The organism is Bradyrhizobium sp. CCGUVB4N (assembly GCF_024199945.1).
In the GTDB taxonomy this organism is placed as follows: domain Bacteria; phylum Pseudomonadota; class Alphaproteobacteria; order Rhizobiales; family Xanthobacteraceae; genus Bradyrhizobium.
Map to the genome: position 1 here is coordinate 3,080,574 of NZ_JANADP010000001.1, position 57,671 is coordinate 3,138,244.

General features: G+C 63.4%; 49 protein-coding genes and 1 pseudogene (2 of these 50 cut by a window edge). 32 read left to right on the top strand and 18 right to left on the bottom strand.

The annotated features are described in order from the left end of the window. The 6 genes from NLM31_RS13915 to NLM31_RS13940 form a co-directional block, all read left to right on the top strand. Nucleotides 1-273, top strand: partial view of an FAD-dependent oxidoreductase gene (locus NLM31_RS13915; RefSeq protein ID WP_254129912.1) — the end only. 945 nt of this gene lie to the left of the window's left edge; only the last 273 of its 1,218 coding nucleotides appear in the window; the start codon falls outside the window, past its left edge; it ends in the stop codon at nucleotides 271-273. Between the two features lie 15 nt (nucleotides 274-288). Then, nucleotides 289-2,994 (top strand): nitrate reductase, encoded by a 2,706-nt coding sequence (locus tag NLM31_RS13920; protein WP_254192591.1) that lies wholly within the window; start codon nucleotides 289-291, stop codon nucleotides 2,992-2,994. Nucleotides 2,995-3,256: 262 nt separating this feature from the next. Next, the gene (locus tag NLM31_RS13925; RefSeq protein ID WP_254196182.1) at nucleotides 3,257-4,153 is read left to right on the top strand and encodes an SMP-30/gluconolactonase/LRE family protein; all 897 of its coding nucleotides are present in this window, start codon (nucleotides 3,257-3,259) and stop codon (nucleotides 4,151-4,153) included. 18 nt (nucleotides 4,154-4,171) lie between these two features. Further along, nucleotides 4,172-5,011 (top strand): aldo/keto reductase, encoded by an 840-nt coding sequence (locus NLM31_RS13930; protein ID WP_254192592.1) that lies wholly within the window; start codon nucleotides 4,172-4,174, stop codon nucleotides 5,009-5,011. Between the two features lie 188 nt (nucleotides 5,012-5,199). Further along, a complete protein-coding gene (locus NLM31_RS13935; protein ID WP_254196183.1) occupies nucleotides 5,200-6,138 on the top strand; it encodes a DMT family transporter in 939 nt (312 codons plus the stop codon). Nucleotides 6,139-6,199: 61 nt separating this feature from the next. Then, nucleotides 6,200-7,279 carry a zinc-binding dehydrogenase gene (locus NLM31_RS13940; protein WP_254192593.1) on the top strand — a complete coding sequence of 360 codons (1,080 nt, stop codon included), beginning with the start codon at nucleotides 6,200-6,202 and terminating at the stop codon, nucleotides 7,277-7,279. Here the strand turns inward: NLM31_RS13940 and NLM31_RS13945 are convergent. The 3 genes from NLM31_RS13945 to NLM31_RS13955 form a co-directional block, all read right to left on the bottom strand. After that, on the bottom strand, nucleotides 7,257-8,684 hold the full coding sequence (locus tag NLM31_RS13945) for a TAXI family TRAP transporter solute-binding subunit (protein ID WP_254192594.1): 1,428 nt from the start codon (nucleotides 8,682-8,684) through the stop codon (nucleotides 7,257-7,259). The two genes, NLM31_RS13940 and NLM31_RS13945, sit on opposite strands and share 23 nt — an antisense overlap. A 47-nt stretch (nucleotides 8,685-8,731) precedes the next feature. Further along, nucleotides 8,732-9,652, bottom strand: a complete 921-nt coding sequence (gene ppk2, locus NLM31_RS13950) for a polyphosphate kinase 2 (RefSeq protein WP_254129918.1) — start codon at nucleotides 9,650-9,652, stop codon at nucleotides 8,732-8,734. A gap of 120 nt (nucleotides 9,653-9,772) precedes the next feature. After that, nucleotides 9,773-10,234 (bottom strand): Lrp/AsnC family transcriptional regulator, encoded by a 462-nt coding sequence (locus NLM31_RS13955; protein ID WP_254129919.1) that lies wholly within the window; start codon nucleotides 10,232-10,234, stop codon nucleotides 9,773-9,775. Nucleotides 10,235-10,365: 131 nt separating this feature from the next. On the opposite strand from NLM31_RS13955, the gene NLM31_RS13960 reads away from it, so the two are divergent. Both NLM31_RS13960 and NLM31_RS13965 read left to right on the top strand, forming a co-directional pair. Beyond that, on the top strand, nucleotides 10,366-12,729 hold the full coding sequence (locus tag NLM31_RS13960) for a transketolase (protein WP_254192595.1): 2,364 nt from the start codon (nucleotides 10,366-10,368) through the stop codon (nucleotides 12,727-12,729). A 297-nt stretch (nucleotides 12,730-13,026) separates the two neighbouring features. Continuing rightward, nucleotides 13,027-14,457 (top strand): aldehyde dehydrogenase family protein, encoded by a 1,431-nt coding sequence (locus NLM31_RS13965; protein WP_254129921.1) that lies wholly within the window; start codon nucleotides 13,027-13,029, stop codon nucleotides 14,455-14,457. Between the two features lie 200 nt (nucleotides 14,458-14,657). Here the strand turns inward: NLM31_RS13965 and NLM31_RS13970 are convergent, their stop codons facing one another. Next, the gene (locus tag NLM31_RS13970) at nucleotides 14,658-15,635 is read right to left on the bottom strand and encodes an SMP-30/gluconolactonase/LRE family protein (protein WP_254192596.1); all 978 of its coding nucleotides are present in this window, start codon (nucleotides 15,633-15,635) and stop codon (nucleotides 14,658-14,660) included. 89 nt (nucleotides 15,636-15,724) lie between these two features. Here NLM31_RS13970 and NLM31_RS13975 point away from each other — a divergent pair, with 89 nt between their 5' ends. After that, nucleotides 15,725-16,549: an NAD(P)-dependent oxidoreductase gene (locus NLM31_RS13975; protein WP_254129923.1), complete on the top strand. Its 825-nt coding sequence runs from the start codon at nucleotides 15,725-15,727 to the stop codon at nucleotides 16,547-16,549. A gap of 63 nt (nucleotides 16,550-16,612) precedes the next feature. Here the strand turns inward: NLM31_RS13975 and NLM31_RS13980 are convergent, their stop codons facing one another. Both NLM31_RS13980 and NLM31_RS13985 read right to left on the bottom strand, forming a co-directional pair. Then, complete coding sequence (locus NLM31_RS13980) at nucleotides 16,613-17,443, bottom strand: potassium channel family protein (RefSeq protein ID WP_254192597.1); 831 nt, start codon at nucleotides 17,441-17,443, stop codon at nucleotides 16,613-16,615. A gap of 33 nt (nucleotides 17,444-17,476) precedes the next feature. Next, nucleotides 17,477-18,382, bottom strand: coding sequence for a transglutaminase family protein (locus NLM31_RS13985; protein WP_254192598.1), 906 nt, complete (start codon nucleotides 18,380-18,382; stop codon nucleotides 17,477-17,479). A gap of 190 nt (nucleotides 18,383-18,572) precedes the next feature. On the opposite strand from NLM31_RS13985, the gene NLM31_RS13990 reads away from it, so the two are divergent. After that, nucleotides 18,573-18,833, top strand: a complete 261-nt coding sequence (locus tag NLM31_RS13990) for a GlsB/YeaQ/YmgE family stress response membrane protein (RefSeq protein WP_254196184.1) — start codon at nucleotides 18,573-18,575, stop codon at nucleotides 18,831-18,833. Continuing rightward, nucleotides 18,830-19,234: a hypothetical protein gene (locus tag NLM31_RS13995; protein WP_254192599.1), complete on the top strand. Its 405-nt coding sequence runs from the start codon at nucleotides 18,830-18,832 to the stop codon at nucleotides 19,232-19,234. The genes NLM31_RS13990 and NLM31_RS13995 overlap by 4 nt, the downstream gene beginning before the upstream one ends. Nucleotides 19,235-19,276: 42 nt before the next feature. Here NLM31_RS13995 and NLM31_RS14000 read toward each other — a convergent pair whose 3' ends face one another. Then, nucleotides 19,277-19,960, bottom strand: a complete 684-nt coding sequence (locus NLM31_RS14000; RefSeq protein WP_254192600.1) for a nitroreductase — start codon at nucleotides 19,958-19,960, stop codon at nucleotides 19,277-19,279. Between the two features lie 214 nt (nucleotides 19,961-20,174). On the opposite strand from NLM31_RS14000, the gene NLM31_RS14005 reads away from it, so the two are divergent. Continuing rightward, nucleotides 20,175-20,636 carry a hypothetical protein gene (locus tag NLM31_RS14005; protein ID WP_254192601.1) on the top strand — a complete coding sequence of 154 codons (462 nt, stop codon included), beginning with the start codon at nucleotides 20,175-20,177 and terminating at the stop codon, nucleotides 20,634-20,636. Here NLM31_RS14005 and NLM31_RS14010 read toward each other — a convergent pair. Continuing rightward, nucleotides 20,625-21,314: a GntR family transcriptional regulator gene (locus NLM31_RS14010; RefSeq protein WP_254192602.1), complete on the bottom strand. Its 690-nt coding sequence runs from the start codon at nucleotides 21,312-21,314 to the stop codon at nucleotides 20,625-20,627. The genes NLM31_RS14005 and NLM31_RS14010 overlap by 12 nt on opposite strands. A gap of 177 nt (nucleotides 21,315-21,491) precedes the next feature. Here NLM31_RS14010 and NLM31_RS14015 point away from each other — a divergent pair, with 177 nt between their 5' ends. The 4 genes from NLM31_RS14015 (at nucleotide 21,492) to NLM31_RS14030 (ending at nucleotide 26,340) form a co-directional block, all read left to right on the top strand. Continuing rightward, nucleotides 21,492-23,210, top strand: coding sequence for an IlvD/Edd family dehydratase (locus tag NLM31_RS14015; RefSeq protein ID WP_254129929.1), 1,719 nt, complete (start codon nucleotides 21,492-21,494; stop codon nucleotides 23,208-23,210). Between the two features lie 57 nt (nucleotides 23,211-23,267). Next, nucleotides 23,268-24,275 (top strand): TRAP transporter substrate-binding protein, encoded by a 1,008-nt coding sequence (locus tag NLM31_RS14020; protein WP_254192603.1) that lies wholly within the window; start codon nucleotides 23,268-23,270, stop codon nucleotides 24,273-24,275. A 149-nt stretch (nucleotides 24,276-24,424) separates the two neighbouring features. Further along, a complete protein-coding gene (locus tag NLM31_RS14025; protein ID WP_254129931.1) occupies nucleotides 24,425-25,003 on the top strand; it encodes a TRAP transporter small permease in 579 nt (192 codons plus the stop codon). Next, nucleotides 25,000-26,340: a TRAP transporter large permease gene (locus NLM31_RS14030; RefSeq protein WP_254129932.1), complete on the top strand. Its 1,341-nt coding sequence runs from the start codon at nucleotides 25,000-25,002 to the stop codon at nucleotides 26,338-26,340. Before NLM31_RS14025 ends, NLM31_RS14030 begins: the two co-directional genes overlap by 4 nt. 18 nt (nucleotides 26,341-26,358) lie before the next feature. On the opposite strand, the gene NLM31_RS14035 is transcribed toward NLM31_RS14030, so the two are convergent. Further along, complete coding sequence (locus tag NLM31_RS14035) at nucleotides 26,359-26,940, bottom strand: histidine phosphatase family protein (protein WP_254192604.1); 582 nt, start codon at nucleotides 26,938-26,940, stop codon at nucleotides 26,359-26,361. Beyond that, nucleotides 26,937-27,731, bottom strand: a complete 795-nt coding sequence (locus NLM31_RS14040; protein ID WP_254192605.1) for an enoyl-CoA hydratase/isomerase family protein — start codon at nucleotides 27,729-27,731, stop codon at nucleotides 26,937-26,939. Before NLM31_RS14040 ends, NLM31_RS14035 begins: the two co-directional genes overlap by 4 nt. 242 nt (nucleotides 27,732-27,973) lie before the next feature. Here NLM31_RS14040 and NLM31_RS14045 point away from each other — a divergent pair, with 242 nt between their 5' ends. Next, nucleotides 27,974-29,194, top strand: coding sequence for an NAD(P)/FAD-dependent oxidoreductase (locus NLM31_RS14045; protein ID WP_254192606.1), 1,221 nt, complete (start codon nucleotides 27,974-27,976; stop codon nucleotides 29,192-29,194). 166 nt (nucleotides 29,195-29,360) lie between these two features. On the opposite strand, the gene rbsK is transcribed toward NLM31_RS14045, so the two are convergent. Together rbsK and NLM31_RS14055 are read right to left on the bottom strand one after the other, a co-directional pair. Next, nucleotides 29,361-30,266 (bottom strand): ribokinase, encoded by a 906-nt coding sequence (gene rbsK / locus NLM31_RS14050; protein ID WP_254192607.1) that lies wholly within the window; start codon nucleotides 30,264-30,266, stop codon nucleotides 29,361-29,363. A gap of 20 nt (nucleotides 30,267-30,286) precedes the next feature. Continuing rightward, nucleotides 30,287-31,180, bottom strand: coding sequence for a sugar kinase (locus NLM31_RS14055; protein ID WP_254129937.1), 894 nt, complete (start codon nucleotides 31,178-31,180; stop codon nucleotides 30,287-30,289). Nucleotides 31,181-31,388: 208 nt separating this feature from the next. Between NLM31_RS14055 and NLM31_RS14060 the strand changes: the two genes are divergently transcribed. The 12 genes from NLM31_RS14060 (at nucleotide 31,389) to NLM31_RS14115 (ending at nucleotide 44,939) form a co-directional block, all read left to right on the top strand. After that, on the top strand, nucleotides 31,389-32,237 hold the full coding sequence (locus NLM31_RS14060; RefSeq protein ID WP_254192608.1) for a VOC family protein: 849 nt from the start codon (nucleotides 31,389-31,391) through the stop codon (nucleotides 32,235-32,237). A 255-nt stretch (nucleotides 32,238-32,492) separates the two neighbouring features. After that, complete coding sequence (locus tag NLM31_RS14065) at nucleotides 32,493-33,152, top strand: TetR/AcrR family transcriptional regulator (RefSeq protein ID WP_375167484.1); 660 nt, start codon at nucleotides 32,493-32,495, stop codon at nucleotides 33,150-33,152. A gap of 303 nt (nucleotides 33,153-33,455) precedes the next feature. Continuing rightward, nucleotides 33,456-34,265, top strand: a complete 810-nt coding sequence (locus NLM31_RS14070; protein WP_254192610.1) for an ABC transporter permease — start codon at nucleotides 33,456-33,458, stop codon at nucleotides 34,263-34,265. Nucleotides 34,266-34,319: 54 nt separating this feature from the next. Further along, nucleotides 34,320-35,312: an ABC transporter substrate-binding protein gene (locus NLM31_RS14075; RefSeq protein WP_254129940.1), complete on the top strand. Its 993-nt coding sequence runs from the start codon at nucleotides 34,320-34,322 to the stop codon at nucleotides 35,310-35,312. After that, nucleotides 35,309-36,157 (top strand): ABC transporter ATP-binding protein, encoded by an 849-nt coding sequence (locus tag NLM31_RS14080; RefSeq protein WP_254129941.1) that lies wholly within the window; start codon nucleotides 35,309-35,311, stop codon nucleotides 36,155-36,157. The genes NLM31_RS14075 and NLM31_RS14080 overlap by 4 nt, the downstream gene beginning before the upstream one ends. 4 nt (nucleotides 36,158-36,161) lie before the next feature. After that, on the top strand, nucleotides 36,162-37,559 hold the full coding sequence (locus NLM31_RS14085) for a hypothetical protein (RefSeq protein ID WP_254192611.1): 1,398 nt from the start codon (nucleotides 36,162-36,164) through the stop codon (nucleotides 37,557-37,559). Further along, nucleotides 37,556-38,707: a Gfo/Idh/MocA family protein gene (locus NLM31_RS14090; protein WP_254192612.1), complete on the top strand. Its 1,152-nt coding sequence runs from the start codon at nucleotides 37,556-37,558 to the stop codon at nucleotides 38,705-38,707. The genes NLM31_RS14085 and NLM31_RS14090 overlap by 4 nt, the downstream gene beginning before the upstream one ends. 11 nt (nucleotides 38,708-38,718) lie before the next feature. Next, on the top strand, nucleotides 38,719-39,909 hold the full coding sequence (locus NLM31_RS14095) for a dihydrodipicolinate synthase family protein (RefSeq protein ID WP_254192613.1): 1,191 nt from the start codon (nucleotides 38,719-38,721) through the stop codon (nucleotides 39,907-39,909). Then, on the top strand, nucleotides 39,909-40,772 hold the full coding sequence (locus NLM31_RS14100; protein WP_254192614.1) for a sugar phosphate isomerase/epimerase: 864 nt from the start codon (nucleotides 39,909-39,911) through the stop codon (nucleotides 40,770-40,772). The genes NLM31_RS14095 and NLM31_RS14100 overlap by 1 nt, the downstream gene beginning before the upstream one ends. Nucleotides 40,773-41,226: 454 nt before the next feature. Further along, entirely contained in the window at nucleotides 41,227-43,026 is a 1,800-nt protein-coding gene (locus NLM31_RS14105; RefSeq protein WP_254192615.1) for an adenylate/guanylate cyclase domain-containing protein, read from the top strand. Nucleotides 43,027-43,077: 51 nt separating this feature from the next. Next, on the top strand, nucleotides 43,078-43,383 hold the full coding sequence (locus tag NLM31_RS14110; RefSeq protein ID WP_254192616.1) for a hypothetical protein: 306 nt from the start codon (nucleotides 43,078-43,080) through the stop codon (nucleotides 43,381-43,383). 71 nt (nucleotides 43,384-43,454) lie between these two features. Beyond that, nucleotides 43,455-44,939, top strand: a complete 1,485-nt coding sequence (locus NLM31_RS14115; RefSeq protein WP_254192617.1) for a hypothetical protein — start codon at nucleotides 43,455-43,457, stop codon at nucleotides 44,937-44,939. A gap of 168 nt (nucleotides 44,940-45,107) precedes the next feature. Here the strand turns inward: NLM31_RS14115 and NLM31_RS14120 are convergent, their stop codons facing one another. Continuing rightward, nucleotides 45,108-47,960 (bottom strand): hypothetical protein, encoded by a 2,853-nt coding sequence (locus NLM31_RS14120; protein WP_254192618.1) that lies wholly within the window; start codon nucleotides 47,958-47,960, stop codon nucleotides 45,108-45,110. A gap of 1,107 nt (nucleotides 47,961-49,067) precedes the next feature. On the opposite strand from NLM31_RS14120, the gene NLM31_RS14125 reads away from it, so the two are divergent. Next, nucleotides 49,068-50,252 carry a cytochrome P450 gene (locus tag NLM31_RS14125; RefSeq protein WP_254135321.1) on the top strand — a complete coding sequence of 395 codons (1,185 nt, stop codon included), beginning with the start codon at nucleotides 49,068-49,070 and terminating at the stop codon, nucleotides 50,250-50,252. Between the two features lie 270 nt (nucleotides 50,253-50,522). On the opposite strand, the gene NLM31_RS14130 is transcribed toward NLM31_RS14125, so the two are convergent. Beyond that, entirely contained in the window at nucleotides 50,523-51,686 is a 1,164-nt protein-coding gene (locus NLM31_RS14130) for a L,D-transpeptidase (RefSeq protein ID WP_254192619.1), read from the bottom strand. 357 nt (nucleotides 51,687-52,043) lie between these two features. Here NLM31_RS14130 and NLM31_RS14135 point away from each other — a divergent pair, with 357 nt between their 5' ends. Continuing rightward, entirely contained in the window at nucleotides 52,044-53,177 is a 1,134-nt protein-coding gene (locus NLM31_RS14135) for a transglycosylase SLT domain-containing protein (protein ID WP_254192620.1), read from the top strand. A gap of 288 nt (nucleotides 53,178-53,465) precedes the next feature. Here NLM31_RS14135 and rocD (NLM31_RS14140) read toward each other — a convergent pair. Next, a pseudogene (gene rocD / locus NLM31_RS14140) lies at nucleotides 53,466-53,606 on the bottom strand (ornithine--oxo-acid transaminase); the annotation flags it as partial. A gap of 174 nt (nucleotides 53,607-53,780) precedes the next feature. On the opposite strand from rocD (NLM31_RS14140), the gene NLM31_RS14145 reads away from it, so the two are divergent. After that, nucleotides 53,781-54,938, top strand: coding sequence for a diphosphate--fructose-6-phosphate 1-phosphotransferase (locus tag NLM31_RS14145; protein WP_254192621.1), 1,158 nt, complete (start codon nucleotides 53,781-53,783; stop codon nucleotides 54,936-54,938). A 327-nt stretch (nucleotides 54,939-55,265) separates the two neighbouring features. Here NLM31_RS14145 and NLM31_RS14150 read toward each other — a convergent pair whose 3' ends face one another. From NLM31_RS14150 to NLM31_RS14160, 3 genes are all read right to left on the bottom strand, one after another. Continuing rightward, on the bottom strand, nucleotides 55,266-55,751 hold the full coding sequence (locus NLM31_RS14150; RefSeq protein WP_254192622.1) for a lipocalin-like domain-containing protein: 486 nt from the start codon (nucleotides 55,749-55,751) through the stop codon (nucleotides 55,266-55,268). A gap of 318 nt (nucleotides 55,752-56,069) precedes the next feature. Further along, the gene (rocD, locus tag NLM31_RS14155; protein WP_254192623.1) at nucleotides 56,070-57,284 is read right to left on the bottom strand and encodes an ornithine--oxo-acid transaminase; all 1,215 of its coding nucleotides are present in this window, start codon (nucleotides 57,282-57,284) and stop codon (nucleotides 56,070-56,072) included. Nucleotides 57,285-57,441: 157 nt separating this feature from the next. Further along, nucleotides 57,442-57,671: the final stretch of a potassium channel family protein gene (locus tag NLM31_RS14160; protein WP_254192624.1), read on the bottom strand. 448 nt of this gene lie beyond the right edge of the window; the window shows 230 of its 678 coding nt (coding positions 449-678); its start codon lies off the right edge, out of view — the gene reads right to left on this strand; the stop codon is at nucleotides 57,442-57,444.

Here is a 57,671-nt window from a genome sequence, read left to right on the forward strand (position 1 = left end):
ACCAATCTGAAAGTCTCCGGCGTCAGCGTTTTCTCCGCCGGCGACTTCATGGGCGGCGAGGGCAGCGAGAGCCTCGTGCTGACCGACCGCCGGCGCGGCACCTACAAGAAGCTCGTGATCGCTGACGGATGCCTGACCGGTGCCGTGCTGATCGGCGATACCGCCGATGCGCTTTGGTATCTCGAGCTGATCCGCACCCGCGAGAAGATCGCTGGAATCCGCGCCGACATGATGTTCGGCCGCGCGCTCGCGCTTCCCTCCAAAGCGGCGTGATGGAGGCAGCTTGATATGACGGCGATCGACCCGAATCTCCGCACCACCAAGACGACATGCCCCTATTGCGGCGTCGGCTGCGGCGTACTCGCAACGCCCGACGGCGCGGGAGGCGCGGCGATCGCCGGCGATCCCGATCATCCCGCCAATTTCGGCCGGCTCTGCTCGAAGGGCTCTGCGCTCGGCGAGACCGTCGGGCTTGAAAGTCGTTTGCTTTATCCGATGATCCGCTGCAAGGGCGTGCTGGAGCGCGTTGCCTGGAGCGATGCGCTCGATCACGTCGCCCATCGTATGCAGCACATCGTCGCGCGCGACGGCGCCGATGCAGTCGCGTTCTATCTTTCGGGCCAGCTCCTCACTGAGGATTATTACGTCGCCAACAAGCTGATGAAGGGCTTTGTCGGCACGGCGAACGTCGACACCAATTCGCGGCTCTGCATGTCGTCCTCGGTCGCCGGCCACCGCCGTGCCTTCGGCGCCGACACCGTGCCCGGTTGCTATGAGGATCTCGACCAGGCCGATCTGCTCGTCTTCGTCGGCTCGAACGCGGCCTGGTGCCATCCGGTGCTGTTCCAGCGCATGCTGAAGAACCGGCAGGAGCGCGGCGCGCGGATGATCGTGATCGATCCACGCCGCACGGATACCGCGAGCGATGTCGATCTGTTCCTCGGACTCAAGCCCGGCACCGATACCGCGTTGTTCTCGGGCCTGTTCGTCCATCTCGCCGACAGCGGCGCACTGGATCAGGCGTACATCGCTCAGAACACGTCAGGCTTTGATGATGCGCTGGCGCGCGCGCGCAACATCGCCGGCAGCGTCACCGCGACCGCACTGGCGACCGGCCTCTCCGAGCAGGACGTCGCCGCCTTCTTCAAGATGTTCGGTGATACCGAGCGGGTCGTCACGCTCTATTCGCAGGGCGTGAACCAGTCGGCGCAGGGCACCGACAAGGTTAACGCGATCCTGAACTGCCATCTCGCGACGGGCCGTATCGGCAAGCTCGGTGCCTCGCCGTTCTCGCTCACCGGCCAGCCCAACGCGATGGGCGGCCGCGAGGTCGGCGGCCTCGCCAACCAGCTCGCCGCGCACATGAACTTCACGCCGCCCGACATCGATCGCGTCAGGCGGTTCTGGAAGGCGCCGCGCATCGCCACCCATGAGGGGCTGAAGGCGGTGCAGCTGTTCGAGGCGATCAACCGCGGCGAGGTCAAGGCGCTCTGGGTGATGGGAACCAACCCCGCCGTGTCGCTGCCCGATGCCGACTTCGTGCGCGAGGCGCTGAAGAAGCTCGAGCTGTTCGTCGTGTCCGAAAACGTGCTCTCCAACGACACGGTCGATGCGGGCCCGCATGTGCTGCTGCCGGCGCTGGCCTGGGGCGAGAAGTCGGGCACGGTGACCAATTCCGAGCGCCGCATCTCGCGCCAGCGTTCGTTCCTCCCCGCACCCGGCGAGGCGCGCCCCGATTGGTGGATCCTCAGCGAAACCGCCAAACGCCTCGGTTTCGGCGACAGCTTCAACTACAAATCCGCCGCCGAGATCTTTCGCGAGCATGCCGCGCTGTCCGCGTTCGAGAACGACGGTAGCCGCGATTTCGACATCGGTGCGTTGACGTCGCTGTCCGACGAGGATTTCGACGCCCTGAAGCCCGTGCAATGGCCGGCGCGCGAGGGCGAGCCGTCGGGCGAGCGTTTCTTCGCGCGAGGCGGCTTCTTCACCAATGACGGCAAGGGCCGCTTCGTCGCACCGGAAGTGCCGGCGCTCCGCAGCGAGACCGGACCGTCGCGTCCCCTGCGGCTCAACACCGGACGCATCCGCGACCAGTGGCACACCATGACGCGCACGGGGTTGAGCAAGCGGCTCGGCGCGCATCTGCCCGAGCCATTCGTCGAGATTCATCCCGATGACGCCAACAAATACGGCATCGTCCATGACGGCTATGCCCGCATCACCACCGATTACGGCCAGTGCATTCTAAAGGCCGTGGTCAGCGAGCGACAGCAGCGCGGTGCGCTGTTCGCGCCGATCCACTGGAGCGCCATGAATGCCTCGCACGGCCGCGTCGGTGCGCTGGTCGCGCCGTTCACGGATCCGTTCTCCGGGCAGCCGGAGTCGAAGGCGACGCCGGCCGCGATCGCGCCCTATGAGTACGTCTTCCGCGGTTTCGCGCTGTCGCGGAAGCAACTCGATCTGCCGCCCAACCTGCTGTGGACTCGCGCGACTGTCGCCGGCGGCTTCGGCTATCTCTTCGCCGACAATGCGGACCTCGCGCGCTGGCCCGCCTGGCTCGACGGGCTCGCCGGCGAGGACGTCGCCGACTACCGCGATTTCGGCGGTGGCGTCTATCGCGCGGCCTCGTTCACGGGTGATCGCATCGAGACCTGTCTGTTCGTCGGTCCCGCGCATGATGCCGGCGATTGGGAGGTGGTGAAGAGCGTGTTCGCGGCCGATCGCGTCACCGATGATCAGCGCCGCATGCTGCTGTCAGGCAAGTCCAGCGAAGGCGCTGCTGCAACCGGCCCGATCGTCTGCGCCTGCTTCGGCGTCGGCCGTGGCACCATCTGCGACACCATCGCGGCAGGCGCACGCACGGCCGCCGAGATCGGCGCCAAGCTCAAGGCCGGTACCAATTGCGGTTCCTGCATCCCCGAGCTGAAGCGGCTCATTGCGACGACCGAGGTGGCGCCGGCGAAGCAAGCCAAGCTCGCGGGCGCGGCCGGGTAGGGCTCCACTTCTCAAGACAGATAAGACGGTCTCGTGCCCCGGACGCTGCGCAGCACGAAGTGATGCGCAGCAGAGCCGGGGCCCATCTAACAGCTGAGTGTTTGGCCTTTCTGGGTCCCGGCTCTGCGCAGCAGCGTTTCACGCTGCGGCGCGTCCGGGACAAGAGAGTGGTGTGGACGCGACCACGCACCTCCCCAATCGACGCGCCCGCGATTGTGGCCTATGTTGCCGCGCGCTCCCCTCAACAATCATAAAAACCATGATGTACCTGGAAACGCCGCCGCGCCTGATCGAAACCACAATCTTTTCCGCGATGCCCGACAATTTCCGCCGCAAGGGCGTGCGGACGGATTGGGCCGATGCCAACCGGCCGGGCGTGCCGACGGACAGTTTTATCGAAGGGCCCTCGTTCGACAAGGACGGCAATCTCTACATCGTCGACATCCCGTTCGGTCGCATCTTCCGCATTGCGCCGGATGGGACGTGGTCGCTCGTGATCGCGTATGAGGGCTGGCCGAACGGGCTGAAGATCGGCGCTGACGGTCGCATCCTGGTGGCCGATTACATGCACGGCATCATGGAGCTCGACGCCGGCGCGGGGCGCATCAAGCCCATCCTGACCGCGCGCAATTCGGAATCGTTCCGCGGCTGCAACGATCTGCATCTCGCCTCCAACGGCGACATCTATTTCACCGACCAGGGCCAGACCGGCCTGCATGACCCAAGCGGCCGCGTCTACAGGCTGGCGCCGAGCGGCCGGCTCGATTGCCTGATCGACACCGGCATCAGCCCGAATGGACTGGTGCTTGATCCGACCGAGACCGTGCTGTTCGTCGCGATGACGCGCGACAATGCGGTGTGGCGGCTGCCGTTCATGAAGGATGGCAGCGTGTCGAAGGTCGGCCGCTTCTGCTCGCTGTTCGGCACGTCGGGCCCCGATGGCATGACCATGGATGCGAGCGGCCGCCTGTTCGTCGGTCACGCCTCGCTCGGTCATGTCTTCGTGTTCGCGCCGAATGGCGAACTGATCGCGCGGATCAAGTCGTGCGCCGGGCCGAATTGCACCAATGTCGCCATCGGTGGCGCGCGCAAGGATCGGCTCTATATCACGGAGTCCGCGACCGGCAGCGTGCTGGTCGCTGACATCAGTGGCCTCTAAGCATCTGAGGGAACAACCATGAACACAAAACCCTTCGGCAAGACCAGCGCCAACGTCTCCGTGATCGGGCAAGGCACGTGGTATCTCGACCACGGCGATCGCAAGCGCGCGATCGCGGCGCTGCAGCGCGGGCTCGATCTCGGCATGACACATATCGACACCGCCGAGATGTATGGCGATGCCGAGCTGGTCATTGCCGACGCGATCGCCGGCCGCCGCGACGAGGTGTTCCTCGTGTCGAAGGTGCTGCCGAGCAATGCCTCGCGCCGTGGCACCATCACCGCCTGCGAGCGCTCGCTGAAGCGGTTGAAGACTGACAGCCTTGATTGCTATCTGCTGCACTGGCGCGGCTCGTATGACCTCGAGGACACCGTCGCCGCGTTCGAGGAATTGGTGACGTCCGGCAAGATCAAATCCTGGGGTGTCTCCAACTTTGATGCCGACGATCTCGACGAAATCCTCGATGTCTCCGGCGAAGGCAGGATCGCTTGCAATCAGGTGCTCTATCATTTGAAGGAACGTGCGATCGAGCACGCGGTCATCCCTTGGTGCGAGAAGCACGGCGTTGCCGTTGTCGCTTATTCACCGTTCGGTCACGATGATTTTCCCGATGAGCGCAGCAAGGGCGGCGCGGTGCTCGCGCGCATTGCCGAGGCGCGTCGTGCAACGCCGCGTCAGGTCGCGCTGAGCTTCCTCACCCGTGCGACTACGGTGTTCGCGATCCCGAAGGCGTCGTCCGCGGAACATGCCGGCGAAAATGCGGCGGCCGGTAATCTCGTGCTGACGAAAGAGGAGATTTCGGCGCTGGATGCGGCGTTTCCGCGCGGTCCGAAGCCGCGCGGCCTGCCCATGTTGTAGTGCACAAAGGCCTATTATTAATGGAGTATTGACGCGCGCGGACGTGAGCGCATATCGGCATCCTGTTTTCGGAAGTTGTGAAAGCGGCGTATTTGTCGTTTTTTACGATCGCTCCCGAATCGTCGTTTTCCCAGGTTCCAGCCGTGACACCGCCGCCCGCCGCAGCCGCAAGGCTCGACAGTATTCCCATGCCCGTGCCGGAGAAGAAGCAGACGCGCCGCGCGCCTGCGCGGGTCGATCATCCTTTCAAGGGTATCGCGCTGGTGCTGCTGTCGACGGTGTTTCTCGGCTGTTCCGACGTCACCGCGAAATATCTCTCGACCAGCCTGCCGTCGATCGAAATCACCTGGATCCGCTTCCTCACCTTTGCGCTGATGTTCACGCCGGTGATGCTGCCGGGCTCGCCGCTGCATGCGATGCGTACCGAACGTCTCGGATTGCAATTGATGCGCGGCGTCGCGCTGCTCGGCTCCTCGCTGTTCTTCATCACCGGTTTGCGCTTCCTCCCCATCGCGGAAGCCTCTGCCACCGGCTTCGTCTCGCCGCTGTTCGTCACCGCGCTGTCGATCATCTTCCTCAGCGAGAAGGTCGGCATGCGCCGCTGGATCGCGACCGGGATCGGCCTCGTGGGCGTGATGATCATCCTGCGGCCGGGCTCGAACGCGTTCCACGTCGCCGCATTCTTCCCGATCGTCTCGGCGTTCTGCTGGGCCGCCGCGCTGATCCTGACGCGCCTGATGAGCGGCCGCGAAGCCGTGCTCACCACGATGGCGTACTCGGCTCTCACCGGCGTTGCGATCCTCACCGTGATGGTGCCGTTCGTCTGGGTCACGCCGAGCTGGACCGCAATCGGTCTCGGCATCGTGATCGGTGTCGCCTCCACCGTCGGCCAGTGGATCATCGTGCTCGCCTATCGCTACGGCGATGCCTCGGTGCTGGCGCCGTTCTCCTACACACAGCTGCTCTGGGTCAGCATTCTGGGCTTCTTCCTGTTCGGCGAGCTCCCAGACGTCTGGACCATCACCGGTGCGGCCTTCATCGTCGCCAGCGGCCTCTACATCGCCCATCGCGAGCGTATCCGTCGCGCCCAGCTGCTGGTGCAGGCCGCGCGATCTCCGAACCCCTGACGCAAGTCCGCGCGCCCTGATACGTGCTATCAACGGCTCCAACAAGCATGGGAGGAGCCGGATGCGCGCTGCGATCTTCAGGAACGGTGAGATTGTCGTCGACCGGATGGCTGAGCCGAAGCCCGGTCCGGGCCAGGTGCTGGTCAAGACACTCGCCTGCGGCATCTGCGGCTCCGACCTGCATGCCCGCCAGCACGCGCCGCGGATGGTGGAGATGGCGAAGAAGACCGGACGACCGCCGATGGATCTGTCGCGCGACGTCGTCTTCGGCCACGAGTTCTGCTGCGAGATCCTCGACTACGGCCCCGGCACCGCGCGAAAACTCAAGCCGGGCACGCATGTGTGCTCGCTGCCCGCATTGCTGACGCCGGAGGGCATCAAGGGCATCGGCTATTCCAACGACTTTGTCGGCGGCTATGCGGAGCAGATGCTGCTCAGCGAGCCGCTGCTGCTGGAGGTGCCGAACGGCCTTGCGCCCGAACATGCCGCGCTGACCGAGCCGCTCGCGGTCGGCGTTCACGCGGTCGAAAAGGCCAACATCCGCGGCGGCGAGGTGCCGCTCGTCATCGGCTGCGGCCCGGTCGGGCTCGCCGTGATCGCCGCGCTGAGAATCAAGGGCCTGCATCCGATCGTGGCGGCCGACTATTCACCGGCGCGGCGCGCGCTCGCCGCAAAACTCGGCGCCGATATCGTCGTCGATCCCAAGGTGTCGCAGCCCTATGCGACCTGGGCCGAGCACGCGCAGATGTCGGAGGCGGAGAAGGCGGCGCGGCCGCCGCTCCAGGCCATGCTGCCGGCGCTGAAGCCTGCGGTGATCTTCGAATGCGTGGGCGTGCCCGGCGTGCTGCAGCAGGTGTTCGAAGGCGCGCCGCGCGATGCCAAGATCGTCGTCGTCGGTGTCTGCATGGAGAGCGACAAGAGCGAGCCCATGCTCGGCATCATGAAGGAGCTCAACGTCCAGTACGTGCTGGGCTACACGCCGGATGAGTTTTCGGCGTCGCTGCGCCTGATCGCGGAAGGGCAGGTGGATGCGGCTGCCATGGTGACGGCGGAGGTCGGCATCGATGGCGTTGCAAAGGCGTTCGCCGATCTCGCCAGTCCGGAGGCGCACACCAAGATCATCGTGCAGCCGTGGAAATAGGGAAGGGCTGAAGCACGGCGCCGTCGGGCTTTTGCGCGGCGTCGGCATGGCCGATCTGGGCGATCACGGCCCGGCGGTCGACGATCGCCTGATGGAATTGCGCCAGCACGAGGCCGAAGGCGGCGAGATCGCCGTCCTCGATGGCGCCGTCTTCGTGACAGGCCAGCGTCTCGCGCAGGATGTCGTCGGCGGCGCTCTGCATGGCGGCGAGATCGTCGAGCGAGGTCGCCTCGCGTACGCTGGAGATCGCGGTGAGCAGGCGGTCGCGGTGCAGCGCGTTCTCGCTGCGCTCCTCGCGCCGCAGATAATGCCGCAGCCAGGCGGCGACCGAGCCAAGGCCGGAGAGCAGCAGCACCACGCCCCAGATATAGTCGCTGTACTTGTCCATGAAGCTGCGCTCGTTGCCGTCGATATAGGCGGCCGCTCCCGCATGCGCCGGCAGCGCGGCGTCCTTGTCGGTGTCGGGCTTCTGGATGTGGCTCGCGCCGGCGAGCTCCTTGACCAGCGACGGCTTGACCGCGAACAGGTCGCGGGTAAAGGCGCCGACCGTGTCGTCGGACAGCGTGCTCGGCGCCACGATCAGATGGTTGACGGCAATGGTTTCGATCTTGTCGTCGGGCCGCTGCGGTGAGGCGGCGAATGCGCCCGCCGGGATCTCCTCGGACTCGTAGAGCGGATGCCGCTCGGCGATGGCCTCGGAGACATCGACGGACAGGAATTTCGGCTCGCCGCGCAGGCGCGTGGTGGCGGCAATCGTCTCGGCGATGACCTTGTCGTCGAGCGCGCCGACCATCATGAAGGCATCGAGCGTGGTGTCCTGGGTCATCTCGGAGATGCGGTCGGCGCCGAACTGGGCGATCGTCACCTTCTGCGGGTTGACGCCGGATTCGCCGAGGATGACGCGCAGCAGATTGGGATTGGCATCACCGAGGCCGACGATGCCGATGCGGCGACCGCTGAGCGAGGCGATATCCGTGACCTTCGACTTGGGCACGCCCTTGCGCCCCGTCGGCGCCCACATCACCACGAAGTTCCGGCGCAGGATCGCGACCGAATTGGCATCGGGCGGCATGGTGAGATCGCCGCGTGCGACGGCGAGGTCGGCCTTGCCGGAGCCGAGCAGATTGAGGCTTTGCAGCGTGCCGTCGGTCTCGATCGGCGTCAGCCGCACCGCGCCGCTCTTCGCCTCGATCGCCTTGGCGATGGCCAGTACGAGCGTCTGGTCATCGCTCCCGGCCGGGCCGACCGCGATGCGCAGCGTCGCCGGCTGCCAGAGCCAATAGGCAAGTGCGAGCGCGACCGTCAGAAGCGACAGCAGGCTCGCCACCGCGAGCCACGGGCCGAGGCGATTGCGGCGGCGGGAGGGAACGCCCCTCGTTACGCTCAGATCGCTCGGCACGGGCATCTCGCTTTCCTCATCCGGAAGCTTGCCCGCCAACGCGGCGGGTGCCGTCAGTATTTCGAAGGAACGTACATCTCCGACGGGATCGGGCCGCGGTGATAGTCGGGATTGCGGACGCGCGCCGGCAGCACCACCGGAACGTGCGCCACATCCTGGTACGGAATCTGGCTCAGGAGATGGGAGATACAATTGAGACGGGCGCGCTTCTTGTCCACGGCATCGACGATCCACCATGGCGAATCCGGCAGATGCGTGTGCTCCAGCATCGTCTCCTTGGCCTTGGTGTAGGCTTCCCAACGGCTGCGGGCTTCGACATCCATCGGGCTCAGCTTCCACTGCTTGAGCGGATCCTTGATACGCATGGTGAAGCGGAACTGCTGCTCGTCGTCGGTGATGGAGAACCAGTATTTGACGAGGATGATGCCGGAGCGGATCAGCATCCGCTCGAACTCGGGAACCGTCTTGAAGAACTCCTGATACTGCTCGTCGGTGCAGAAGCCCATCACGCGCTCGACGCCGGCGCGATTGTACCAACTGCGGTCGAACAGCACCATCTCGCCGCCTGCGGGCAGGTGCGAGACATAGCGCTGGAAATACCATTGCGTGCGCTCGCGCTCGCTCGGCGCCGGCAGCGCCGCGACGCGGCAGATGCGGGGATTGAGGCGCTGGGTGATGCGCTTGATGACGCCGCCCTTGCCGGCGGAGTCGCGCCCCTCGAACAGAACCACGACCTTCTTCTTCTCGCTCTGCACCCAATCCTGGAGCTTGACCAGCTCGCCCTGGAGGCGGAGCAGCTCCCGGAAATAGAGCCGGCGATCGACCGTCGGACCGACGGCGTCGGTCTCGTCCAGGAGCTCGTCGAGACGGGCGTCATCCAGCTCCATCTCCAGCTCCTCGTCGAGATCGTCGGTCATTTCCCGGATGATGCGCTCGCGTTTGGCCATCTCAGGGGTGCGGTCGGATGCAGTCATGGGTCTCTCTCTCGGGCCGGAATGCCTGTCACCCGGGACCATCGACGGGGTTTATTGCGTCCATGTGACACCGGCGGCCGGCCGGGCCGACCGGCCCGAAAATCGCCCGGCGCGGGTCCGTCAGACCGGCAGCGCGATCGAATATTTGACCTGGCTGAGCGCAAAGCTCGACTCGATCGAGGCAATGCCGTCGAGCCGGGTCAGCTTGGTCTTGAGGAACGTCTCGTAGGAGGCGAGGTCGGCCGCGACCACGCGCAGCAGATAGTCGCGGTTGCCGGTCATCAGATAGCACTCCAGCACCTCGTCCCATTTCGAGATGGCGCGGGCGAAACGATTCAGATCCTCCTCCTTCTGCCGCGCCAGCTTGATCGAGATGAACACGCTGACATGCAGCCCCAGCGCCTTCTGGTCCACCGTTGCGATGTAGCGCGAGATGACGCCGCGCTCCTCCAGCAGCTTGACCCGGCGATGGCAGGGGGAGACCGACAGTCCGACCTTGTCGGCGAGCTGCTGCATGGTCAGCCGGCTGTCGGTCTGCAGCAAGGCGAGGATCTTGCGGTCGATGGCGTCGAGCTCAGGCATTGGGATGAAACCTCTATTTCAGGGCAAGTCATTGGTACGGTATCCCAATATTGGCGGGTATGGCGCGAAAAATTGAGAAATCTGGCGCCGCCCGCAGGCGTATGATCCGCCTTATTTCCCGGAGCATCGCCATGCCCGCTGATTCCGCGCGTCTCGATACCCTGACTGCACTGGCCCGCAAGGCGTTGTGGCTGTCGTCATGGACCATCCACCACGCCAATCACGTCCGATCGAACACGGATGGATTGAAGGTCGGCGGTCACCAGGCCTCGTCGGCCTCGCTCGCCACCATCATGTCGGCGCTGTATTTCCATGTGCTGCGCCCCGAGGACCGCGTCGCAGTGAAGCCGCATGCGAGCCCTGTGTTCCACGCCATCCAGTATCTGTTCGGCCGGCAGACCCGCGAGAAGCTGGAGAATTTTCGCGGCTTCAAGGGTGCCCAGTCCTATCCGTCGCGTACCAAGGACGTCGACGACGTCGATTTCTCGACCGGCTCGGTCGGTCTCGGCGTCGCGCAGACGCTGTTCGCCTCGCTGGTGCAGGATTACGTCAAGGCGCATGGCTGGATGAAGGATCGCCGCGAGGGGCGGATGATCGCGCTGGTCGGCGATGCCGAGATGGACGAGGGCAACATCTTCGAAGCCCTGGCCGAAGGCTGGAAGCACGGCCTGCGCAACACCTGGTGGGTGGTCGACTACAACCGCCAGTCGCTCGACGCCGTCGTGCGCGAAGGTCTCTGGGAAAAGTTCGAGACCATGTTCCGCAATTTCGGCTGGGACGTGGTCATCGTGAAATACGGCCGCCTGATGCGCGAGGCCTTCGCCGAACCCGGCGGCGAGGCGCTGAAGAGCTGGATCGACAATTGCCCGAACGCGCTCTATGCGGCGCTTTGCTTCCAGGGCGGCGCGGCGTTCCGCAAGCATTTGCACGACGAGATCGGCGACCAGGGGCCGATCACGAAGCTGATCGACAAGCGTAGCGACGAGGAGTTGCTGGCGCTGATGTCGAATCTCGGCGGCCACGACATGGCGAGCATGGTCGAGGCGTTCGAATCGATCGACCACGACCGCCCGGTCTGCTTCATCGCCTACACCATCAAGGGTGTCGGCCTGCCGTTCCAGGGCCACAAGGACAACCATGCCGGCCTGATGACGGTCGCGCAGATGGAGAAATATCGCGAGAGCCAGAACATCCGTCCCGGCCACGAATGGGACAAGTACGAAGGCCTGATGCAGGACGCAGCCGAGCTCGAGGCGTTCCTCGCGCGCGTTCCGTTCAACAAGGATGGCCGCCGGCTGACCGCGCCGGTCGTCGAGGTGCCGCAACAGCTCGCCTTCAAGCCGTCGCCGCAGATGTCCACGCAACAGGGCTTTGGCCTCGTGCTGAACGAGATCGCGCGCGGCGACAGCGAGCTGGCGCGGCGCATCGTCACGACCTCGCCCGACGTCACGGTCTCGACCAATCTCGGTCCGTGGGTGAACCGGCGCGGCCTGTTCGCGCGCGGCGAGAAGGCGGATTTATTCCGCAGCGAGAAAATTCCATCCACATTCAACTGGGACTTCTCGCCCAAGGGCCAGCATCTCGAGCTCGGAATCGCCGAGATGAACCTGTTCATCATGCTCTCGGCGCTCGGCCTGTCGCACCAGATCAACGGCGCGCGGCTGCTGCCGGTCGGCACGCTCTACGATCCCTTCATCGAGCGCGGCCTCGATGCGCTCAACTACGCCTGCTACCAGGATGCGCGCTTCATGGTGGCGGCGACGCCATCAGGTATCACGCTCGCCCCGGAGGGCGGCGCCCACCAGTCGATTGCGACACCGCTGATCGGCATGGCGCAGGACGGGCTCGCCTCGTTCGAGCCGGCCTTCGTCGACGAGCTCGCCGTGATCATGGGCTGGGGCTTCGAGCACATGCAGCGCGATCCGGGCGAGGGCGGCTCGGTCTATCTCCGCCTCTCGACGCGCAGCATCGAGCAGGCGCAGCGCATCATGACGCCCGAACTGCAGCAGGGCATCACGGACGGCGCCTATTGGCTGCGGAAGCCGGGCCCGAATGCCGAACTCGTGATCGCCTATACCGGCGCAGTCGCACCGGAGGCGATCGAGGCGACCGGGTTCATCGGCGAGAGTCGGCGCGACATCGGCCTGCTTGCAATCACCTCGGCCGATCGCCTCTACACGGGATGGACCGCCGCGCGAAAATTGCGGCGTGACCGGCGTGGCGTGCAGCATCTCAGCCACATCGAGAAATTGCTGGCGCCGCTGCCGCGCGACTGCGGCATCGTGACCGTGATCGACGGCCATCCGTCTGCGCTCGGCTGGCTCGGCAGTGTCCGCGGCCATCGCGTCGAAGCGCTGGGTGTCGAGCAGTTCGGCCAGACCGGCACCATTGCGGACCTCTATCGGCACTATGGCATCGACGCGAATGCGATCATCGATGCGGCGGAAAGCCTCACCACCGGCGCGCCGATCGTCCATCGCAAGATGGCGGTTTAATCGGGGTAACCACCTTGTCGCCCCGGCGAAGGCCGGGGCCCATACGCCGCGGCAGTCGTTGTAAGCCGCAGGTGGTCGACGCCAGAGCAAGCCAACTAAGCTTTGTGGTTATGGGTCCCGGCCTTCGCCGGGACGACAATACGTGTGAGGCGAGAGCCTTGCCACGTTCCCGCCATCGGCTCATATAACCTCCGTCCGCCGCAACGCTGGCCCCGCATATGGCGGGTTCAATTGCCGGCGCTTTCGTGCAAGGATGCCTGCCGAAACGCCCCCCAAGCCCCCAAGAAGAGGTTAACGATGGTCAATCGCATGCAATTCTACATCGACGGCGCCTGGGTCGATCCCGCCGTCAAGAAGTCCACCCCGGTCGTCAATCCGGCGACGGAAGAGGCGATGTACGAGATTGCGCTCGGCTCCAAGGCTGACGTGGACAAGGCGGTTGCCGCCGCCAAGCGCGCTTTTGCAACTTTCTCCCAGACCAGCCGTGAAGAGCGCGTCGCGCTGCTCACGAAAGTCATCGAGGTCTACAAGGGCCGTCTCAAGGAGATCGGGGCTTCCGTCTCCGACGAAATGGGCGCGCCGCTGCCGATGGCCGAAAAGCTCCAGGCCGGCGCCGGTCTCGGCCATCTCATGACCACGCTCGACGTGCTCAAGAACTATCATTTCGAGGAGCCGATCGGCACCGCCATGGTGCTGCGCGAGCCCGTTGGCGTGGTCGGCATGATCACCCCCTGGAACTGGCCGCTCAACCAGATCGCCTGCAAGGTCGCGCCCGCGCTTGCCGCCGGCTGCACCATGATCCTGAAGCCGTCGGAATTCACGCCGACCTCGGCTTTGATCTTTGCGGAAATCTTGCATGAAGCCGGTGTGCCGAAGGGCGTGTTCAACCTCGTCAACGGCCTCGGCCCCGAGGTCGGTGCCGCCATGAGCGAGCACCCCGACATCGACATGATCTCCTTCACCGGCTCGACCCGCGCCGGCATCGACGTTGCCAAGCGCGCGGCGCCGACCGTGAAGCGCGTCAGCCAGGAGCTCGGCGGCAAGTCGCCGAACGTCATTCTCGAAGGCGCCGACCTCACGAAGGCGGTGACCGGCGGCGTGATGCACATGTTCAACAACTCCGGCCAGTCCTGCAATGCGCCCTCGCGCATGATCGTGCCGTTGTCGAAGATGAAGGAAGTCGCCGCGATCGCGAAGGCCGTCGCCGACAAGACCAAGGCGGGCGACCCGCGCGCCGAAGGCACCACCATCGGCCCGGTCGTCAACCGCGGCCAGTGGGACAAGATCCAGGCGTTGATCAAGAAGGGTATCGACGAGGGCGCAACGCTCGTCGCCGGTGGCCCGGGCCTGCCCGAAGGCGTCAACAAGGGCTTCTATGTCCGCCCGACCATCTTCGCCGACGTCACCCCCGAGATGACGATTGCGCGCGAAGAAATCTTCGGACCGGTGCTGACCATCCTCGGCGCCAAGGACGAAGCCGAAGCCGTGCACATCGCCAACGACACGCCGTACGGTCTCGCTGGTTACGTCTCCGGCGCTTCGGTCGAGGACGCCAAGCGTGTCGGCCGTCAGATCCGCGCCGGCAACGTCAACCTGCAGGGCGTGCCCAACGATCGCACCGCGCCGTTCGGCGGCTACAAGCAGTCGGGCAACGGCCGCGAGTGGGGCAAGTACGGCCTCGAGGACTTCCTCGAAGTGAAGGCGGTTGCGGGCTTCAACGCCGCGTAAGCGTCAGCGATTGAACAGAATGACGCCGGAGCGGGAAACCGCCCCGGCGTTTTTGTTTTTGCTCAGGTGTGTCGACAACGCGAGGTGCCGTAGGGTGGGCAAAGGAGCGAAGCGACGTGCCCACGATCTCGCGCGACGAACAGGCAGTGGTGGGCACGCTTCGCTTTGCCCACCCTACGAGACCGTCATCGCGGCGACGGTTATCCCCCCATCGCGCCCTGCGTATTCACATACAGCGCGTAGATCGACTGGCTCGCCGCCATGAACAGGCGGTTGCGCTTGACGCCGCCGAAGCAGAGATTGGCGCAACGCTCGGGCAGCGCGATGCGGCCGATCATGACGCCGTCGGGTGCGAACACCACGACGCCGTCGAGCTCCGGATCGCCCATGCCCCAGCCGCACCAGAGATTGCCGTCGATGTCGCAGCGCATGCCGTCCGGCGTGCCGGGACCTGCATCGATGTGGACGCGTTTGTTGGAGATCGTGGTGCCATCCGCCGAGACGTCATAGGCGAGGATCTTGCGGTTCGGCACACCGCGCGATTCCACCACGTAGAGAATCTTCTCGTCCGGCGAGAAGCACAGCCCGTTCGGACCCAGCACGCCCTCGGCGACGACGCTCGCCTTGCGGGTCACGGGATCGAGCCGGTAGACGTTCGGTTCGATCTCGGGCTCCGCCTTGTAGCCCTCGTAATTGCCGAGCAGGCCGAAGGTCGGATCGGTGAACCAGATCGAGCCGTCCGATTTGACAACGATATCGTTCGGCGAGTTCAACCGCTTGCCGTTGAATTGATCCATCAGCACCGTGATCTCGCCGTCATATTCGGTACGGGTCACGCGGCGCCCGCCATGCTCGCAGGTGACGAGCCGGCCCTGCCGGTCGCGCGTGTTGCCGTTGGCGAAATTGGAGGGTTTTCGGAAAACCGAAACAGCGCCGGTCTCTTCTTCCCATTTGATGATGCGCTGGTTCGGAATATCGCTACAGAGCAGATAGCGCCCGTCGCCGAACCAGACCGGCCCTTCCGCCCAGCGCAGGCCGGTCGCCAGCCGCTCCACGGCCGAGAGTTTCAACCAGTATTTTTCGAAACGGGGGTCGAGGACGTGAATGGCCGGATCGGGGTAATAGGTCGCCGGTCGCCAGCCTGGCCGTTCCTGGGTGTGGGACGATGCCTCATTCATGTCGGTTCTCTCGTTTCGTTCCCTCTGGACATTCCTGCTATCATTAGAGACACGTGACCGCAAATTGGTTGCCAAAGACGAGGAAAGACATGCCGCGCATCTTGATGACGGGAGCTTCGGGCGGAATCGGAACGCGCCTGCGAAAACTGTTGCCGCCGATCTATCCGGACCTCCTGCTCAGCGACATCAAGCCGCCTGCCGATCTCGCGCCGAACGAGCAGTTCAAGGCGGCCGACCTGTCCGACCTTGCCCAGTGCGAGGCGATCTGCGAGGGCGTCGACGGCATCCTGCATTTCGGCGGCTATTCGGTCGAAGGGCCCTGGAACGACATCCTGCAGGCCAACATCATCGGCGGCTACAATCTGTTCGAGGCGGCGTATCGCAAGGGCGTCAAGCGCGTGGTGTTCGCGTCCTCGAACCATGCCGTCGGCTTCTATCCCCGCCACCACAAGATCGGCACCGACGTCACCCCGCGCCCGGACGGCCGCTACGGCGTCAGCAAAGTATTCGGCGAAGCACTCGGCGCGCTCTATGCCGACAAGCACGGCCTGAAGGTGACGTGCCTGCGCATCGGCAATTTCGGTGATGTGCCGCTGGACCTTCGCCGGATCTCGATCTGGCTGAAGCCGGAAGATCTTGTGCAGCTCTGCCAGATCGGGCTCGAGCATCCCGGCATCCATTTCGAGGTGTTCTATGGCGCCTCGCTCAACGAGCGCGCCTGGTGGGATAACCACCGAGCCTACGAATTCGGCTATCGCCCCACCGGCCGCTCCGAGGATCACGTGGCGCATGCCATGGCCGAGCAGGCCAAGCTGAAGCCCGATCCGGTCGGCGACCACTACCAGGGCGGCGCATTCTGCAGCAACGAGTTCGACGGCGACGAGAGCCGGATCATCGACTGGAACAAGCGGTAGGACACAATGTTCTCTCTCGTCCCGTTCGGGGCGAGAGAGCCCTCGGCAGCAAGCGCCTGCCGCCTAATCCATTCCCTCATCGGGAATGTTCAAAATGGTCCCGCAGGCCTTGCAATGCACCGCGTCGACGTCGTGGCGCTGGAGGCCACAGACCGGGCAGGAGAAGCGCACCTTCGAGGGCGCGAGCAGCGCCTTGGCAAGATTCAGGAACAGGGTCACGCCGAAGATCATGATGACGACGGTGATCAGGCGTCCGACGGTGCCGGGCAGGGTGATGTCGCCGAAGCCGGTCGTGGTCAGTGCGGTGACCGTGAAGTAGAGCGCGTCGGCATAATTGCCGATCTGCGGGTTGTGCGACTTCTGGGTCTCGTAGACCACGCCCGTCATGATGAAGACGAACACGCCGAGATTGGCGACGGCAAAGATGACCTCTTCGTTGCGTCGGAAGAAGGCGCTGTCGATCCGCAGGCGCGCCACCATCTGGTTGTCGCCCAGAAGCCGCAACGTTCGAAATGCGCGCAGGAAGCCGCCGGCCTCGCCTGCGAGCGGTGCAAGGAACGAGATGATGACCACGACGTCGGTCCAGGTCGATAGCCGCGCGAGGTCGTGCAGCGGGTGGCGACTGATGATCATCCGTGCGGAGAAGTCCGCCAGGATCAGGACACCGAACACGACATCGAGGGACTCGACGATCCCGCCGCGCGGCAGGAACGACGTCGCGATGATGAACAAGACCGTCGCGATGTCGAGCACGAGCAGCGCGTAGCGGAATCGGATGCAGCCGAAGGTGTCGCCTTCGTAAAGCTGCCGAAGCCTGCCCTTCAGGATCTCGAACGGGACGCTGATCGCGTCGAGCGGCCCATGTCCCTTGGTGCTGTCGTGATCAAGTGCCATGGCCAGCGATCGCCGCGCGGATATTCCGGCGGCCTATCCCTCCGAAGGATCGAGCATTTCGCCGATTTTGTGAACGGCAACATTGATCGACATGCCCAAATAGTCGCCGGCATCGCCGAACCACGAGCCGGCCAGCGGCACGGCTTGGGCAGGGTGCCGCGCGATGGCGACCGGGATGAGATCAAAGCCCGCGTTCAGGCTGTTGGTCGGATCGTAATCGAGCCAGCCTGCACCGGGCAGGAACACCTGCACCCATGCGTGGGTGGCGCCAGAGCCGGTCATGCCGACAGCGCCGCCGTCGAGTGCCGCATCGTAGAGATAGCCACTGACGAAGCGGGAGGCGAAGCCGAGCCGCCGGAGCGTCTCGACCATCAGCCAGGCGAAGTCCCGGCAGGTGCCTGATTTCAGACGCAGCGTGTCGCCCGGAGACTGGGTGCCCTCGGCGTCTCTGCCGTGATATTTGAACTCGCTGCGAAAGATGCCCAGCATGCGGCGCAGCACATCCGCGGTCCGGTCCTGATCGCCGGCGACGAAGCTCTTGGTCCACGCCGCGTGGCTGCCGTCCGCGTCGTCGGCATGCGGACGCAGATAACCGGCAAGGTCGGTCCATTCGTCCGGCGTATATTGCACGGGCACCTCCTCGGCCCGGGCTTCCAGCGGAAATGCCTCAAGGCCCTTGATGCCGAAATAGACGCCGCGCACCTTGAAGGTGAACGTCAGTTCGCTGGCAGGTTCGCTGAAATCCATCACCGTGACGGCGTTGGAGCGGGAGTCGCTGATCCACAGCACCTTCGACGGCACGCTGGTGTGAGCGGACCAGCGCAGCAGGCGGGTCGAAGCGCCGCGCCGCGGCAGGAACATGGCGCGATGCGTGCCGAACGTCACCGGCTTCGCATAGCGGTAGGTCGTGGTGTGCGTGATCTCGCCGATGATCGCCATGCATCGATCCGCTATGCGCTTGCGGACTGGTCGAGCCGGTCCGCACGGGAGGGGCGGCCGCCAGCTTTCGGTCTGGCCACATCTGCCCGTTGATCTAGATCAACATTGCCCCCGGCATCGTCTGGCTCTTCAGGCAATCATGCATTCCTTCAGACGTTGATGCGCGAATTGGCCGAATGGAGCGGTGGACATGGGTATCCTTTGGACGATCATCATCGGATTCATCGTTGGACTGGTGGCGAAATTCATCATGCCCGGCGGCAACGAGCCCAAGGGGTTCATCTTGACGACGGTCCTGGGAATCGTCGGCGCGTTCGTTGCGACCTGGCTCGGTCAGGCCGTGGGGTGGTATCATTTCGGAGAGGGCGCGGGCTTCATCGGAAGCGTGGTCGGCGCCATCATCCTTCTCTTCCTGTACGGGCTTGTTCTGGGTCGTCAGGGGCGCGCTTGAAGATCGCGCTGCTCGTCATTGCGACGATCGTGTCGGGACCGGCACGGGCGGCCACGCTCAGCGATGCCGAGGCGACGTTCCTCGACCAGCTCGTGACTGCATCCGCCGTGCTTGAGCAGCGATGCGACGGTTACGAGGCCGATGGCGCGGGCGGCGTTCAGCTCGGCGCGCGGCTGCTCGGCAGCCCCAATGCCGCGATGGCGATGATCGACGCCTACTCCGCAGCGATCAAGGCCCATGACGGCGAGAGCTACGATCCCGGCAAGTTTCGCCCGGAGGTGTTCGAGGCGGCCAGCAAGACGATCAAGCGCGTCCTGGCGGATCTGGTGAGGGATCCGACAAGCGCCTGCGTCAGCTATGGCGATGCCAGCGTGGATAGCGGCCTGCTGCGGCGTTATTGAACGGGCCACCGAAAATCCCGCAGCGATGAGCTCCGACTGGTTCTAGCCTCCACTCGCAAATCCAACGAAAGTCGTCGCTTCATCGACTGACTTGCGCTCGGAGATGACGGCATTGGCGGGAAAGCTGTGATCAGGCCAGCCCAACGCGATGCTTTTCATGATCACCTGGTCATCCGCGATCCCGGCATGTTCGCGCACGACAGGGGATTGCATGATGCCCTGGCTGTTGATCACGGCGCCAAGCCCCCGCGACCACGCCGCGTTGACGAGCGCGGTCGCCACGGCGCCACAGTCGAAGGCCGTATCATCACTGGAGGCCAATTCGCGGTCGTATGTGATGATCACGCATACAGGCGCGTCGAACTGACGAAAGCCGCGCAGGACCCAGTCTTGCCGCTGCTGCTTGTCCTCTCGCGCAATTCCCATTGCGCTGAACAACTGCTTGGCAACGCCAATCTGGCGTTCGCGATGCACGCCCTCAAATGCCTGGCCGGTTCGAAATTCGCGCGAATGCGGCACGCCCGCCAGATTGCGCTCGGTATTGCCCTGACGGATACGATCCAGCGGCACTCCGGTGATGACGTAGAAATTCCACGGCTGGGTATTCATCGACGACGGCGCGCGCATCGCCAGCGCCAGGATTTCCTTGATCAATTCCGGCGGGACAGGATCGGGCTTGTAACCGCGGATGCTTCGCCGCCCGAGAATGACATCATCAAACTCCATGTTTGCAGTTTCCTGAAATTGGCATCAGGCTGCGTTCTCCCCTACAGCTTTGATCGTGTCCATAGCTTTTTTCGGCGAGCGATTAGCCCGATCTTTTCGTATTCGCCAATTTCCTGCTGATGGACCGAGGGCAGGCTCGCGACCGGCGTCCTCCAGCGCTACCATTCTTCGCCGAACAATTTAGTGTTTACTTGTGTGGACAATCAACTATTGATTGAATTTTCAGATCACGCGGTTAGTAGAAGTTATCGCGATGCTGCCATACCCTGATAGTCCGGCCATTCTGCGCTTCCTTGCAGGCACATTGTTCTTTCCTTTGATCTACGGGGGCATGATCAAATATTTCGAGCGACGATTGCTTTTCTTGCAAGCTTATCTGATCGCACTAGTCGCGCACGTCTTTCTAGCTGCGTTACTTTTCACTTATGGTTTTGCTAGTTCGCAAATTGGCTTTCCTCCACTGTTGGACGGATTGGCGAACCTCGCTTGGGTAGCGCTCTGGGCACTAATGATCACGCGACTGGCGGCGAACTACGGCATTAAAAAAGAAGGTAGGTTGGGTCTTGGAGCCAAGGTGGCTCTTGCAACAATCTTAATGATGCTTGCTTTCATTGTCGCTGTGGCGAGCCTCAACCTGCTCGTTGGAGCGGACGTCTTCTCGTGGTTACGCAGGTGATGCGGTTTCCCCCGCGATCCTCGCCAGATAATCCGCCTTGCTGAACTGCATATGATCCACACACAGCTGCGCCAGCGCCCAGCTGTCGCGACCTCTGAGCAACTCGATCATCAACTCGTGCTGGCGGCGCGACTGTGCGAGCCCGTCGCGGTCGGCGAGGTTCTTGGCGCGCATCGGCAGCGTCAGGCTCATATAGTCCTGCAGCGAACGCACCAGATAGGGATTGCCGCAGGCGGCGAACAGCGCGACGTGGAAGGCGTCGTTGGCTTCGTGAATGCCACGCAGATCGCGGATGTCGGCCTTCGCGCAATAATCGCGCTGCAGGGCGGTCAACTCGTCGATCAAGGCTTGCGGCGCGGGCAGGGGGATCATCAGCGCGGCCTGCCGCGTCAGCATCTCCCTGACTTCGTAGATCTGCCGAACCTCCTCGGCTGAATAGAACCGTACGGTGGCGCCGACATTCTTCTCGCGGCGGACGATGCCGCGGCGCTCGGCATCCACCAGCGCCTGCCGCACGAAGTGCCTTGAGGTGCCGTAGCGCGACATCAGCGCGTCCTCGGTGAGGCGCGCACCCGGCGCGAGGCGGCCGAAGATGATGTCTTCCTCTAGCCGCGCGACGACGTCGTCCGGATCGTCGCGCCGGATAGCCATGGCGTCTGCTATGCGAATGTCGGACATGCCCTCAGCCTCCGGCGGGGCTCGCCGGTCCGCCTTGTGGAGCAGGGCAGGCTCCGATTGTCAATAATTTGTGTCCGCCGGCGCTGCCCGGAGCAGAAAGACCGGCGATCCGGCCCTATCTTATTGACAATCAGGGGGCAGGCTGTAGCACAATGGCAAGCGAGAAGGAGTGGTCTGATGACGAGTGGTTTGCGCAAGGGTCTGACGAGCTATGGCGATGCCGGCTTCTCGCTGTTCCTGCGCAAGGCGTTCATCAAGGCCATGGGCTATTCCGACGACGCGCTGGAGCGCCCGATCGTCGGCATCACCAACACCTACAGCGACTACAATCCCTGCCACGGCAACGTTCCGCAGATCATCGAGGCCGCCAAGCGCGGCGTGATGCTGTCGGGCGCGATGCCGTTCGTGTTCCCGACCATCTCGATCGCCGAGAGCTTTGCGCATCCGACCTCGATGTATCTGCGCAATCTGATGGCGATGGACACCGAGGAGATGATCCGGGCCCAGCCGATGGATTCGGTGATCGTGATCGGCGGCTGCGACAAGACGCTGCCGGCGCAGGTGATGGCGGCGATCAGCGCCGATCTGCCGACCGTTGTCATTCCCGTCGGCCCCATGGTGGTCGGCCATCACAAGGGCGAAGTGCTCGGCGCCTGCACCGATTGCCGCCGCCTCTGGGGCAAGTATCGCGCCGGCGAGATCGACGATGCCGAGATCGAGGCCGTCAACGGTCGACTCGCGCCGTCCGTCGGCACCTGCATGGTGATGGGTACAGCGTCCACCATGGCCTGCATGATCGAAGCCATGGGCCTGTCGCTGCCGATGAGCGCGACGATCCCGGCGCCGCATGCCGAGCGCTTTCGTCTCGCCGAGGCCAGCGGGCGGGTTGCCGCCGAGATGGCCAAGACCAAGGGGCCGAAGCCGAGCGAATTCCTGACGCCGGCCTCTTTCAAGAATGCGCAGGTCGTGCTGCAGGCGATCGGCGGCTCGACCAACGGCCTGATCCATCTGACCGCGATGGCGCATCGCTCGCCGCACCGGCTCGATCTCTCCGTGTTCGACCAGATCGGCCGCGAGGTGCCGGTGCTGGTCGATCTCAAGCCGTCGGGCGAGCACTATATGGAGCATTTCCATCACGCCGGCGGCGTGCCGAAATTGCTGAAGCAGCTCGGCGACCTCGTCGATCTCGATGCGAAGACGATCTCCGGGCAGACGCTGCGCGACGTCGTCGCGAACGCAGAGGACGTGCCCGGCCAGGACGCGATCCGGTCCCGCGACAATCCGATCAAGAAGGAAGGCGGTCTCGCCGTCCTGCACGGCAATCTCGCGCCGCGCGGCGCCGTCATCAAGCAATCGGCGGCGAGTCCGAAACTGTTGCAGCACACCGGGCGCGCGGTGGTGTTCGAATCCGTCGAGGACATGACCCTGCGGGTCGACGATCCCGAGCTCGACGTCACCGCCGACGACGTGCTGGTGCTGCGCAATGCCGGCCCGAAGGGCGCGCCGGGCATGCCCGAGGCGGGCTACCTGCCGATCCCGAAGAAGCTCGCGCGCAATGGCACCAAGGACATGGTGCGTATTTCGGATGCGCGCATGAGCGGCACCGCGTTCGGCACCATCGTTCTGCACATCACGCCCGAGTCCGCCGTTGGCGGGCCGCTGGCGCTGGTGAAGAATGGCGACAAGATCAGTCTCGATGTGGCCAAGCGCAGCATCGAGCTCTTGGTTGATGCCGCCGAGCTGGAGCGCCGGCGCGCCGCCCTGAAGCCGACCGCTGCGCCCGACGAAGCGCGACGCGGCTATGCCTGGCTGTTCAACGAGACCATCATGCAGGCCGACGAGGGCTGCGACTTCGACTTTATGCAGAGGACTGGGAAGAAGACTGAAAAGGGCTGATCATTAACTAGCGCCTAGACCGCTAAAAGCGGCGGGCGATAAAAACAGGGGGAGACGATGATTGTACGATCCGTGCCAGGATTCCTACACGGCCTGGTGGCTGCGGCCGCCGTGCTGTTCGTCACGAGCGCCGGGGCACAGGAGGTGAAGCATTATCGCTTCGCCTATGACCAGCCCCGCAACACCGGCTATTCGATCGCCGGCGACCTCTTTGCCGACAAGCTCAAGGAATTGAGCAAGGGCACCATGATCATCGACCAGTACCCCGGCGCGCAGCTCGGGCAGGAGCCGCAGGTGCTCCAGCTCGTGAAAGCCGGCGACGTTGAATTCTCCATCGTCTCCTCGGCCAACACCGCGACGATCTCGCCGCAGGCCGGCGTGATGTCGCTGCACTATCTGTTCCGTGACGAGCAGTATGTGATCAAAGGCCTCGCCGACCCGAAGGTGTTCGAGGCCCTCAAGGCCATGATCGATGAGACCACGCAGGGTCTGCATCTCATCGGCACGGGCTCGCAGGGCGTGCGCCACATGTACTCCAAGAAGGAGATCCACAATGTGGCTGATATCAAGGGCCTGAAGGTCCGCGTGCAGGCGACCGCCACGGAAGACACCATGTTCCCGGCCTATGGCGCCCAGACCGTGCACATGCCATTCGGCAGCGTCTACACGAGCTTGCAGACCGGCGTGGTCGATGTCGCCGAGAACAGCATCAACGTCTACCTCGTCAACAAGCACTACGAGGTCGCGCCGGTGCTGAACATCACCGAGCACGAGGCCAACAACGCGCTGGTGTTCGTGTCCGACAAGCTCTGGCAGAGCCTCTCGGCCGAGCAGAAGGGCTGGGTTCAGGCCGCGGCGAACGAGATCAGCACGAAGGAGCCGGCGAAGGCGTTCGACCTCGAGCGGGCCGCAGCCGAGAAGCTGAAGAAGATGGGCGTCAAGGTCGTCGATAACGTCGACAAGAAGAGCTTTGCCGCGATCGCCGATCCCTATCTCGACAAGCTCGCCAAGGATCTCGGCCCGCATGCCGAGAAGATCAAGGATCTGATCCGGTCGATTAAGTAGCCTCCGTCGCCTCCACGCGTCGTCCCGGCGAAAGCCGGGACCCATAACCACAGGATTGAGTTTGGCGATGACTTGGAGTCGCCAGCTCGCGCAACAACTCCCTTTGGGGATTATGGGTCCCGGCGTTCGCCGGGACGACGGAGAGGTCAATGGCCATCGCCGACAAGCTCGTACTCCAACGCCAGCGCCATCTGAAATGGCGCTGGCTCGACTGGCTCGAGCTCGCGCTCATGATCCTCTGCGGCGTGTTGTGCTTCGGCTTCTCGCTGTCGGTCACCGCCGACATCGTCACCCGCACCATCGGCCATCCCTGGCTGTGGTTGCAGGAAGTCACCTCGACGCTATTCATCTACGCGATCTTCATCGGGACGGCTGTTGCGACCCGCCGCAACGATCACCTCTATCTCACGGCGATCTCCGAGGCGATGCATGGCACGCCCAGGATCATCGTCGAAATCATCATCCGCCTCGTCGTCCTCGGCGTCGCCTTCTGCCTGATCTGGTACGGCTACCAGAATTATCTGCGCGGCTTCGGCAGCTTCCGGCTGCCGTCGGGCACGCCGATCGCATCGCTTTACGCCATCATCCCGCTGTCCGGTATCCTGGTTGGCCTATTCACCATCGAGCAGCTCGTCAACGGCCTTCGCAACGGCTTCGACCATCGCGAGCCGCCCGACGAGGAATCGGCGCCTGTCGTGACCGAAGCACAGGTGAGGGCGCAGCCGTGAGCGCACCCATTGTCCTGGCGTTGATGTCGATCTGCTTCCTGTCGTTCGGCTATCTCGGCGTGCCCGTGCCGTTCTCGCTGATGGCCGGCGTGTTCATCGGCGCGGTCCTGTCCGACGTCTCGCTCGCCGCAATCATCCAGAAGATCTTCGACGGCGTCGATTCCGAGGCGCTGCTGGCGATCCCGTTCTTCCTGCTGGTCGGCGAGCTGATGAGCTCGGCCAATGTCGTGGTGCGAATAGCCAATCTCTCGGTGTCGCTGGTCGGGCATATCAGGGGTGGGCTGTCGCAGGTCGTCGTCGTCTTCAGCATGTTCTTCTCGGAAATGTCGGGCTCGACCACCGCCGACGTCGCGGTGATGAGCCGCGCGCTCGGCGGTCCGATGAAGCGCGAAGGCTACGAGCCTGCCTTCATCGCCGCGATCATCGCGTCTGCCTCGACCATCGCGGCGCTGGTGCCGCCGAGCATCACGGCGGTGGTCTATGGTGCCGTCGGTAACGTCTCGATCGCGGGCCTGTTCATGGCGGGCGTGGTGCCGGGTCTGATGATCGGCTTCGGTCTGATGATCTATTGCTATTTCTTCGGCCCGTCCGGCTTGCGCAAGCCGCGCGCGCCGCTGCGGCAGGTGATGTTCGCGGCCGGCGACGCGGCGTTGCCGCTGATGATCCCGGTCATCCTGCTCGGCGGCATCCTGACCGGCTGGTTCACGCCGACGGAGGCCGGCGTCGTCGCCGTGGCCTGGATCATCCTGGTCGTGATCCCCGCGCTCAACCGCGGCCATTTCAGGAAGATCCCGTACGATTTCTGCCTCGCAGGCCTGATCTTCTCGCTGCCGCTGATCACGATCGGCGCAGCCAACGCCTTCGGCTGGATGCTGGCCTATTTGCGCGGCGCCAGCTACATCGCCGACATGATCACCTCGATCGCCGGCAACGATCCGCATCTGATCATGCTGCTGATGGTGCTGCTGTTCACCGTGGTCGGCGATTTCATCGAGCCGGTGCCGACCATCATCATCTTCATGCCGCTGGTCAACACGCTGACGGAAGCGGGCGACATCAACGGCGTGCACATGGGCGTGGTTCTGATCGCGACACTCGCCTTCGGCCTGATCACGCCGCCTTATGGGCTGGTGCTGCTGATGGCCTCGAAATTCGTCGGCATCAGCTTTGCGAAGGCGTTACGCGCGGCGCTGCCGATTTATGTCGTGTTCTTCGCCACGATCGCGTTCGCGATCTATTTCCCGAGCGTGGTGCTATGGCTGCCGCAGCACGTGCTGCCGGAATCGGTCGGCTGCTTCAAGTCGCCGGCTGGGACAGGCTACATCTGCCCCAAGTGATCTCTTCAAGTGATCTCGTCACGTGACGATCTGCTCGATGCGCCAGCCGGCTCCGTCGCAGGCGTAGCGAAACGGCGTGCCGTGGCTGTTCTTGAAGTAGCTGCCGGAGAGCGCCTTGGCCATGCCCTGCATCACCGCGTCATGGCAGACGAACAGCAGATGGTCGCCGGGATAACGGTCGAGCGACGCGGAAACGCAAGCCAGCGCGCGCTCGGTCATGGCGTCCCAGTTCTCGCCATCGGCGGGCAGGATCGAGACGAGGCCGGTTGCCGAATTGACGCCATGCTTGATCATGAGATCGCGGACGGGCAGGCCCTCGAAACTGCCGAAATCGAACTCGATGATGCCGGCGTCGATCGTGAGCGGCACCGCGATCGCGTCCGCGATGATCTCGGCCGTTCGGGCCGCACGCACCAACGGGCTTGCAACGATGCGGCTGATGCCGGCACTGCGCAACAGGTCTGCGGCCTCATGCGCCTGGCGCAGGCCGTCCTCGTTCAGCGGATTGTCGGTCCGGCCCTGGAACAGACCCTGCCGGTTCCAGTCGGTCGCGCCGTGGCGCAGGCCGCAGAACGAACGCGATGGCGTCGTCGCGCTCACTTGCTCTTGCTCGTGAACTTCTTCACGGCCACACGAAACTCCTCCGTGTTCATCGCCATGATGATCTTGTGTTCCTCGGCATCGAGCTGCTGCTTCACCGGCGTGGTGGCGGCCGCATAGACCAGCGACTTGGTGCCGGCGATGGCCGCGGGCGGGTTCTGCGCCAGCCGCTCGGCGAGTTTTCGCGTGGCTGCCTTCAGCTCGGCCGCAGGAACGGTCTTGGCGACGAGGCCCCACTCGTAAGCCTGCTGCGCCGTAAAATTGTCCTCGGCGAGGAAGATCTGCAGCGCGCGGCGCGAGCCGACCGTGCCGACGATCCCTACCGTCGAGCCGCCATCGGGCGACACGCCGATCTTGGCGTAAGCGGGTGTGAACTTCGCATCGTCTGCGGCGATGCAGAGGTCGGTGACGAAGGCGAGTCCCATGCCGGCGCCTGCCGCGGAGCCGTGCACACTCGACAGCGAGATCTTCGGCATGCGCCGGATGATGTCGATGAAGGAATGATAGTGCTTCAACAGCTCGCCGACGACCGGCGTCACCGTGTTGGCTTCGGCCGCAGCCCCAATCGTCTGCAGATCGCCGCCGGCGGAGAAGGCCCGGCCTTCGCCCTCCAGCACGACGACGCGGATGGCATCGTCGCCTTCGATAGTGGCCGCGAGCTGTTCGAGCTTTTGCGCGATCGCAAGGTTGATCGAGTTGAAGCCGGCGGGGCGGTTGAGCGTGATGGTCGCGATTGAGCCGTCGATCCGCAGCAGCGCGGGATCATCGGGTTGGGAGACGGGAGCTGGCATTTTTGAAATCCCCGGCATGAGGTTCGTTGCTGCAACTAAATCGCAGAAGGCGAGGGGTGACAATCCCCGGTCGCCAGTGCCCCGCGTACGGGCCTTGCGTCGCGCGGAATGTTCGGCTCAAATGGGTCCGCCTTCGTTTAGGGACGGACACGAGCGCCGGCTCCTCCTAGGCTAGCCAAGCCAGATTTTGCGAGAGGAGACGACATGGGTGACGCTCGTGTCTTGCGGAAATGGGCTGTCCAATGACGGATGGACCCGTGATCATTGTCGGTGCCGGCCATGGTGGCTACCAGGTCGCAGCATCCCTGCGCCAGGCGGGCTTTTCGGACCGGATCTGCCTGATCAATGACGAAGCGCATCTGCCCTATCAACGGCCGCCGCTGTCCAAGGCCTACATCAAGGGCTCGGCCGGGCCGGAAAGCCTGATGTTCCGGCCGGAGAAATTTTATCACGACCAGGCCATCGAGCTGATCGCCGGCCGCGCCGTATCGATCGACCGCGCGGGGCGCAAGGTGCTGCTCGCGTCCGGCGAGATGCTGCCTTACGGCCATCTCGTGCTGGCGACGGGCGCGCGCAACCGGCTGCTCGATCTGCCCAATGCCAATCTGCCCGACGTGAAATATCTGCGCATCCTCGACGACAGCGAGGCGCTGCGGACCATCATCCCGTCGAAGACGCGGGTCGTGGTGATCGGCGCCGGTTTCATCGGCCTGGAATTCGCCGCCACCGCGCGAATCAAGGGCCTCGAGGTTGACGTGCTCGAGCTTGCACCCCGCGTGATGGCGCGCGCGGTGACGGCCGAGGTCTCGGAGTATTTCCAGGCGCGGCATCGCGAGGCCGGTATCCGCATTCACCTCGGCGTGCAGGCGACCTCGATCGAAGCCGAGAACGGCAAGGTCACCGGCGTCTCCTTGAGCGACGGCCGGCATTTGCCCGCCGACCTCGTCGTGGTTGGCGTCGGCGTATTGCCGAACATCGAGCTTGCGGCCGAGGCCGGGCTGCCGGTCGCGGCCGGCATCATCGTCGACGAATATCTCGCGACGGCTGATCCGAACATCTCCGCGATCGGGGATTGCGCGCTGTTTGCCAGCCCGCGCTTCGGCGGATCGCTGCGGCTGGAATCGGTCCAGAACGCCACCGATCACGCCCGCTGCCTGGCGGCACGGCTGACCGGCGACAAGAAGGTCTATGACGGCCATCCCTGGTTCTGGAGCGACCAGGGCGACGACAAGCTCCAGATCGCGGGCCTCACCACCGGCTACGACCGCGTCGTGCTGCGCGGCGATCCCGCCAGGAAAGCGTTCTCGGTGTTCTGCTATCACGGCGACAAGCTGCTCGGCATCGAGTCGATCAATCGCGCCGGCGATCACATGTTTGGTCGTCGCTTGCAGGCCATGGACCGCTCCATCACGCCGGAGCAGGCTGCAGACGAAAGCTTTGACCTGAAGAGCGCGCTGGCCTGAGGATTTCTCCCTCTCCCCGCTTGCGGGGAGAGGGGCGGGGTGAGGGGGACTCTCCGCGGGGACGGTTGCAATTCGACTCGCGGAGACTCCCCTCACCCGGATTGCATCTGCGATGCAATCCGACCTCTCCCCGCAAGCGGGGCGAGGTGAAGAAAGCAGCTCCGTCTTACAGCACCGCCGCCACCTCGGCGGCCGTCGGCATCGACGGCCCGGCGCCCATACGCTGTACGCTGATCGAGGCGGCAGCGTTGGCGAAGGCGAGGGCGGCGCGCAATGGCTGGCCATCTGCGAGCTGCGATGCGAGCGCGCCCACGAAACAATCGCCTGCGCCTGTGGTGTCGACCGCCTTCACCACGCGGCCAGGCACCGCAAACTCCTCGCGACCGGCGAGTGCGAGCACGCCGCGCTTGCCGAGCGTGACGCAGATGGTCTGGTCCGCGCGCGCTTGAAGGTTTCTCGCGACATCGATGATCTTTGCAGCCTCGTCGTCGTCCGAGAGTTCGGTGCCGGCGAGGAAGCCGAGCTCGGTCTCGTTCAGCACGAGAATATCGACGAGCGCGAGCAGCTCGGCTGACATTCTTTGCGCCGGCGCCGGGTTGAGCAGCGTCGTGGCTCCGGCGCTACGGGCGCGCTGGAAGAACGCGGCAATGGTCGGCAGCGGGATTTCGAACTGGCTGACGGCGACATCGCCCTTCGTCAGCGGTACGCTCGCGACATCATCCGCGCTGACCAGCGCGTTGCTGCCGGGAATGACGACGATGGTGTTGTCGGAGGCCGCCACCGTGATGATCGCGGTGCCGCTATGCGTGTCGGCTTCGCGGACGGAACCGAGATCGACGCCCTGTGCGCCGAGAAACGCCCGAAGCTCCGCTCCGAACGCATCCTTGCCCAGCCGCCCGATCAGCGTGGTCTTCGCGCCAAGTCGCGACGCGGCCACGGCCTGGTTCGCGCCTTTGCCGCCCGGGAAATACAGCACCTCGCGGCCGGCGACCGTCTCGCCGACCCTGGGGTGGCGATCGGCGGTCGCCACCACATCCATGTTGATGCTGCCGGCGACGAATACACGCCCCATGATCGTCCCTTACAAAATCCCTAGACCCTGACTTCGAACTCGTGCCTGACTTTGGCGATGTCCACAAGGGTCGGCAGGCCGGCTTCGTTGCCGAGCCGCTGGATCTTGAAGGTCGAGGCGGCGCGGGCAAAGTCAAAATGCTCGCGCCAGCTTTTCCCGGGGTGCGCGAGGTAAGAATAGACATAGGCGCCGTGGAAGACGTCGCCGGCACCGTTGGTGTCGATCACGCGCTCACGCGGGATCGGCATCGCCGGCATGATCTCGACTGCGCCGGTCTCGTTGTACCAGAGCAAGCCCTTCTCACCCATGGTGACGCCGCCGATCTTGCAGCCGCGGCCCTTGAGGTAGTCGAGCATCTTCTCCGGCGTCAGGTCCATCTGCTCGCACAGCCGCTCGGCGACGATCGCGACGTCGATGTATTCCAGCAGCTCATGCGTGTTTGTGCGCAGGCCGCCACCATCGAGCGAAGTCAGGATGCCGGCCTCGCGGCAGACCTTTGCGTAATGAATCGCCGCATCGGGCTGATGGCCGTCGATATGCAGCGCGCGGCAGCCGCCGAGATTGAGCATCGGAAAGGGGTGGATGTGCTCGTCGTCGCGGCAGCGGACGATGGCGCGCTTGCCGTCCTTCGGCATGATGAAGGAGAGCGACGACTGGTTCACCTTCCGCCCGTGCAGCGAGATCGCGTATTTCGCGCACATGTCCTGGAACATGCGCCCCAGCCAGTCATTGGCCGCGGTGGCGATCAGGTCCGGCACGATGCCGAGCTTGGCGCAGCAGAATGCGGCCGTGACCGCGTTGCCGCCGAAGGAGACTGCGTAGTCAGTTGCCACGTGCTTCTCGTCGCCGGTCGGCATGTGGTCGGTGATGAAGACGACGTCGATATAGGTCTGTCCGATAAAGAGAGCCTGCATTGGTTGTCCGTAACTGCGCTGGGTGGTCCCGGCCGGCGATCTTACTCTAGCACCGGTTCCGCGCGGAGGACGCGGAAATTATTCGCAAAACCGTCACGAGGTGCTTGAGGTCGGCGGGGGGCCGGAATACGACCATGACAGGGCAATGCCAAGCCCGGACAAATGCCGTATTTCGGCCGGTTGTTCCAGGTCCATAAAAGGGGGGAATATGATCACCGGCCTCGATCACATCGTCGCTCTGGTCCAGGATATCGGTGCTGCCAAGGCGGCCTATCAGACGCTGTTGGCGCGCGCGCCGGCCTGGCAGAATTCGGGCGAGGGCGCCGACCGCGTGCTGTTCACCCTCGAGAACATGACGATCGAGCTGATGGCTCCGAGCGGATTCAGCGTGGCCGCGGACCGGATGCGCGCGCTGCTCGATGACCGCGAGGGTGTGCTCGCCAGCCTGTGCTTTCGTGTCGCAGACATGAGCAAGATGCACCGGCGGCTGGACCGGGTGGCGCTGAAGCCGGATGCCGTCGCCGAGGTCGAGAGCAGCGACGATGCGAGCGGTGCCGCCCTGCACTGGAAGCGCACGCGAGCCGCGACCGAGCTGACGCGCGGCGTGCGCATGTTCTTCCTCGAGCTGGCCGAGGAGCGTCCGAAGTCGGTTGCTTCAGACGTCGCGCCGATCGACGGGCTCGATCATGTCGTGATCACCACCGAGGATTCCGATCGTGCCGCCGCGCTCTACGGCGCGCGGCTCGGGCTCGATCTGGCGTTGGATCGCTCGCATCACGATTGGGGCCAGCTGATGTTCTTCCGCTGCGGCGATCTCATCGTCGAGGTGGTGCGCCGCCCCGTGGCGGGCGGAGATTCCCTGCATGACCGGCTCTGGGGCCTGAGCTGGCGCGTGGCCGACATCGAGGCCACCCGTGCCCGCCTGCTCGCCGCCGGCCTCGACGTCACCGAAGTGCGAAACGGCCGCAAGCCGGGCACGCGCATCATGACGGTGCGAAACGGCACCTGCGGGATCCAGACCGTGCTGCTGGAGCGTTCGCCGAAGCCGGTGGAGTAGGCGACGCTCTCTCCTCCCCAAGACTCCCGTAGGGTGGGCAAAGCGCAGCGTGCCCACGTCCTGCCAAATGGACGAAAAGACGTGGGCAGGGCGCAAGCGCGCCTTTGCCCACCCTACGAGACCAAGTCCGCGGCACGAGATCGTTCTCAAATGCCCGCCCGCATGTTACATGCGTCTTGACACACCCAGCGAGCACCCGGTTTGGCGAAGACAACGGCAAAGCGAACTCTGAAATGGCAGCGCGATCCCGAAGGGATGCGGCTACGCATTCTCGAGGCGGCCAAGCAGGAGTTTTCCGCTCACGGGCTCGCCGGCGCCCGGGTCGACCGCATCGCGGCGAATGCCGGCGCCAACAAGCGCATGCTCTACTACCACGTCGGCAACAAGGACGACCTCTATCTCGCCGTGCTCGAGGGCGCCTATGACAAGATCCGCAGCGAGGAACGGGGCCTCGATCTCGAGCATCTCGATCCGCCCGAGGCGATCAAGCGGCTGATCGAATTCACCTGGGGTTATTTCCTGCGCAATCCCGAGTTCCTGTCGCTGCTGCAGACCGAGAACCTCGCGCGCGCAAAGCACCTCAAGCGCTCGACCAAGGTCAAGTCGATGCACTCGCCCTTCGTCGAGATGATCCGCACCGTGGTGCGGCGTGGCGTCGAGAGCGGTGATTTCCAGGTCGCGGTCGATCCGGTGCAACTCTATATCTCGATCGCGGGCCTCTGCTTCTTCTATCTCTCGAACTCGGCGACACTGAGCGTGATCTTCGGCCGCGATCTGCTCGCCAAGGACGCCAAGGACGAGCGGCTCGCGCACATGGTCGGTCTCGTGCTGGCCGCGCTGACGGGGCAGTCGGCCGCGTTGTTCAAGATCGCCAAGGCGCCGAAATCGCGGAGCGTGGTGGCACAGACGGTGTAGCCCCCCGTCGTCGTCCCGGCGGAAGCCGGGACCCATACCGCGTGATCTGTCGATTGCGCACGGTGCTAATCCCGAACGACCAATCTTCGCCAAACCACTCCCTGTGGCTATGGGTCCCGGCCCCCCGTGCGCAAAAGCGCACTCGGCCGGGACGACACCTGAGTTCTTGGTGCGGTCCCCAATTCCCGGACGACACGGGCCCCCAAAGAACCGCCGCAAAACGCCACAGGGAAACCTCTGGACAGTATTTATCCAACGGGTTAATTTCTCCCCCGAAACGAAAAAGACGACCGGGAGTGAGACGTGGCTGAGTTGAAGCCGCAGAGTGCGGTGTCCAAGATGCTGAATGCGGCCTGGGTGCGGCCGTTTCTGTTCCTGGTTTTCATCGTCGTGGCCTGGGATCTTGCGATCCGGCTGTTCAAAATCCCCGCCTATCAGATCCCGTCGCCGGCCGACGTCGTCGCGGTGCTGCGCTCGGATTGGCCCGAACTGCTGCGCCAATGCTGGCCGACGACCTATGCGACCGTCAGCGGCTTCCTGCTGTCGGCACTGTTCGGCATCCCCGTCGCGATGTTGATCGCGGGCTCGAAGACGGTGGAGAGCTACGTCTACCCGCTGCTGGTGTTCTCCCAATCCGTGCCGAAGATCGCGATCGCGCCGCTGTTCGTGGTGTGGTTCGGCTTCGGTATCATTCCCAAGGTGATCTCGGCGTTCCTGCTCGGCTTCTTCCCGGTCGTGGTGTCGGCGGTGCAGGGCTTCAAATCGGTCGATCCCGACATGGTCGATCTCGCCCGCGCCATGCAGGGCAGCCGTTTTCAGGTGTTTTGCGCGGTGAACCTGCCGCATGCGTTGCCGGCGATCTTCTCCGGCCTCAAGGTCTCGGTGACGCTCGCCGTGGTCGGCGCGGTCGTTGGCGAGTTCGTCGGCTCCAATTCCGGCATCGGCTATGTGATGCAGCGCTCGATCGGCACGTTCGACCTGCCGACGATGTTCGCGGCGCTCGTGATCCTCGCGCTGCTCGGTGTCATCCTGTTCTGGATCGTCGACCGGATCGAGAAGCTGGTCATTCCCTGGCACGTCAGCCAGCGCGAGGACGTGATTTTCGCATCTTAGCTCAAGCAACGAACGGCCACTAACGGCCGAAACATAACGACAGGGAGAGTGACGATGAAGCGGTGGATTGGGGCTGCAGCAGTGGCGCTCATGACGTTTGCGGTTGCGCCGGCGCAAGCGGCCGACAAGGTCGTGCTGATGCTGAACTGGTACGTCTATGGCGAGCACGCGCCGTTCTATTACGGCAAGGCCAAGGGCATTTACGCGGCCGAGGGCATCGACCTCGAGATCCAGGAAGGCCGCGGCTCGGCTGCGACCACGCAGGCGGTTGCCGCCAAGACCGCCGATTTCGGCTATGTCGACGTTCCCACCATGATGCGCGCCGCGATCAAGGGCGCGCCGGTGATTGCGACCGGCGTGCTGCTGCAGACCTCGCCGATGTCCGCGATGGGCTTCGTCGACAAGAACATCAGGAAGCCCGAAGACATCAAGGGTAAGACGGTGGCGATCACGCCGGCCGATTCCATGACCCAGATCTGGCCGCTGTTCCTGAAGAAGACCGGCCTGAAGGAGAGCGATTTCACCACCGTTGCCGGTGATGGCCAGACCAAGCTCAACGCCGTCATCAACGGCCAGGCTGATCTCCTGCTCGGCTACGTCATGGACCAGTCGATGAAGATCAAGGATGCCACCGGCAAGGACGTGTTCCCGATCAAGTTCGCCGACTACGGCATCAACATGGTCTCGTCAGGCATCATCGCCAACTCCGACTATGTGAAGGCCAACGCCGATCTCGTCCGCCGCTTCATGTCGGCGACGACGAAGGCGGTCGAAGCCGCCGAGAAGGAGCCGAAGGCGGCCGCGCAGTCGATCCTCGATGCCAATCCCAAGGGCGGCAAGATCGACACGCTGACGCAGGGATTCGAGCTGACCATTCCGCTGTACCGGACCGCCGAGACCAAGAGCAAGCGGCCGTTCCAGGTCACCGACCAGAACATGACCGATAGCGTCAACCTGATGGTCGAATATGGCGGGCTCGACGCCAAGGCCAAGGAGAACCCGAAGGCCTTCTACACCAACGATTACCTGCCGAAGAGCGGCACGTGAAGCAAGCCGCGATCGCGAGTGAAGCCGTGCAGCCGGCCGCGCATCTGAGACTGGTGAGCGACCGGGCGGCCGGCGATGCGTCGGGCATCACGCTGTCCGGCGTGTCGAAGACCTATCGGACGCGCGACGGCGACGTGCCGTCGCTGCGTCCGCTCGATTTCCACATCAACGACGGCGAGTTCTTTGTCGTGGTCGGCCCAAGCGGCTGCGGCAAGTCCACGCTGCTCAAGCTGATCTCGGGGCTGCTGCCGCCGACCACGGGCGAAGTGTTGGTCGAAGGCGAGAAGGTGACCAAGCCGCACGGCAATGTCGGCATCGTCTTCCAGAACGCACTGCTCCTGCCCTGGCGCAACATTCTCTCCAACGTGATGCTGCCGATCGACATGAAGCGGCTGCCGCGGGATGAGTATCTCACGCGCGCCAAGGCGCTGTTGAAGCTGGTCGGCCTTGAAGGGTTCGAGAAGAAGCTGCCCTGGCAGCTCTCCGGCGGCATGCAGCAGCGGGCTTCGATCTGCCGCGCGCTGGTGCACGACCCGAAGATCATGCTTATGGACGAGCCGTTCGGTGCGCTCGACGCACTGACGCGCGAGCGCATGAATGTCGAGCTGATGCGGATCCAGCGCGAGACCAAGAAAACCGTGCTGCTGATCACGCACTCGATTCCGGAGGCGGTGTTTCTTGCCGATCGCGTGCTGGTCATGACCGAGCGGCCAGGCGCAATCGCCGCGATCTACGACGTGCCGCTGCCGCGCCCGCGCTCGCTCGACGTGATGGCCGACCCCGTCTTCACCGAGCTGGTGCAGCGCATCCGCAAGCATTTCTTCTCGCAGGGGTCACTGGACTAAAATCATGGCGCCGCGCCTGAAGCTGCGAGATATCGCCTTCTTCGAACGCCCCGTGCATTTCGCGCGGCCGTTCCGCTTTGGCGCGATCACCCTCAACGCGACGCCGCAATTGTTCGTGCGGGTCGAGATCGAGGTCGAGGGCAGGGGCGTTGCGGTCGGCGCCAGCGCCGAGCTGCTGGTGCCGAAATGGTTCGACAAGCGGCCGGAGCTGTCGCCGGCGCAGACGGTCGACGGCTTGCGGCGCTCGCTGGAGATCGCGCGCGGGCTTTACCTGGCGCGTACCGGATTCCAGGCCGCATTCGATCTGCATGCTTCCTGCATCGGGGCCCAGATCGCGACGTGCGCGAAAAAGAACATTCCAGCGCTGGCGGCGGCCTATGGCCCGGCCGAGATCGACAAGGCGATCCTCGATGCACTGCTCCGCGGCGCTGAGACCAGCTTCTTCGAGGGAATGGCCGGCAATATTGCGGGCATCGATGCGCGGCTCTCGCCCGACCTGAAGGACGCGGACCTCACGACGTTCCTCGCCAGCCGCAAGCCCCTGCCGCGTGTTGCCATCAGGCATACCGTCGGCCTCGACGATCAAGTCGAAGGCGAGGGCGGCGTTGCCGATGCGCGCGAAAACGCCGGCGCGAATTACTTCAAGCTGAAACTGTCGGGCGATCCCGCAGCCGATGCCGCGCGCCTGGCGCGCATCGGCAAGGAGCTCGACAGGCTCGGTCGTGACTACAAGGTGACGCTCGATGCCAACGAGCAATACGCAGATATCGCCGCGCTGCAAGCGCTGATCGGCCGGCTTGATCGCGAACCCGCGCTGCGGTCGATCGCATCACGTCTGCTCTATATCGAGCAGCCCATGCCGCGCGACATCACCCGGCAATCGCCGCTCGGCTCGCTGGCCGCGCGCGGCTTCATCATCGACGAGGCCGACGATTCCTACGACGCGTTCCCCGCGGCGCGGGCACTCGGCTATCACGGTATTTCCTCGAAATCCTGCAAGGGGCTCTACAAGTCCATCGTCAACGCGACGCGTGCGGCGAAATGCAGCGCGGACGGCGGGAAATTCTTCATCACCGGCGAGGATCTCACCTGCCAGGCCGGCCTCGCCGTGCAGCAGGATCTCGCGCTCGGCGCCTTCATCGGCGTCACCCATGCCGAGCGCAACGGCCACCACTATGTCGATGGCTTTGGCGAGACGCCGGCTGCCGAAGCTGCGGCCTTCGCGGCTGCGCATCCCGATCTCTATGCCGATGCCGGGCACGGCATCCGGCTCAGAATCCACAACGGCGATCTCCTGACGGGATCGCTCAACACAGTGGGCTTTGCGACGTCGGTTCATCCGGACTGGTCGGCGCTCCGCCCGCTCGAACAGCCAAAATCACTTCAGGAGCAAACGGCATGACCACGCAACGCCTCGGCCTCATCATGAACGGCGTCACCGGCCGCATGGGGCTCAACCAGCATCTGATCCGCTCGATCGTGGCGATCCGCGACCAGGGCGGCGTGCGTTTGAAGAACGGCGACCGCATCATGCCGGACCCGATCCTGGTCGGCCGCAGCGCCGAGAAGGTCGAGGCACTCGCAAAACGCTTCAACATCACGCGCTGGACTACCGACCTCGATGCCGCGCTCGCCGACAAGAACGACACCATGTTCTTCGACGCTGCGACCACGCAGGCGCGGCCCGGCCTTCTGACCCAGGCCATCAATGCCGGCAAGCACGTCTATTGCGAGAAGCCGATCGCGACCAACTTTGAAGAGGCGCTCGAAGTCGTCAAGCTCGCCAATGCCAAGGGCGTCAAGCACGGCACGGTGCAGGACAAGCTGTTCCTGCCCGGCCTGAAAAAGATCGCCTTCCTGCGCGATAGCGGCTTCTTCGGCCGCATCCTCTCGGTGCGCGGCGAGTTCGGCTATTGGGTGTTCGAAGGCGGCTGGCAGGAGGCGCAGCGGCCGTCCTGGAACTATCGCGACGAAGACGGCGGCGGCATCATTCTCGACATGGTCTGCCACTGGCGCTACGTGCTCGACAACCTCTTCGGCAATGTCCAGAGCGTGGTCTGTATCGGCAACACCGACATCCCGGAGCGTTTCGACGAGCAGGGCAAGAAGTACAAGGCGACCGCGGATGATTCCGCCTACGCGACCTTCCAGCTCGAGGGCGGTGTCATCGCTCACATCAATATGTCCTGGGTCACGCGCGTCTATCGCGACGATCTCGTCACCTTCCAGGTCGACGGCACGCACGGCTCGGCGGTCGCGGGCCTCACCGACTGCATGATCCAGGCGCGCCAGGCGACGCCCCGGCCGGTCTGGAATCCCGACGAGAAGCGGCTGCACGATTTCTACGGCGACTGGCAGAAGCTGCCCGACAACGTCACCTACGACAACGGCTTCAAGGAGCAGTGGGAGATGTTCATCCGTCATGTCTACGAGGATGCGCCCTACAAGTTCACACTGCTCGAAGGCGTCAAGGGCGTGCAGCTCGCCGAATGCGCGTTGAAGAGCTGGAAGGAGCGGCGCTGGATCGACGTCGCCCCGATCAAGGCCTGAGGAGGGACAAGATGAACAAGCCCGTCCAGCCGATGTCGTCCTTGTCGCTCAAACTGCCGAAGGCCGATCGCTCGATCGAGACCTACCGGCTCGCGGCCTCGCGCACGTTTCCCGCCAAGCTCGAGGGACCGCTGAACCGCATCGCCTTCTCGGCCGTGCATACGGTGGCCGATCCCTTTGCCGACAACGACCCCTGGCTGTCGGCGGCCGTCGACTGGGACAAGACCATCGCCTTTCGCGAACACATCTGGGATCTCGGCCTTGGTGTCGCCGAAGCCATGGACACCGCGCAGCGCGGCATGGGGCTGGACTGGCTGACGTCGCTGGAGCTGATCACGCGTTCGGTGGCGGCTGCCAAGCGGCGCAATGCGCTGGTGTTCTCCGGCGCCGGCACCGATCACCTCGCGGTGGAGGACGCCAAACATCTGGACGACGTAATCCGCGCCTATGAGGAGCAGATCGGGGCAGTTGAAAAGGTCGGCGGCCGCATCATCCTGATGGCCTCGCGCGCGTTGGCAAAACTTGGCCAGGGCGCCGACGATTACGCCAAGGTCTACAATCGTGTGCTGTCGCAGGTCCGCGAGCCCGTCATCATCCACTGGCTCGGCGACATGTTCGATCCGGCGCTGACGGGATATTGGGGCACCAAGGATCTCGACAAGGCGATGAACACGGCTGTGGCCATCATCAATAACAACGCGGCCAAGGTCGACGGCGTCAAGGTTTCGCTGCTCGATAAGCAGCGCGAGATCGACATGCGCCGTCGTCTGGACAAGCGCATCAAGATGTACACCGGCGACGATTTCAACTACGCGGAGTTGATCGCCGGCGACGAAAAGGGCTTCTCACACGCGCTGCTCGGCATCTTCGATGCCATCGCGCCGGCGGCCTCCTACGCGCTGTCGCGGCTTGCGGCGGGTGACGATGCCGGTTTCCACGATGTGTTGGGCCCGACGGTGCCGCTGTCGCGCCACATCTTCAGGGCGCCGACGCGCTTCTACAAGACGGGCGTCGTCTTCATGGCGTATCTCAACGGTCATCAGGATCATTTCACCATGGTCGGCGGCCAGGAGAGCACGCGCTCGATGCTGCATCTGGCCGAGTTGTTCCGGCTCGCCGATCAGGCCGGCCTGCTCGCCGATCCGGAATTGGCGGCGCAGCGGATGAAAACGGTGCTTGCCTCGCACGGACTGGAAGACTGATGCGCGATTTCTCGTCCGACCATCGCTGGCTGTCGTTGAACACGGCGACGGTCCGCAAGCAGGGTGACCTCGTTCAGATCATCGATGCCTGTGCGAAGCATGGCATCCGTGCCATCGATCCCTGGCGCGATCAGGTTGCGACCGTCGGCCTCGATCGTGCCGCACGCGCCGTGCGCGACGCCGGTCTCGATCTCTCGGGCTATTGCCGCGGCGGCATGTTTACCTCCGACGCATCGCGCCGAGGCGAAGTGCGTGACGACAACCGCCGCTGCGTCGACGAAGCCAAGGCGCTGGGTGCGCCCTGCATCGTCCTCGTCGTCGGCGGCCTGCCGCAATATTCGCGGCCGGGCAGCGAGGCGTCGAAGGATATCGCGGGCGCGCGCGGGCAGGTCGAGGAAGCCCTGGCCGAGATGCTCGACTACGCCAGGCAGGCAAACCTTCCGCTGGCGATCGAGCCCCTGCATCCGGCATATGCCGCTGACCGCGCCTGTGTGAACACCACCAAGCAGGCGCTCGACATCTGCGATCGTCTCGATCCGGCCCGCAGCGGCATGCTCGGCGTCGCGCTCGACGTCTATCACATCTGGTGGGACCCGGAATTGATGGATCAGATCGCGCGCGCAGGCAAAGGCCGGTTGCTGGCGTTCCACGTCTGCGACTGGCTGGTGCCGACAAGGGACATCCTCAACGACCGCGGCATGATGGGCGACGGCGTCATCGACATCAAGTCCGCGCGCGCGGCCGTCGAGGCACAAGGTTTTGCCGGCTATTCGGAGATCGAGATCTTCTCCAACGACTGGTGGAGCAAGCCGATGGACGAGGTGCTGCGCACCTGCATCGAGCGGCATAAGACGGTGGTGTAGCTCCCGCCAACGTTGCCTCACGGGCTCGCGAGTTGTGGCAGCGTGTCGAAGCGCGCCTTCGGAGCGCTGCTCGGCGTAGCATAGAGCTCGTCCAGGGCAGGTTCGGCCAACCCGACGGTTGTGATGGACCTGATGCTCTACTCCCGCTTTCGGCGGCGGAGCGGACATGGTCGGCCTGTTGCCGCTCGATCCGGTCCCGAATGCCCGAGGCAGATGTTGGCATTTCTGCAGGGTAATGCCGGCATTTTTGGCAGGGGACGGACGCAAAATCTGGTTTGAGGACCACCTCGTCGTTCGGCCCTCCATGTCGCAAGACACTGGCCGGACAACGAGTTGCAAGCCGTCGGCTCAATGATGGTCGCGCGGGTCAACCAAATGTTGTAGGGTTCAGAGATCGCGCGTCACTGCTCGGAAGGTGTCCGGGTACTTGTTCCTTTAAAATGACAAGGTGCGCATGAGTCAGGCCGAGCAAGCGACAGAGGCGCCGTCCATCGCAACGTCGATGATTACGAGGCGGCTTGCGGCCATTGCCTTTGCCGATGTCGCCGGCTTTTCCCGGCTCATGGGTCTGAAGGACGTCGACACCGTCATGCGCTGGAAGGCGTTGCGGACCGAGATCATGGAGCCTCACATGGCTCGCCACGGTGGACGGATCGCCGAGATCGCGGGCGACGCCGTGCTGGTCGAATTCCCGAGCGTCGTGAACGCGGTGCGTTGGGCGACCGACGTTCAGCGTGTTCAGGAGCGCGCTGTCGGCGACAAGGATCCATTCGCGCTTCATCTTCGCATTGGCATCAATGTCGACGATATCATCGACGAAGATGGAATCCTGCAGGGCGATGGCGTCAACGTTGCGTCTCGTATCCACCAGGCCGCTCAGCCCGGCCAGATCGTCGTCACGGCGGCCGTCCGCGACTACGTCATGAATCGACTCCCACTGACGTTTCATCATCTCGGCGCGCCCGTGATGAAAAATATCATGCGAACCGTTCACGTCTATTCCGTCGAGTGGACCGAGGGAGACGGAGACCGCCAGATCGCGCAGCCATACCTGCAATGGGCGTCGCGGCCGACGCTCGCCGTGCTGCCGTTCCGGACGATCGGCGGGACCGACGACGACAGCTATTATGGTGAGGGGATCACGGACTCGATCATTACCGGCCTCTCCAGAAATCGATCACTCTACGTCATCGCGCGCAATTCGACCCTTCGTTATAGCGCCGGCGGAAAAGACCTGCGACAGATTGCCACTGAGCTCGATGTTCGTTACCTGCTGGACGGCAGCGTGCAACGCCAGGGCACGCGACTGAGAATCAATACGGAGTTGACCGACATTTTGGGGAATGTCTCGATCTGGGCCCAACGGTACGAGGGGTCTACCGACGATCTGTTTGAGTTTCAGGATCGAATTGCCTCGAGCATATTGTTCTCGATTGAGCCGCGCGTGCGTGCAGTCGAGATGGCTCGCGTCGCCGACCGTCCGACCGAGAGTCTGGATGCATTCCATTGCGTCCTCCGTGCGATGTCGCTTCTGTATCTCCTGACCGAAGAAAGCCACCGGGAAGCGGGTCAACTCCTGGAACGGGCGATCGAGCTCGATCCGGCCTATGCTCAGGCCCATGCCTACCTTGCGTGGTGGCTGAACTTCCAGCTTGGCGAAGGTTGGTCGCTGGATCCGGACCGCGACCGGGCGCGCGCCCTCATCGTGTCGCGGCGCGCCATCGAACTCGATCCCGACGATCCGTTTGCGCTGGCCGTGGCCGGGCACATCCTCTCCTTCATGGGAAAATCACCAGGAGAAGCGATGGAGCTGTTCGGGCGGGCGCTGGCCCTCAACGAGAACCTGGCGTTCGCCTGGGGGTTGAGCGCCCTGACGCTCGCCTATTTGGGGCGGCCCGACGAGGCGCTGGAGCGATTACAGAACGTGTGGCGTCTTAGTCCCTTTGATCCCTTGAACTTTTATTTTTGGATCGTGGCGGGAATTGCCGAGTTCGTCGCTGGGCGATACGATGAAGCGATTGTTTACCTGAACAGGTCACGGCGGGCAAATCTGCTTTTTCGTCCGTGCATACGAACTCTGGCCGCCGCGCTTGCCCTTTCGGGTGACGAAGCTGGAGCTGAATTGGCAGCTCGACAGCTTCTCGAAATTGAACCGTCCTTTAGAGTCTCGACTTTCGTGTCCTGGTATCCGCTGCGTAAGGATGATCTGGATCGTTTAGCGAAGGGATTGCGCGCCGCGGGGTTACCGGAATAGCCGCATGTAAATTTTTGGCGTCAGGGAGGCTTGTCATGGGAGCTGGAGCTGGTGCAGGTGCAGGTGCAGGAGCGGGGGCAGGTGCTGGAGCGGGCGCGGGCGCGGGTGCTGGAGCGGGCGCGGGTGCCGGAGCGGGCGCGGGTGCCGGAGCGGGCGCGGGTGCCGGAGCGGGCGCAGGTGCTGGAGCGGGCGCCGGTGCAGGAGCGGGAGCAGGTGCGGGCGCAGGAGCCGATGCGGGGCCCGGCACGGGGCGCAGTTTTTATGCGACCCCCTCGGACCTGGGCTTTCGACCTTGGGCACTCGACTTCACACCAGATGACGCTGGGTATCCGCCGTATCCGTGGGCGGAAATCGTAAATCCCTATCAGGTCGACGCAACCGGGCAGGATGCGTTCCTCGAATGGACGACCGATGATTGGGACCCGGCATTGCGGTTCTGGACGCTCCCATTCGACCGTCATCTCACGCAATGGCTGCAGGCAGTCGATCCCTCTCGACCATCAATCATGGTGGCGCGGGAATTTGGCGGCCAGAAAGATCAATGGCAATTCGATCGGGCTCATCTGCTAGCGATGAGCTGGCTCGAGGACCTCGATCTGGCGTGGCAACCCGATCCCCTTTTAAATCCCCAAAATCCTAACGCGAACGCCGGCGCCTCGACTGCCGGATGGAACGCGGCGAAGGACGCGGCCTTCAACTCGATCCTCGGCGAGATCGAAGAACTGCAAATGTTGATGCAGGACGATCGCGATCGCTACATGGCCGAAATCATCGAGCAGGCGGATGGCAGTGGCGGCTATATTACTGCCTTCATCGATACGAATGAATCACGGCGCCCATGGACAATGGAGCTCATCAACTGCGGGTACGCCATCGGCAACGTCGCATATTTTTATTACAAGCAGCTATTCAGGCGCGTTCGCCCATCGACGTTGTGTCCGGGTCTGGCGCCTCCGTTCGGTCCTCCCGCCCATCCGTCGTTTACCAGCGGGCATTCCTTCATCGGTCATTTCATCGCGCTTCTGCTCCTGGAGATACCGGCGCTTCGCCAGCGCTACGGCATGTTCGCCGCTCCATACTCCGGAATGCCGGGAAAGCTGGGAACGGCAGTCGACCCCAATCCGGCCGTGACGATTTCGTTCGCCAACACCGCCGTCGCCACCTTGAGTGCGTTGACCGCGCACGGGCTGAGCGCCGGAGATCCGGTCCAGTTTCAGCAGGTGTCTCCTGCGCTGAGGGTGACGATTTCGCAAGCCAACCCCGGAGTTGTTACCGTAAGCGTGTTGAATGCGCACGGGCTGAGCGCCGGAGACCGGGTCCAGTTTCAGCAGATCCCTGGTGCGCCTGCGCTGCCGACGCACATCGGGCCACCACCTGACACCTATTACGTGCTACCCGCCAACTTGACGGCCAACAGCTTTGAAGTTGCCACCACCGCCGGCGGCAACCCGATTGACACGACCCCCGTGGGTGGTGGGACGCCGCCGCCTGTGCCGGCCGTGCTTCTGCGAAATCCGCCGCCGGCGCCGATCGTCGTGGACACAACCTATTTCGTACTGGCCCCCGGCCTGACCGCCAACAGCTTTGGAATTGGCGATGCCGTCGGCAACCCGATTAACACCACCCCCGTGGGTGGGGGGGCGCCGCCGGCTGTGCCGGCCTTACTTCTGGCAAACCCCTTGATGGGGCGCGGCGAACTTACATCGCCGCTGCTTTGGCTTGCCGGGCGTATCGCCAAGAACCGCGAACGTCTTGGCGTCCACTATGCTTCCGACTCGGCTGGAAGTCGTCACCTTGCAGCCGGTATTTGGCGAGCGCTGCTGCACGACAGCACGCCGAGCCGTATCTATTGTCCAACGCTCCGTTCGGTGCTCGCTCACGCAACCGCCGAGTGGCCGACCAAATGGCCCTGACCGGGCCTTGTCCGTTTTGCTGCGCGGACCCGAACAACGAAGCGCATGCCAGACCATCGGGCTGCGGCTAGAGCATGATCCGGAAAAGTACGAAGCGGTTTTCCGGAAAGATCATGCGCAGACAACAACCTGAAGCGCGATGACGATTCATCCAAATCTCATCGCGCTTTAGGGGCCAACGACGATGAGACCAAGGTTGTTGTCATTGGGCACGAGGTCAATGAGTTCCGTGGGCAATTGGCTGCACGGGAAGAGGGTCGTTGGATCCGTGTTGGCGGCATCGTCCACGCAGGTTGCGATAGCCAGCACCAGATAGCGGGTGCCGGATGGCGGTGGATTGAACGTGAAATCGAATTCGACAGGCGGCGCATCTGGGTCAACGGTTTGACCGGAGGAGCCTGGTGACGGGTCGCACGGTGTCCATGTTGTTGACACTGGTGAAGTCCATTTCGGCGGAGGGCTGCCACCAGGCCATGCCTGCCACCAAACGGTGACTACAACATTCGTTGCCTGTTGACCGCCGCGGTTTCCGACCTTCACGGAAATATTGCCCCCCGACACGACGATCGCGCTTGGGTCGGCCTGCCACAACGGCGGGGTACCTGAACCCGCCTGGTGCAGATCCCAATCGAGCGAGACCGGATTGTAACTGCCTGGTCCATACGCGATATCGCCGTACGGCGAGACTTCCGAAAGTGGCCGCCGGTCCAGGATGTAGATGTCGACCGGCGGTGGAAGGCCTGGGGCGTTGGTGATCGTTCCGGCAACGGCATACAGGCCCTGGACTTCGAACGCCCAGCGAATGACCTTGTGCACACAGCCGCCGATCCTGTGGAACGGGAACGATTGGATGCTGTACGACGGGGGTGGAGGAAAGGTCACCGTAACGTTGACGTCCCAGAGAATGGTGCCGATGTCGGCGTCGATTAGCGCCGAGACGAGCTGATCCGGCTCGTTGGTCAACACGGTGGTCGAGGTCGGCAGAAGCTGAATCCCCCTCATGATGAGGTAGACGGAATAGTGCGAAGCCGACTCGCGGGCGGATCGGTCAGGCTGGTCTTGCAGGCCCACCAGCTTCGTGTCGCCGCCAATAGCGCGGTACAGCCGGAACAGTGATGACGAGAGGATCTGTTCGGTCCAGTAACCCTTGCGGCGGGGCGGCGTTGAATCGGGCACCTGCGACATCGCATAGTGCAACGTGCCGCCCCAGCTCCATCCATGCGACACGCATCGGTCATGGCGACGCGGCGTAAACACCCACGGGAATGTCGCGCCGCGCCAATTGCCGTCTCCCGCCAATTGCGATTGCGGGTCCGAGACGATCGCAGCGAGCGCGTCTCCGGCGCTGTGGGCGAAACGGAATTCCAGCTCACCGACCGAGCACATCAAAAGCACGTGCCCGATCTCGTGCCAGATCCAGCGCGCGTCGGCCGCGATGCCGAGCGGCTCCGCTTGTGAGCGGTTGGTGCCGTCCCACGGCTTGCGTGCCCGGGTTGAAAGGTCGGCCAGCGCCAAATGCAGTTGCAGGATCGGACGATCGCTGAGCTTGGTCGGTCCGACGTAGTCGACCGGCCAGCCCTCCGGAAGAACACGCGCATTGACGGTCTGGCCGTCCTTGCCGGGGCCTGGCCTCACCCCGGAGCGATAAAAGACCTTGAGCGGCAGACTGGCGATCCGAAAGTACGAAACCGCATCAATTCCATACGCCTCGAGCCGATGAAAGAATTGCCTGACATTGTTGTAGGCGCTGATTGCGGCGAAGTCGTTCGATCGAACGAGAGGTGTCGTCAACGTGTCGGGCAGATTGACCGTCTTCGGATCTCCTGGGTTGGGGTAATGCGGCGGGGGATAGGGATAGGGAGGGGGAGGGCCGTCGGCGAGAACAAATCCGGGGCAAACCACCACCTCCTCTTCGATGGATCCGGCTGGTTGGTAAATCAACGGATCCGCCTGATGCGCGGTGATTTCCTCATTGTCGCGATAATATTCGAGTGCTTCTTCGCTGCGTGTCGGACGCCGTTTGCGAAGATCGGTCGGCGGCTTCTGCGACGCGGGATCAATCGGAAACACCCACGCATATCCAGGTGTCACCGCATCGGCGACGAGCTCAACCCTGCTGACAAGAGCGCCAGCCTCCGTCGGCGTCCCCGAGAACACCAGCGAATACGGGGTAGCGCTGGTTCGGCCGCTCTCCGTCCCGGGCTTGCTCGCGGCTTGCCACTGGACACGCGGTGATTTTCCGTCGGGGGTGGTGGCGATCCGGGCGCCGCGAATGGAGACGGATTGATTTTTCAAGCCGAGCTGACTGGACATCTGGGCCTTGACCCGCGAAAGCCTGTCCGTTTGGAAGATCGGTGCGAACGCGTTGTTCTTGTCCTTCTCGTCCTTCCCTAACAAACTGAACACTGCCGCGGTGCTGTAAAGGCCGAACGGAAGTGACGCGGTCATCCCGGTGATGCGTACTTCGTATCCTCCGTTCTTCGGCCGAACATGCGCAATCACGCGGATGCCGAACCCGGAGCCCAGGAAATGGCCGGGTGGTGTAAGGTCGGAGTTGGGATCGGGAATCCACTCGGACGCCACCAGAACCACGGTCTGATCGAGAAGTTCGCCCGTCGGCGACTTGCGCTCAACTCGGAACGACACGAACGGGTTGCCGGCATCGCGGTCGGCATCGTCGTCGTGCGGATTCGCGGGAGGCCAGCGAAGGGGCATCCACCGGATCAAACTCGAAAGGCCAGGCTTGAAGAAGTCTCTCGAGTCGGTTGGGAGCACGTCCGGCAGTTCGATGGGCGGATCGATCCTGGGATTCCTCACCACCGCTTCGAGGTAGTCATTTCCCACGCGCTGCATATCGTGATCAATGATGGCGGGAACGGTAGCCAGAAACGGAGCCGTTGGATGGCGCAACGAAATCGAGGTCGGTGCGTTGGCCGCGTCGCCCCAGCGCTCACTCCAGAGCGCATATTTGCTGGGATTCCACTCCGCTGAATCGCGCGGGCGAGCAACTTCATCTGCCATCTGCCACCCCTCCTGCTTGAGGCCTCCGTCACCCTGTGACGGAGCTCAATGGTGTACGGAACGTGTGCCTGGCGTCGTTGTCGATGAATTCTACTCCATGCCGGCATCTCGCGATAGCCAATCCGTTCCAGCTGGTATGGCCTCATAACGGTGGCGGCGTGCTGCAACCTGCGAGCTGAACGGCCGGCCGAATGAGGCGCGATCGCGTGCTCGAGCGTCGGCAAGCCAGCACCAATCAAGCTCGGTTTATGAGCCCGTAGGATGGGTTGAGCGCTTGCGAAACCCATGGTTTTGATAACCAGTGCAGTGTCCAGCCCCTCTTGTTCGTCCCAATTGCAAAGATGAAGTTTGATTTGTTTCGCTTCCGCTCTAGCCATCGTACGAGCTCGACGTCCATCCCATCTGGTGGGACGCGGAGCTGCCGTTTTTCGCGTCGCCCCAATCACGTGCGTCACGACCGCTGATCGCCATGGAAATCGCATCTGGCAGCGCGCTGGTGGGAGTACCCCCAATGACGAGGTGGACAGCCATCGGCTTTCGGGCAGGATGTCATCATCCCGATGCCGCAGCCTCGCCACAGTCAGTGCAAGATCGGATGCGGTCATCAGTGGCATCAACGATCAGCAGGCACGGCGGATGTACCTATGCCCGATGATCTTGAATGGCCCCGACGTGCAATCGTCGGGGCCATTGCCGTAATCAGCGTGGCAAAGCTGGCGACTTTTACCAAAGGCCCCGGCGTGGTCCAGCGCTCCCTCAAGAGAAATCCTGCGTCAGGATCGCGGCGAACTGCTCGAGTGCCCAGTCAGTGGCGGCGTGCGCGGCCGGCCTCGGGATGCAGTTCGACCGCCAGCATGGCCATCTGAATAGACTTTTCTTTCAGCGGCAGAAGGGACGTCGGTCGGACTTGCCGCTGGCTCGCCCCGCTCACGCGGAGGGCAAAAGGTAACGGCTCCTGCCTCAAATCCCGTTACGTAGCGGGGGCGTAACGGCGCGATTGTCCCGCCGATGGTTCGGCGGACGCTGTGGTTGCGTCGTTTTCCGCCTGCTCATTGCGCTTGCCGCGCCTTGGCTCATACTGACGTGTTTCCAACAGGACCACCCGTCATGTCGACTGCCGCCTTGAGCCCCCTGGACGAGACGATCACGATCGCTGACCTCACGCGCGACCCCTATCCGATCTACAAGCGCCTGAGGCGCGAAGCGCCCGTATTGCGCGTCAGATCCGTGGGCCGCACGTTTCTCACCAAGGCCGCCGACACCAAGTTCGTGAAGGACAACGCGGCGTTGTTCAGCTCCGACGATCCGAACACGCCCATGAAGCGCGCCTTTCTCGCGCATACGCTGATGCGCAAGGACCACGACGAGCACCGGGCCGAACGCATGGCGATGATGCCGGCCCTCATGCCCAAGACGATCGAGTCCGTATGGGGCCCGCTGTATGCGAAACTGGCGGTGGCGTATCTCGATCGGCTGCCGCGCGGCGAGGTTGTCGATCTCTTTCCTGCCCTCGCGGGACCGCTTGCCGCGCGGATACTGGCGCACGCGATCGGCGTTCCGGACGCGAGTGATGAGGAGATGCAGCGGTGGTCGCAGACGTTGATCGACGGTGCCGGCAATTTCGGCTGGACGCCAGGGCCTTTCCAAGCGACCGACATCGCCAACGGGGAAATGGACAAATGTATCCGCGCCAACGTCGAACGCGTGCGGGCCGAGCCGGACTCCTCGGCGCTCTCCTTCATGGTGAACGCGAAGAATCCTATTTTGGAAAGCCAGATGATCGCCAATGTGAAGATCGCGATCGGCGGCGGCATCAACGAGCCGCGCGACGCCCTGCTGACGATCCTCTACGGCCTGCTCACAAATCCCGATCAGCTCGATTCAGTGCGCGCAGACGGCAAATGGCGCGCCGCCTTCGAGGAAGGGGTCCGGTGGGTGGCGCCGATCCAGGCGAGTTCACGGCTTGTCATGGAGGACACGGAGTTGCGCGGCTGCTTCATCCCGAAGGGCGACACGGTGATGACGATCCAGGCCTCAGCCAACCGAGACGAGGACGTCTTCGAAGATGGCGAGAACTACAACGCGCTTCGCGAGCCCAATCCTCACCAGGCCTTCGGTAATGGCCCGCATCATTGCGCGGGTGCGCATCTGTCGCGGCGAACTGTCGGCGAGATACTGCTGCCGATGCTGTTCGAGCGCTTCCCAAATATGACCTTACCTGATCCCGCGAGCGTGCGCTGGCACGGATTCGGTTTCCGCGGCCCGCTCAATCTGCCGCTGCTGCTGCAATAGGATCGGCGCGAGGGGCGACCTCCTCAAACCGCACGTGCGATTTCGCTTCTTGGCCCTCAGCGTCTGTTGGCGCATTGCAGCCGCATGTCCGGATCTGGGGGTAGATCGGAAGTCCCGAACTCTGGGGCGGACCGACGCGATTGACCCAGAACGAACCTCGCGCCGCTTTGGCTTAGGTGCGGACTTCAAGAATTTTGCACCAGAATTGCGGTCGAACAATTCCAGCAGGTTGCGCAGCGGCTTAGTTTGTTGGCGGGTTGCGTCGCCGCATCAATGCGTTACCACGATGAAATCCGTGTCTTTTCCGGTCTCATGGCTAAATCCGTTGTCGGAAATAATCAATGAAGAGGCCGGCGTCAAAAGTTGAGAGATCCTCTCAACCGTATCCTGAGGTATTTCGATGCGGTTGAGGACAGCGTTGGCCTGATCGGGCGACGGTACCGATAGGGCGGTTTGCTTCACGGGCGTCTCGCGCCTCTTCGTGGCACCCTCGATGCGAGGAAATTCGTCCGGAATCGACACGACGGTCCAGCGAATAGCCGTTCCCTCGTTCTGGAATTCCATTGCGGTAAACACGTGTGTTCCCAGCGGCTCCTCCGGATTTTCGATCTTGACCGGGACATCAAACAACGGCGTGAAGCCCTGACGCACGAACAGCTTGCTCAACTTACGACTGACGAAGATGGAGATTGGGACGATCTTTTTGGGCGCGCTTGCAGTGGGAACCGAGCCCGGCACCTGGAGGCTGGCGGCTTCCGGAGTCTCAGCGTTTGACACCGGTGATCCCTGCGTTGCTGCGGCTGTACCGATGCTCTTGGTTGCGACGGTGGCAGTCTGGAATTCCGACGAAGCGGACGCGGCTTTCGGTTGAAATAGATGCGGATTGGTTATCTCGACCGGCGGCTGGACATCATCGTGCGCAATGATCACGCGCGTGCCGCGCTTCGTGAGATGCCAGAGTCGAACGGCAAAATCATTTTTCAAACGGATGCAGCCGTGTGACGCTGGATGCCCAGGCACGACACCGGCGTGCAACGCTATCCCTGACCAGGTGATGCGTTGCATGTAGGGCATGGGGGCGGCGCTATAAATATTTGAACGGTGCCATCGTTCTTTGCTGATAACGCTGAACACGCCGAGGGGCGTAGGATGCCCCTCCATTCCCGTGGACACCGAAGAGCGTGCAATCAGGGCGCCGTTGTCAAAAAGCGAGACTCGTTGGTCTGCTATTGAGATGATGATCTGGAGCGGGCCCTTCGGAAGGGGCTCGGGCGCGGTTTCAGAGTTTGTCTGCCGGTGGTGGTGCTTGTGTTTGTGGGGAGCGTATTGACCCGGCCAGAACGTGTGTTGGGGTCCAAACAGAAATTGAGCGTGTGCGATCCCCGCAGGGAGCATGAAAATCGCGAATACAGCCGTTGTTATCGCGCGCTGCATTGCTAGTAATCCCCTAGCGAACTTCGTCCGGTCCCATAGGCGCGGTGCCATCGTTTCCAAACGATGCGCGAAGCCGACGCCTGATGCGTTATCCCGACCAGCGCGCCAAGCCTCTGCTTCAAATCTGGTCGCAGTGGGTCGAAAATTGGACCGTACTCACAATTACGGTGGGAGTTGCCGTTGTAACGGGCGCAATCGCTTGTCATCGACGCGTTGCAATCGAGCAACATGTTTTGAAGAAATTGACGAGCGGCCGTTTGCGCCATTGCGCGACCCACATTGATCCCAAGAATAAGCCTCTTCGCATGCTTGGCTTTTCTACACGGCTCCGGCGGAGCCCATAGAGGCGACGGCATCATGAACCCGTGGCGATTTGCGATAGTGGCGCCAACGATTTGCGGAACGGTCGTTCTCGCGGGGTGGATCGTTGGCTGGTTGGCCGGCTTCGGTTCGGCCGGCACCGAGAACGCCCGCGCAGTGTCAATCGAGGACCGCGCAGCATCTCTCTCCGTCACCGCTAGGCTCGCGGATGAACTGCAGGCGATCGCAATGGCCGACGCCGTTGTCGCTGACACCGTTTTCGCGAACGCCCCTGTCGCTAGCGTCGAAGTGGCGACGGCCGCCGAACCCGCGGCAGGGACGACCACCGACACGACGGCGGCATCGGATAAGCCGGAATCGATCGTCGCGTTGCCCGGTCCGTCGCAGATGCTGTTGGCCGATTTATCGCCTGTGCAGGAATCGGTGGACTTGGGCCACCGTGCTGTCGACCAACCGGCGCCGACAACGTGCGGTGCATCCGGCGGTTCCTCCAACTCGGGGCCGCAGGATTTCCGGTATCTCATTTGTTATGTCTGGTCCGAACTGCCGCCTGCCGAGAAGCCGGCTGCGATCGTCTTGCGTTCCTTCAAGGACATCCCGGTCGGAACGCCGGTGGAAGAGATCAAGCGCGCGTCCGACGCTTTCGGTCTGGATTTCACTTTCATGAAGGCGGTGGCTAAGGTCGAGTCCGGTTTCAACCCCAAGCAACGCACCGGGTCGTATATTGGGCTGTTCCAGCTGAGCAAATACGAGTTCGGCAAATTCGGCTCCGGGGACATTCTCAATCCCCGCGATAATGCCGTTGCGGCCGCCTACAAGGTCATCACCGAGGGCATTCTGTTTCAGTGGGTGACGCACAGGGAGCCGGACTTCAACGATCTCTACCTGATCCATCAGCAGGGCTGGGAGGGCGCCGCGGAACACCTCAGCCAACCCAATCGCATCGCCTGGAAATCGATGTGCGCCACCAGCGAAGGCAGGGAGAAGGGCGAAAAATGGTGCAGGCGCGCGATCTGGGGCAATACGCTTCCGGCCGTCAAAGAGGCGTGGAAATCGGTGGAGAAGCTGACGTCGGAGGCGTTCGTCGGAATGTGGCGCGAGCGGGTTGCTCATCTCTATTCGAAATACATGACCACCGCCACCGCCGATGCCGAGCGGGCGCACCAGTAAATTTCCGTTGAGTGGTTGGCAGGAGTTGCAGCAGCCGCGGGCCGAGCGGGGCCTCACCGCCGCTGGTCGCGCGGATGCACTTTACGTCGTCAACGACGCGCTCGGGTCGTTCCTGCTGCGCGCTAGACTAGCGAGGTGATCGATCAGGTGGCGATGTCTGTTTGTGGCCATCGCGTCGTTTCGCTGCGGAATTCGATCGCTACCAGGGCCTACCTGACATTGGGCAAGCCTGATTAATGGTTGGCCGTTGACCGCGGCCGGCATTGCGATGGTCCGACGCAGGCCTCCTCAAGAGAAATCCTGCGTCAGGGTTGCGGCGAATTGCTCGAGCGCCCAGTCGACCTGGTCGCTGGTGATCACCAGCGGCGGGGCGATGCGGATCGTGTGCTCGTGGGTATCCTTGGCGAGAATGCCCTTGCCCTGGAGCGCAAGTCTCGGCCCGGTAGGAAGCTAAGCTATTAATGATGCTTAGGCCTGTAGCTTTTCCGCGTCGCGATACGATACTGCAGGGCAGGCCGGTCGTTGCAGCATTGGCCAATCTTCGCTTCAATCGTCTCTCACATTCCACGGGCGGCATAGCCAGAAACAAGTCATAGAGGATCCATGCCATCAATCGTCATTGCCCAGGGCGGCGGCCCCACCGCCGTGATCAACCAGACCCTGTGTGGCGCCATCCTTGCCGCGCGCAGGCATGATCCGTCGTTGCGCATTCTGGGCGCGCGCTATGGTGTGCGAGGCCTCACGGCGGGGAACGTCGTCGACCTGACCACCATGCCCGAGGCCGAACTCCGCCGCCTCGGCAACACGCCCAATTCGGCTCTCGGATCGACTCGCGACAAACCAGATTCCGGCGCATGCTCTGATATCCTCGCGGCCCTGGACCGGCTAGTCGCCCGCGCCTTTGTCTATATTGGCGGTAACGACACCGCCGGAACGCTCGAACTGCTGCGGCAGCAGTCAAGTGGCCCCTGCCATTTCGTGCATGCCCCCAAGACCATCGATAACGACCTGATGGAGAACGATCACGTCCCCGGCTTCATCTCGGCAGCCGCCTTTGTCGCCAATGCCCTTGTCAGCATGGATCTCGATTTTCGCGCCTTGCCCGGCATCTATGTGGCCATCGTCATGGGCCGCCATGCCGGTTTCCTCTCCGCCGCGGCCACAGGCTGGCAGCAATCGCCCGACGATGCTCCGCATCTGATCTACACGCCGGAAAAGCCGTTCTCGGTGGTTCAGTTCCTCGACGACGTCGATGCGGTTTACACGCGGCTGGGCCGCTGTATCGTCTCGATGTCCGAGGGAGTGCAGGACGAAGCCGGCCGGCCTCTCGCCGAGGCGCTGGCGGGCGCGGCCGTCGAGCGCGACGCCCATGGCAATCTGCAATTGACGGGCGGTGATCTCGGCATCGAGATCCAAAAAGCACTGAAATCGCGTTTTCCCAAGGCAAGAGCGCGTGTCGACACGCTGGGCTATCTGCCACGCGCATATATCGGCGTAATCGACGAAGCCGACCGCAAAGAGGCTTTCGACGCTGGCGCATTTGCCGCGCAAAGCGCCTTAACCGACAGCGGCTCGGTGGTGCTGCATTATGACGGCGAGCGTATCGAACCTCTGCTCGTGCCGCTCGATCGCGTGGCTGGCAAAACACGCCATATGCCCGACGATTTCCTTGTCGGCAGCAATACCGTTTCGGAAGAAGGACGGCGCTATTTTCGGCGGCTTCTACCCAAGCGGCCCGATATCTTCCTGCCGTTCGTGTGAAATTGTCGGAGAGAGCATTCTCAACATGAGGCTCTCAGGAATGTTCTTTGGCACAACCGTGGACGTCCGCTCATTGACGGTGCAGGGCTCCCGTAGCTTGGTGAAATAGCCGACTGGTGGGCCGATGACACCGGCCTCGCCCTGGATCGGCCCGACCAGGGCCCGTAGGATGGGTTGAGCTCTTCGCTCTACCCATCCTACGAGCTTCCGCTTCCAGCGGCAGAACGGACATTGGTCGGACTTGCTGCTGGCTCGACCCGGTCGCGAATGACCCGGAGGAGACATTCAACGGTGTATTGGGCAAGGATTGCGCTAAGTGCCCCACCATCAGCGTTCTCGTTCCCAGGTCAGGGTGCCGACGACTTTCTTACCGACAAAAACGGAGCTGACTTGTTCAGCCGTTCGGATGCTCAACCGGTCGCCCTCCAGCTTGAAAAATCGCACCTGATCCTGCCCGGTGAGGAGCTCGTTGCCAGAGATGTCGACCTTGGTCGTTAATTTGTCTCCGTCGATGGTAATTTTGCCGGTGTAGAGAAGCAATGACTTAAGCAGCGCCGCACTCTCGTCGTTGTTTGTTGCGGGCTTGCGGTTTGCTCCGACAATAATGAAGGCAGCGTATCCGTCCGGCGTGATAAGCGCCCTGCCTTTCGGGTTGGGACCAAATGGTTCGCTTGCGTCGCCACCGACAATTTGAATGGTCCATGAAGTCAGTTTCCAACTTCCGACCAGCAGCTTCGATGCGTCGTCCGCAAACACAGGTCCAGACTGAAAATAGCAATAGAGGGCAAACAATAGGGCAGCGAGGCGCACCATGCTGTGCTCCACGAATGACAAGTCGGGCTGCGACAGCGACCAAGATAGCTTGGGCGGTCAAAGCTTACGAGGCCTTAGATGGCAAGCTCTCGCCAGCCCGTCGAGGGCGCCACGTCCGGAATTGGCCCATCGCGTCGTTTCGACGCGATGCGGAATGTGATCGCTACCGGGCCATAACGGACATTGGGCAGGCCTGCACCAATCAAGCTCGGTTTGTGAGTCCGCGCCTATCGTAATCGGCCACAATTTTCAGCGCACAAGTGGCGGCATGGTTCGTTGTCAGCCGCGGCCGGCATGGCGATCCCCAATGCGGCCCTCTCAAGAGAAATCCTGCGTCAGAATCGTCGCGAACTGCTCGAGCGCCCAGTCGACCTGGTCGCTGGTGATCACCAGCGGCGGGGCGATGCGGATCGTGTGCTCATGGGTGTCCTTGGCGAGGATGCCCTTGCCCTGGAGCGCTTCGCAGTAGCGGCGGGCACGGCCGGCCTCGGGATGCAGCTCGACCGCCAGCATCAGGCCGCGCCCGCGCACGTCGCGGATCGTGTTGGCGCGGATGTCCTTCAAGCCTTGCAGGAAGCGCGCGCCCTGCGTGGCCGCGTTCTCGATCATGCCTTCCTCGACCAGTACGCGCATCGCTGCGCGCGCCACCGCGCAGGCAAGCGGGTTGCCGCCGAAGGTCGAGCCGTGCTGCCCGGGTCTCAATGTGCCAAGCACGTCGTTGTTCGAGAGCACGGCCGACACCGGATAGAAGCCGCCGGACAAGGCCTTGCCGAGCAGCGTCACGTCAGCCTCGATTCCCTCGTGCTGTTCGGCGAGCAGCTTGCCGGTGCGGCCGAGCCCGGTCTGGATCTCGTCGAGCACCAGCATCACATTGTTGGCGGTGCAGAGCTCCCGGACCTCTGTGAAATAGCCGGCCGGGGGAATGATGACACCGGCTTCGCCCTGGATCGGCTCGACCAGAAAGGCGACGGTGTTCGGCGTGATCGCCGCATCCAGCGCCGCGGCGTCACCGAACGGGATGATCTTGAAGCCCGGCGCGAACGGCCCAAAGTGCCCGCGTGTCTCGGCGTCCGTTGAGAAGCCGACGATGCCCAGTGTGCGTCCGTGGAAATTGTCGGCGCAGACAATGATCTCGGCCTGGCCGTCCGCCACGCCTTTCACCTCATAGCCCCATTTGCGCACCGACTTGATGGCGCTTTCAACCGCCTCGGCGCCGCTGTTCATCGGCAGCACCTTGTGGGAGCCGGTCAGCGCCGCGATCTCTTCGTAGAACAAGGCGAGCTGGTCGTTGTGGAAGGCGCGCGAGGTCAGCGTCAGCCGGCCTGCCTGTTCCACCATCGCCGCCAGGATCTTGGGGTGGCAGTGGCCCTGGCTGACCGCGGAATAGGCGGAGAGGCAATCGAGATAGCGGTTGCCTTCGATGTCCCAGACCCAGACACCTTCGCCGCGCGTCAGGACGACCCCGATCGGCTGGTAATTTTGGGCACCGAACCGTGCTTCGGTTGCGAGGAGATCAATGACCGACGAGCTCATTTTTCGTCACTCCCATTGGGCCGCCCGGGATGTGCGCGATGCTGCCGATTTGCTCCGGCGTGTCAAATGGTTCTGCGTATCCACCTTGCATTTTCAGCCGCGCTGCCGGCTACTGTGCATGGGGTTGTTTTCGACTTTTGGGGTCGGCCTAGGCTGGTCAGGAGTCCTGCCTGCGGTGCTCGATCTCCAGCGTGACCAGGCGCGCCAACAATGTCGCCGGAAAGAGCTGGCCAAAGATGGCTTCCATGTTGCACAGGCTGCGCGCAACCGGATGCAGCGGGGCGACGTCGCCGTATCCGGTCGTGGTCATCGTCGCGAAGCTGAAATAGATGACGTCGCTTGCGAGCCTCGGACTGTCTTGCACCTTCATGCTCACAAAGGCGTCCT

Bases quoted from the DNA above. Each gene is read 5' to 3' on its own strand.
- NLM31_RS13920 (WP_254192591.1), top strand. From the start codon at position 289: ATGACGGCGATCGACCCGAATCTCCGCACCACCAAGACGACATGCCCC.
- NLM31_RS13925 (WP_254196182.1), top strand. From the start codon at position 3,257: ATGTACCTGGAAACGCCGCCGCGCCTGATCGAAACCACAATCTTTTCC.
- NLM31_RS13930 (WP_254192592.1), top strand. From the start codon at position 4,172: ATGAACACAAAACCCTTCGGCAAGACCAGCGCCAACGTCTCCGTGATC.
- NLM31_RS13935 (WP_254196183.1), top strand. From the start codon at position 5,200: ATGCCCGTGCCGGAGAAGAAGCAGACGCGCCGCGCGCCTGCGCGGGTC.
- NLM31_RS13940 (WP_254192593.1), top strand. From the start codon at position 6,200: ATGCGCGCTGCGATCTTCAGGAACGGTGAGATTGTCGTCGACCGGATG.
- NLM31_RS13945 (WP_254192594.1), bottom strand. From the start codon at position 8,684: ATGCCCGTGCCGAGCGATCTGAGCGTAACGAGGGGCGTTCCCTCCCGC.
- ppk2 (WP_254129918.1), bottom strand. From the start codon at position 9,652: ATGACTGCATCCGACCGCACCCCTGAGATGGCCAAACGCGAGCGCATC.
- NLM31_RS13955 (WP_254129919.1), bottom strand. From the start codon at position 10,234: ATGCCTGAGCTCGACGCCATCGACCGCAAGATCCTCGCCTTGCTGCAG.
- NLM31_RS13960 (WP_254192595.1), top strand. From the start codon at position 10,366: ATGCCCGCTGATTCCGCGCGTCTCGATACCCTGACTGCACTGGCCCGC.
- NLM31_RS13965 (WP_254129921.1), top strand. From the start codon at position 13,027: ATGGTCAATCGCATGCAATTCTACATCGACGGCGCCTGGGTCGATCCC.
- NLM31_RS13970 (WP_254192596.1), bottom strand. From the start codon at position 15,635: ATGAATGAGGCATCGTCCCACACCCAGGAACGGCCAGGCTGGCGACCG.
- NLM31_RS13975 (WP_254129923.1), top strand. From the start codon at position 15,725: ATGCCGCGCATCTTGATGACGGGAGCTTCGGGCGGAATCGGAACGCGC.
- NLM31_RS13980 (WP_254192597.1), bottom strand. From the start codon at position 17,443: ATGGCACTTGATCACGACAGCACCAAGGGACATGGGCCGCTCGACGCG.
- NLM31_RS13985 (WP_254192598.1), bottom strand. From the start codon at position 18,382: ATGGCGATCATCGGCGAGATCACGCACACCACGACCTACCGCTATGCG.
- NLM31_RS13990 (WP_254196184.1), top strand. From the start codon at position 18,573: ATGGGTATCCTTTGGACGATCATCATCGGATTCATCGTTGGACTGGTG.
- NLM31_RS14000 (WP_254192600.1), bottom strand. From the start codon at position 19,960: ATGGAGTTTGATGATGTCATTCTCGGGCGGCGAAGCATCCGCGGTTAC.
- NLM31_RS14010 (WP_254192602.1), bottom strand. From the start codon at position 21,314: ATGTCCGACATTCGCATAGCAGACGCCATGGCTATCCGGCGCGACGAT.
- NLM31_RS14015 (WP_254129929.1), top strand. From the start codon at position 21,492: ATGACGAGTGGTTTGCGCAAGGGTCTGACGAGCTATGGCGATGCCGGC.
- NLM31_RS14020 (WP_254192603.1), top strand. From the start codon at position 23,268: ATGATTGTACGATCCGTGCCAGGATTCCTACACGGCCTGGTGGCTGCG.
- NLM31_RS14025 (WP_254129931.1), top strand. From the start codon at position 24,425: ATGGCCATCGCCGACAAGCTCGTACTCCAACGCCAGCGCCATCTGAAA.
- NLM31_RS14040 (WP_254192605.1), bottom strand. From the start codon at position 27,731: ATGCCAGCTCCCGTCTCCCAACCCGATGATCCCGCGCTGCTGCGGATC.
- NLM31_RS14045 (WP_254192606.1), top strand. From the start codon at position 27,974: ATGACGGATGGACCCGTGATCATTGTCGGTGCCGGCCATGGTGGCTAC.
- rbsK (WP_254192607.1), bottom strand. From the start codon at position 30,266: ATGGGGCGTGTATTCGTCGCCGGCAGCATCAACATGGATGTGGTGGCG.
- NLM31_RS14055 (WP_254129937.1), bottom strand. From the start codon at position 31,180: ATGCAGGCTCTCTTTATCGGACAGACCTATATCGACGTCGTCTTCATC.
- NLM31_RS14060 (WP_254192608.1), top strand. From the start codon at position 31,389: ATGATCACCGGCCTCGATCACATCGTCGCTCTGGTCCAGGATATCGGT.
- NLM31_RS14065 (WP_375167484.1), top strand. From the start codon at position 32,493: ATGCGGCTACGCATTCTCGAGGCGGCCAAGCAGGAGTTTTCCGCTCAC.
- NLM31_RS14075 (WP_254129940.1), top strand. From the start codon at position 34,320: ATGAAGCGGTGGATTGGGGCTGCAGCAGTGGCGCTCATGACGTTTGCG.
- NLM31_RS14085 (WP_254192611.1), top strand. From the start codon at position 36,162: ATGGCGCCGCGCCTGAAGCTGCGAGATATCGCCTTCTTCGAACGCCCC.
- NLM31_RS14090 (WP_254192612.1), top strand. From the start codon at position 37,556: ATGACCACGCAACGCCTCGGCCTCATCATGAACGGCGTCACCGGCCGC.
- NLM31_RS14095 (WP_254192613.1), top strand. From the start codon at position 38,719: ATGAACAAGCCCGTCCAGCCGATGTCGTCCTTGTCGCTCAAACTGCCG.
- NLM31_RS14100 (WP_254192614.1), top strand. From the start codon at position 39,909: ATGCGCGATTTCTCGTCCGACCATCGCTGGCTGTCGTTGAACACGGCG.
- NLM31_RS14105 (WP_254192615.1), top strand. From the start codon at position 41,227: ATGAGTCAGGCCGAGCAAGCGACAGAGGCGCCGTCCATCGCAACGTCG.
- NLM31_RS14120 (WP_254192618.1), bottom strand. From the start codon at position 47,960: ATGGCAGATGAAGTTGCTCGCCCGCGCGATTCAGCGGAGTGGAATCCC.
- NLM31_RS14125 (WP_254135321.1), top strand. From the start codon at position 49,068: ATGTCGACTGCCGCCTTGAGCCCCCTGGACGAGACGATCACGATCGCT.
- NLM31_RS14130 (WP_254192619.1), bottom strand. From the start codon at position 51,686: ATGCAGCGCGCGATAACAACGGCTGTATTCGCGATTTTCATGCTCCCT.
- NLM31_RS14135 (WP_254192620.1), top strand. From the start codon at position 52,044: ATGAACCCGTGGCGATTTGCGATAGTGGCGCCAACGATTTGCGGAACG.
- NLM31_RS14145 (WP_254192621.1), top strand. From the start codon at position 53,781: ATGCCATCAATCGTCATTGCCCAGGGCGGCGGCCCCACCGCCGTGATC.
- NLM31_RS14150 (WP_254192622.1), bottom strand. From the start codon at position 55,751: ATGGTGCGCCTCGCTGCCCTATTGTTTGCCCTCTATTGCTATTTTCAG.
- rocD (WP_254192623.1), bottom strand. From the start codon at position 57,284: ATGAGCTCGTCGGTCATTGATCTCCTCGCAACCGAAGCACGGTTCGGT.